This window comes from Microcystis aeruginosa NIES-4325, from assembly GCF_008974145.1.
GTDB classification, from domain to species: Bacteria; Cyanobacteriota; Cyanobacteriia; order Cyanobacteriales; family Microcystaceae; genus Microcystis; species Microcystis aeruginosa_G.
The window spans coordinates 57672-115342 of record NZ_BJKP01000002.1; the positions used below are offsets into that span (position 1 = coordinate 57672).

Annotated in this window: 52 protein-coding genes and 1 tRNA gene (1 of these 53 only partly in view); 26 read left to right on the forward strand and 27 right to left on the reverse strand. The window is 42.4% G+C overall.

Annotation, left to right across the window (positions count from 1 at the left end):
- The 3 genes from MiAbW_RS01410 to MiAbW_RS01420 form a co-directional block, all read right to left on the reverse strand.
- Positions 1–1532 carry the 5' portion of a glycosyltransferase family 39 protein gene (locus MiAbW_RS01410; RefSeq protein WP_172967331.1) on the reverse strand. The gene continues 22 nt to the left of window position 1, outside the view, so only the first 1532 of its 1554 coding nucleotides appear in the window; its start codon is at positions 1530–1532; its stop codon lies off the left edge, out of view.
- 107 nt (positions 1533–1639) lie between these two features.
- Positions 1640–2593, reverse strand: a complete 954-nt coding sequence (locus tag MiAbW_RS01415; RefSeq protein ID WP_151694616.1) for a GDP-mannose 4,6-dehydratase — start codon at positions 2591–2593, stop codon at positions 1640–1642.
- Between the two features lie 14 nt (positions 2594–2607).
- Positions 2608–3528 (reverse strand): glycosyltransferase family 2 protein, encoded by a 921-nt coding sequence (locus MiAbW_RS01420; protein WP_151694617.1) that lies wholly within the window; start codon positions 3526–3528, stop codon positions 2608–2610.
- Between the two features lie 167 nt (positions 3529–3695).
- On the opposite strand from MiAbW_RS01420, the gene folB reads away from it, so the two are divergent.
- Positions 3696–4052: a dihydroneopterin aldolase gene (gene folB / locus MiAbW_RS01425; protein WP_110578203.1), complete on the forward strand. Its 357-nt coding sequence runs from the start codon at positions 3696–3698 to the stop codon at positions 4050–4052.
- Here folB and MiAbW_RS01430 read toward each other — a convergent pair.
- Positions 4039–4581, reverse strand: coding sequence for an NADPH-dependent FMN reductase (locus tag MiAbW_RS01430; protein WP_151694618.1), 543 nt, complete (start codon positions 4579–4581; stop codon positions 4039–4041). The genes folB and MiAbW_RS01430 overlap by 14 nt on opposite strands.
- 160 nt (positions 4582–4741) lie before the next feature.
- On the opposite strand from MiAbW_RS01430, the gene MiAbW_RS01435 reads away from it, so the two are divergent.
- Positions 4742–5068: an antibiotic biosynthesis monooxygenase gene (locus MiAbW_RS01435; RefSeq protein WP_151694619.1), complete on the forward strand. Its 327-nt coding sequence runs from the start codon at positions 4742–4744 to the stop codon at positions 5066–5068.
- Here the strand turns inward: MiAbW_RS01435 and MiAbW_RS01440 are convergent.
- Genes MiAbW_RS01440 through rseP form a run of 3 tightly spaced genes read right to left on the reverse strand, consistent with a single transcriptional unit; the run spans position 5065 to position 7462 of the window.
- Positions 5065–5673: a rhomboid family intramembrane serine protease gene (locus MiAbW_RS01440; RefSeq protein ID WP_151694620.1), complete on the reverse strand. Its 609-nt coding sequence runs from the start codon at positions 5671–5673 to the stop codon at positions 5065–5067. The genes MiAbW_RS01435 and MiAbW_RS01440 overlap by 4 nt on opposite strands.
- A 29-nt stretch (positions 5674–5702) precedes the next feature.
- Entirely contained in the window at positions 5703–6371 is a 669-nt protein-coding gene (gene nth, locus MiAbW_RS01445) for an endonuclease III (protein WP_151694621.1), read from the reverse strand.
- Positions 6371–7462, reverse strand: a complete 1092-nt coding sequence (gene rseP / locus MiAbW_RS01450; RefSeq protein WP_151694622.1) for an RIP metalloprotease RseP — start codon at positions 7460–7462, stop codon at positions 6371–6373. The genes nth and rseP overlap by 1 nt, the downstream gene beginning before the upstream one ends.
- Before the next feature lie 149 nt (positions 7463–7611).
- Between rseP and MiAbW_RS01455 the strand changes: the two genes are divergently transcribed.
- Positions 7612–8190, forward strand: a complete 579-nt coding sequence (locus tag MiAbW_RS01455) for a phycobilisome protein (RefSeq protein ID WP_151694623.1) — start codon at positions 7612–7614, stop codon at positions 8188–8190.
- A 164-nt stretch (positions 8191–8354) separates the two neighbouring features.
- A complete protein-coding gene (locus MiAbW_RS01460) occupies positions 8355–8945 on the forward strand; it encodes a PAP/fibrillin family protein (RefSeq protein WP_151694719.1) in 591 nt (196 codons plus the stop codon).
- A gap of 54 nt (positions 8946–8999) precedes the next feature.
- On the opposite strand, the gene MiAbW_RS01465 is transcribed toward MiAbW_RS01460, so the two are convergent.
- Positions 9000–9950: a hypothetical protein gene (locus tag MiAbW_RS01465; RefSeq protein WP_151694624.1), complete on the reverse strand. Its 951-nt coding sequence runs from the start codon at positions 9948–9950 to the stop codon at positions 9000–9002.
- A 7-nt stretch (positions 9951–9957) separates the two neighbouring features.
- On the reverse strand, positions 9958–11322 hold the full coding sequence (locus tag MiAbW_RS01470) for a UDP-N-acetylmuramoyl-tripeptide--D-alanyl-D-alanine ligase (RefSeq protein WP_151694625.1): 1365 nt from the start codon (positions 11320–11322) through the stop codon (positions 9958–9960).
- 577 nt (positions 11323–11899) lie between these two features.
- Between MiAbW_RS01470 and MiAbW_RS01475 the strand changes: the two genes are divergently transcribed.
- From MiAbW_RS01475 to MiAbW_RS01490, 4 genes are all read left to right on the forward strand, one after another.
- Positions 11900–13168, forward strand: a complete 1269-nt coding sequence (locus tag MiAbW_RS01475; RefSeq protein ID WP_151694626.1) for a hypothetical protein — start codon at positions 11900–11902, stop codon at positions 13166–13168.
- 99 nt (positions 13169–13267) lie between these two features.
- Entirely contained in the window at positions 13268–14533 is a 1266-nt protein-coding gene (gene purD, locus MiAbW_RS01480; RefSeq protein ID WP_151694720.1) for a phosphoribosylamine--glycine ligase, read from the forward strand.
- Between the two features lie 210 nt (positions 14534–14743).
- Complete coding sequence (locus tag MiAbW_RS01485; protein WP_151694627.1) at positions 14744–15970, forward strand: glycosyltransferase family 4 protein; 1227 nt, start codon at positions 14744–14746, stop codon at positions 15968–15970.
- A gap of 105 nt (positions 15971–16075) precedes the next feature.
- The gene (locus tag MiAbW_RS01490) at positions 16076–17632 is read left to right on the forward strand and encodes a CPBP family intramembrane glutamic endopeptidase (protein ID WP_151694628.1); all 1557 of its coding nucleotides are present in this window, start codon (positions 16076–16078) and stop codon (positions 17630–17632) included.
- Between the two features lie 50 nt (positions 17633–17682).
- On the opposite strand, the gene sufR is transcribed toward MiAbW_RS01490, so the two are convergent.
- Positions 17683–18321 (reverse strand): iron-sulfur cluster biosynthesis transcriptional regulator SufR, encoded by a 639-nt coding sequence (gene sufR, locus MiAbW_RS01495; RefSeq protein WP_151694629.1) that lies wholly within the window; start codon positions 18319–18321, stop codon positions 17683–17685.
- A gap of 214 nt (positions 18322–18535) precedes the next feature.
- Here sufR and sufB point away from each other — a divergent pair, with 214 nt between their 5' ends.
- From sufB to MiAbW_RS01525, 6 genes are all read left to right on the forward strand, one after another.
- Positions 18536–19978, forward strand: coding sequence for a Fe-S cluster assembly protein SufB (gene sufB / locus MiAbW_RS01500; RefSeq protein WP_151694630.1), 1443 nt, complete (start codon positions 18536–18538; stop codon positions 19976–19978).
- A gap of 80 nt (positions 19979–20058) precedes the next feature.
- Entirely contained in the window at positions 20059–20829 is a 771-nt protein-coding gene (gene sufC / locus MiAbW_RS01505; RefSeq protein WP_151694631.1) for a Fe-S cluster assembly ATPase SufC, read from the forward strand.
- Between the two features lie 174 nt (positions 20830–21003).
- A complete protein-coding gene (gene sufD, locus MiAbW_RS01510; RefSeq protein WP_151694632.1) occupies positions 21004–22329 on the forward strand; it encodes a Fe-S cluster assembly protein SufD in 1326 nt (441 codons plus the stop codon).
- A 55-nt stretch (positions 22330–22384) separates the two neighbouring features.
- Positions 22385–23647, forward strand: a complete 1263-nt coding sequence (locus MiAbW_RS01515; protein ID WP_151694633.1) for a SufS family cysteine desulfurase — start codon at positions 22385–22387, stop codon at positions 23645–23647.
- 33 nt (positions 23648–23680) lie between these two features.
- Entirely contained in the window at positions 23681–25186 is a 1506-nt protein-coding gene (locus MiAbW_RS01520) for a pseudouridine synthase (RefSeq protein WP_151694634.1), read from the forward strand.
- Between the two features lie 301 nt (positions 25187–25487).
- Positions 25488–25560: transfer RNA gene (locus MiAbW_RS01525), tRNA-Phe, on the forward strand.
- Positions 25561–25612: 52 nt separating this feature from the next.
- Here the strand turns inward: MiAbW_RS01525 and MiAbW_RS01530 are convergent.
- Positions 25613–26008 (reverse strand): helix-turn-helix domain-containing protein, encoded by a 396-nt coding sequence (locus tag MiAbW_RS01530; protein WP_151694635.1) that lies wholly within the window; start codon positions 26006–26008, stop codon positions 25613–25615.
- Between the two features lie 667 nt (positions 26009–26675).
- On the opposite strand from MiAbW_RS01530, the gene MiAbW_RS01535 reads away from it, so the two are divergent.
- The 4 genes from MiAbW_RS01535 to MiAbW_RS01550 all read left to right on the forward strand — a co-directional run bounded on the left by MiAbW_RS01535 (position 26676) and on the right by MiAbW_RS01550 (position 32000).
- Positions 26676–27362 carry a Uma2 family endonuclease gene (locus MiAbW_RS01535; RefSeq protein ID WP_151694636.1) on the forward strand — a complete coding sequence of 229 codons (687 nt, stop codon included), beginning with the start codon at positions 26676–26678 and terminating at the stop codon, positions 27360–27362.
- Between the two features lie 289 nt (positions 27363–27651).
- Positions 27652–28791 (forward strand): citrate synthase, encoded by a 1140-nt coding sequence (locus tag MiAbW_RS01540; RefSeq protein WP_151694637.1) that lies wholly within the window; start codon positions 27652–27654, stop codon positions 28789–28791.
- 198 nt (positions 28792–28989) lie between these two features.
- Positions 28990–30732, forward strand: coding sequence for an ABC transporter substrate-binding protein (locus tag MiAbW_RS01545; RefSeq protein WP_151694638.1), 1743 nt, complete (start codon positions 28990–28992; stop codon positions 30730–30732).
- Complete coding sequence (locus MiAbW_RS01550; RefSeq protein ID WP_151694639.1) at positions 30732–32000, forward strand: glycosyltransferase; 1269 nt, start codon at positions 30732–30734, stop codon at positions 31998–32000. Before MiAbW_RS01545 ends, MiAbW_RS01550 begins: the two co-directional genes overlap by 1 nt.
- Before the next feature lie 290 nt (positions 32001–32290).
- Here the strand turns inward: MiAbW_RS01550 and MiAbW_RS01555 are convergent, their stop codons facing one another.
- The 5 genes from MiAbW_RS01555 to MiAbW_RS01580 all read right to left on the reverse strand — a co-directional run bounded on the left by MiAbW_RS01555 (position 32291) and on the right by MiAbW_RS01580 (position 34789).
- Positions 32291–32698, reverse strand: a complete 408-nt coding sequence (locus MiAbW_RS01555) for a hypothetical protein (RefSeq protein WP_151694640.1) — start codon at positions 32696–32698, stop codon at positions 32291–32293.
- A gap of 2 nt (positions 32699–32700) precedes the next feature.
- Positions 32701–33099, reverse strand: a complete 399-nt coding sequence (locus tag MiAbW_RS01560) for a hypothetical protein (RefSeq protein WP_079209156.1) — start codon at positions 33097–33099, stop codon at positions 32701–32703.
- A 63-nt stretch (positions 33100–33162) separates the two neighbouring features.
- Positions 33163–33471, reverse strand: a complete 309-nt coding sequence (locus MiAbW_RS01565; protein WP_002804492.1) for a DUF2442 domain-containing protein — start codon at positions 33469–33471, stop codon at positions 33163–33165.
- Positions 33452–33688, reverse strand: coding sequence for a DUF4160 domain-containing protein (locus tag MiAbW_RS01570; protein WP_151694641.1), 237 nt, complete (start codon positions 33686–33688; stop codon positions 33452–33454). The genes MiAbW_RS01565 and MiAbW_RS01570 overlap by 20 nt, the downstream gene beginning before the upstream one ends.
- Before the next feature lie 351 nt (positions 33689–34039).
- Entirely contained in the window at positions 34040–34789 is a 750-nt protein-coding gene (locus MiAbW_RS01580; RefSeq protein ID WP_012265277.1) for an NYN domain-containing protein, read from the reverse strand.
- A 263-nt stretch (positions 34790–35052) separates the two neighbouring features.
- On the opposite strand from MiAbW_RS01580, the gene MiAbW_RS01585 reads away from it, so the two are divergent.
- Positions 35053–35952, forward strand: coding sequence for a J domain-containing protein (locus tag MiAbW_RS01585; protein ID WP_151694642.1), 900 nt, complete (start codon positions 35053–35055; stop codon positions 35950–35952).
- Between the two features lie 90 nt (positions 35953–36042).
- Positions 36043–37497 carry a serine/threonine-protein kinase gene (locus tag MiAbW_RS01590; RefSeq protein WP_151694643.1) on the forward strand — a complete coding sequence of 485 codons (1455 nt, stop codon included), beginning with the start codon at positions 36043–36045 and terminating at the stop codon, positions 37495–37497.
- 324 nt (positions 37498–37821) lie between these two features.
- On the opposite strand, the gene MiAbW_RS01595 is transcribed toward MiAbW_RS01590, so the two are convergent.
- From MiAbW_RS01595 to MiAbW_RS01620, 6 genes are all read right to left on the reverse strand, one after another.
- The gene (locus MiAbW_RS01595; protein WP_151694644.1) at positions 37822–38397 is read right to left on the reverse strand and encodes a Uma2 family endonuclease; all 576 of its coding nucleotides are present in this window, start codon (positions 38395–38397) and stop codon (positions 37822–37824) included.
- 112 nt (positions 38398–38509) lie between these two features.
- Positions 38510–39130, reverse strand: coding sequence for a Uma2 family endonuclease (locus MiAbW_RS01600; protein ID WP_151694645.1), 621 nt, complete (start codon positions 39128–39130; stop codon positions 38510–38512).
- Positions 39131–39178: 48 nt separating this feature from the next.
- The gene (locus MiAbW_RS01605) at positions 39179–40705 is read right to left on the reverse strand and encodes a GldG family protein (protein ID WP_151694646.1); all 1527 of its coding nucleotides are present in this window, start codon (positions 40703–40705) and stop codon (positions 39179–39181) included.
- A 2-nt stretch (positions 40706–40707) separates the two neighbouring features.
- Positions 40708–41538 carry an ABC transporter permease gene (locus MiAbW_RS01610; protein WP_151694647.1) on the reverse strand — a complete coding sequence of 277 codons (831 nt, stop codon included), beginning with the start codon at positions 41536–41538 and terminating at the stop codon, positions 40708–40710.
- Positions 41528–42469 carry an ABC transporter ATP-binding protein gene (locus tag MiAbW_RS01615; protein WP_151694648.1) on the reverse strand — a complete coding sequence of 314 codons (942 nt, stop codon included), beginning with the start codon at positions 42467–42469 and terminating at the stop codon, positions 41528–41530. Before MiAbW_RS01615 ends, MiAbW_RS01610 begins: the two co-directional genes overlap by 11 nt.
- A 223-nt stretch (positions 42470–42692) precedes the next feature.
- Entirely contained in the window at positions 42693–43673 is a 981-nt protein-coding gene (locus tag MiAbW_RS01620) for an ABC transporter ATP-binding protein (protein WP_151694649.1), read from the reverse strand.
- A 263-nt stretch (positions 43674–43936) separates the two neighbouring features.
- Here MiAbW_RS01620 and MiAbW_RS01625 point away from each other — a divergent pair, with 263 nt between their 5' ends.
- Positions 43937–44803, forward strand: a complete 867-nt coding sequence (locus tag MiAbW_RS01625; protein WP_151694650.1) for an alpha/beta fold hydrolase — start codon at positions 43937–43939, stop codon at positions 44801–44803.
- A gap of 158 nt (positions 44804–44961) precedes the next feature.
- Here MiAbW_RS01625 and MiAbW_RS01630 read toward each other — a convergent pair whose 3' ends face one another.
- The gene (locus MiAbW_RS01630; protein WP_151694651.1) at positions 44962–45402 is read right to left on the reverse strand and encodes a DUF29 domain-containing protein; all 441 of its coding nucleotides are present in this window, start codon (positions 45400–45402) and stop codon (positions 44962–44964) included.
- A 498-nt stretch (positions 45403–45900) separates the two neighbouring features.
- Between MiAbW_RS01630 and MiAbW_RS01635 the strand changes: the two genes are divergently transcribed.
- The 3 genes from MiAbW_RS01635 to MiAbW_RS01645 all read left to right on the forward strand — a co-directional run bounded on the left by MiAbW_RS01635 (position 45901) and on the right by MiAbW_RS01645 (position 50378).
- On the forward strand, positions 45901–48120 hold the full coding sequence (locus MiAbW_RS01635) for a heavy metal translocating P-type ATPase (protein ID WP_151694721.1): 2220 nt from the start codon (positions 45901–45903) through the stop codon (positions 48118–48120).
- A 90-nt stretch (positions 48121–48210) separates the two neighbouring features.
- Positions 48211–49275: a uroporphyrinogen decarboxylase gene (gene hemE, locus MiAbW_RS01640; RefSeq protein WP_151694652.1), complete on the forward strand. Its 1065-nt coding sequence runs from the start codon at positions 48211–48213 to the stop codon at positions 49273–49275.
- Between the two features lie 161 nt (positions 49276–49436).
- Entirely contained in the window at positions 49437–50378 is a 942-nt protein-coding gene (locus MiAbW_RS01645) for an NAD-dependent epimerase/dehydratase family protein (protein ID WP_151694653.1), read from the forward strand.
- 7 nt (positions 50379–50385) lie between these two features.
- Here the strand turns inward: MiAbW_RS01645 and MiAbW_RS01650 are convergent, their stop codons facing one another.
- Together MiAbW_RS01650 and cysC are read right to left on the reverse strand one after the other, a co-directional pair.
- On the reverse strand, positions 50386–52113 hold the full coding sequence (locus MiAbW_RS01650; protein ID WP_151694654.1) for an ABC transporter ATP-binding protein: 1728 nt from the start codon (positions 52111–52113) through the stop codon (positions 50386–50388).
- Between the two features lie 325 nt (positions 52114–52438).
- Entirely contained in the window at positions 52439–52984 is a 546-nt protein-coding gene (gene cysC, locus MiAbW_RS01655; protein ID WP_151694655.1) for an adenylyl-sulfate kinase, read from the reverse strand.
- A 183-nt stretch (positions 52985–53167) separates the two neighbouring features.
- On the opposite strand from cysC, the gene MiAbW_RS01660 reads away from it, so the two are divergent.
- Together MiAbW_RS01660 and MiAbW_RS01665 are read left to right on the forward strand one after the other, a co-directional pair.
- Complete coding sequence (locus MiAbW_RS01660) at positions 53168–55336, forward strand: transglycosylase SLT domain-containing protein (protein ID WP_151694656.1); 2169 nt, start codon at positions 53168–53170, stop codon at positions 55334–55336.
- A 55-nt stretch (positions 55337–55391) separates the two neighbouring features.
- Positions 55392–56222, forward strand: coding sequence for an energy-coupling factor transporter transmembrane component T family protein (locus MiAbW_RS01665; RefSeq protein WP_151694657.1), 831 nt, complete (start codon positions 55392–55394; stop codon positions 56220–56222).
- Positions 56223–56231: 9 nt separating this feature from the next.
- On the opposite strand, the gene coaE is transcribed toward MiAbW_RS01665, so the two are convergent.
- Together coaE and purC are read right to left on the reverse strand one after the other, a co-directional pair.
- A complete protein-coding gene (gene coaE, locus MiAbW_RS01670) occupies positions 56232–56813 on the reverse strand; it encodes a dephospho-CoA kinase (RefSeq protein ID WP_151694658.1) in 582 nt (193 codons plus the stop codon).
- A 61-nt stretch (positions 56814–56874) separates the two neighbouring features.
- Positions 56875–57600: a phosphoribosylaminoimidazolesuccinocarboxamide synthase gene (gene purC, locus MiAbW_RS01675; protein WP_002743721.1), complete on the reverse strand. Its 726-nt coding sequence runs from the start codon at positions 57598–57600 to the stop codon at positions 56875–56877.
- Positions 57601–57671: the final 71 nt, after the last annotated feature.

The window sequence follows — 57671 nt, forward strand, 5'->3', positions numbered from 1 at the left end:
GCGTTGGGTTTACTAGGATAGTTTTCTTGGGATTTAAAAAGTGGTTCTAAGACAAAATTTTCTGTTGATTGTAACTTTTCCACAAGAGTTGATGATGGACGAAAAATGATAATATCAGTATATCCTCGGTAAATATCATTAGGTTGATTGGGATTATTTTCGAGATGAAATTCTGCTCTTCTAGTCAGATGAGAATAGACATTATGGTTAACTAAATAACTCATGGTTAAGGCATCAGCAAAATCATCATATAGAACTACAGGTTTCTCTAATTTGTTCAATTTTTGAGCTATTGCTGGGTAATCAGGTGCTCCAAATGCCCACCAAGAAGGAGAACTAGCTATGATCCAAGATGATAGCAATCCCAATAGTAAAAGGCTAGAAATGATGATTTTACTCAGTTGTCTTTGCCAGCTTAAACGAGAATAAAAAAGATAAGCTATCAAAGCAGTTGCTGCTAATTGCCAACCGATAGCGTAGGGCAACATATAACGTAATCGAACAGAAAACCCTGTTCCCGAGATAGCGTCTTTTATCATCAAAATCCCTCCCCCACCAATTAGCAAAGCGAGAATCATCCAGTTTTTATTTTTGCCAGCATTAAAAATTAAAAATACTACAGATGTCAAAAGAAAAACTAGAAGAAAAATCCAAGAAGTTCTTTGTAATAAGAGAAAAGAGTCAGTCTCCTTAATCCAGCCATCATTTAGATCGATAAAAATACGAAGCACCCCTCTCATCCAATCTTTAATTAACCCAGTGATTGGGATATTTGCGGCAGCCGGTTGTCCCACAGAATACCCGACTAACCCTGGCTTGGTTAGAAACAGATAGAACCAGGGCATAAAAAGTGAAATTCCTAACAGCGATGATAGAATATAGTTCTTAACATTCTTAGTAATTCTGCCTCTGGAATCAATAATTATATAAAGAGCATGACTAATTATTACAAAAGCGAAAATAATATTAGAATATAACCCGAAAGCAACGGTAAATGTATAGAGCAACCAATTAATTTTTTTGGGAACTCGTAAGCTGTGAAGTAAAGTTGCACTAGATAATAGAGTAAAGGCTGTAATTAGACTATAAGTTCTGACGATCTGGGAATATTGGAGTTGTAATGGAGAAATTGCGAAAATTGCCGTCCCTAACCAAGCGATAGATGCTGATTGAAATAATTCCCAACATAGCCAATACATAAAAGGGAGAGAAAACAAACTAATAAAAGCTGAACAACTTCGAGTGATTATCGCAGGCTCGGTAAGGAATAAGCTCCAGAATCTTGACCAAATTTGCACCATGAAAGCATATAAAGGCGGAAAGACGTAAGGTCGCTCAAGCAGGCGCTTAAAACTATCGAAAATACCTTCATCTGTGTTATATCTTTGATAGTTTTGTAATTCCGAGGCAGAGACAATTTTAACATCGATAATGTTCGCTATATTTTGCCCGTAGATATAGGTTGTACTAAAAGCTTCATCATTAGAATATAATTTGCCATCTAAATTATAAAATCTCAGGAAAATCCCCAAAATTAAACTGATTAATACTAAAGCTTTTAACCAATTGGGAATTTTCAAGAATCCAGCTTTAAGTTCCATTAACATATTTTACCTCCTTTTTTCTATGTTTTATTTATTTACTGATTTTTTTCTACCATCATGCGGACAATATCAGTCATTTTGTATCGTGCTTGCCAACCTAATTTTTCCTTAGCTTTGCCTGGATTACCACGACTAATGGCTAGATCTGTTGGTCTTAATAAACTTCGATCAGAAATTACATGATCTTGCCAATTTAAGCCAACAGTAGCAAAAGCTGTGGCGACAAAATCCTCTAGTTTTGAACTTTCTCCCGTGGCAATGACGTAATCATCGGGTTGCTCCTGTTGCAGCATTAAATACATCGCTTCAACGTACTCTGGCGCCCAGCCCCAATCCCTTTGAATACTCATATTTCCTAAGTGTAAAGTCTCGCTACTGCCCTGGGCAATTCTAGCCACGGCAGCGATAACTTTTTGGGTAACAAAGCGCTCGGGACGCAGGGGAGATTCATGATTAAAAAGTATGCCTGAACAGGCAAAAATTCCGTAGGCTTCTCGATAATTAGCCACTTCCCAAAAAGCCGCCGATTTGGCCACAGCGTAGGGACTGCGAGGACGAAAAGGGGTATTTTCATCGGCAGAATTATCGCCGATATCCCCGAAACATTCACTGGATCCAGCATTATATAATTTAATCTTTGCTCCAGTAAATCGAATTGCTTCTAAGAGATTTAAGGTTCCCGTGGCAATACTTTCTAAGGTTTCCACCGGCTGCTCGAAGGATAAACCCACAGAACTTTGTCCAGCCAAATTATAGACCTCATCGGGCTGAATTTTAATTAAGACCTGTAGGACACTGCGAAAGTCGTTCAGTGCCATCGATTCTAGTTTTACCTGTTCCTTGATTCCCAAACGTTTCAGGTTACTAAAAGAGGACATTTGGGCATCCCGGGAGGTGCCACAAACTGTATAGCCAGCTTTTAACAGTAATTCGGCTAGGTAGGCCCCATCCTGCCCCGATATACCACAAATTAACGCTTTTTTACCCATTTATTTACAATAATTTACTTTTGAGGGGTTAACATCGCCTTGGCGGCTTCGCTTAAATAACCGATTTGTCCGTAGGCATAGAGAAGATTCTCAAACCTTTTAGCAGGATCATTGATAAATTTGACAGATTTAACCAATCCTCTCACCAATCGCTCACCTCCTCGCCTAAATTGAGCCAATCCCGTCCTTCCTGCCACTTCTTCCCGGTAGTGTTCGCTGATGCCTTGCCACCAACTGCGACGCATAAACCATTGACGATTGATTCTTTCTGGGGCAACATTGTGTTCCACCAATGCCTCGGGAAAATAGCCCACTTGCCATCCCTGGGCGAGTGCCAGTTCTGTAGTGTATAATTCCTCGTTAGAGAGAAGTTTTTTGCCAATTCTTCCCAAATTAGGGTCAAAACCGCCAATCTTCTCCCAGAAATCCCGCCGGATTGAGTAATTAACCCCTCGCGGAGTTAAATCCGCTTGGCTAATATATACCACATTGTCGCCCAAATCGAAAGCCCCTAAACCCCCTGCTAACTCATCGGATAACCAATTGGGTTGACTGTAGCCTTGCGGCCAAATTAAGGTAACTTTTCCCCCAGCTACTGCCAGTTTTTGGTTATTTTCGTAGGCATTTAACAGAATTTGCAACCATTGAGGACTAGCGATCGCATCGTCATCCAAATAAGCTAAAATCGGCGCTCTAGTTTCCTTCGCCCCGCGATTTCTGGCGGTAGATAGCCCTAAAATAGGTTCGTAAACATATTTTAGGCGCCCATCTCCCAGACGCGACTCGGCCACTTGACGGGTTTTATCGGTAGATGCGTTATCAACCACTAAAATCTCACAATCTGGGCAAGTTTGCGCCAAAAGACTATCGATCGCTCCTGCTAGGTAGTGATCGCGGTTGTGGGTACAGATAATCCCTGCTATCTTAGGAGCCATGGCTATCAAGGTTACTCATTTAATACCCTAAAACTTAACATTCCTTTGCAAAAATGTAAAAATACTTGAGGAGACTCCGAGACTCCGAGACTCCGAGATTGCTTTTTACTTATAGAGTTTCTCGTAAATTTGTGACCAACGCTACCAGTTTTTTAATTTGACTATCTATGGATACTATTCACGTTACAGGAATTCGTGCCTACGGTTACACCGGATATCTGGCCGAAGAACAGGTTTTAGGTCAATGGTTTGAGGTGGATTTATCCCTAGAAGTTGATATCAGCATTGCTGGCAAAAGTGACGCAATTGAAGATACTCTAGATTATCGACAGGCGATCGAAATTGTCAAACACCAGATTGAAACCAGCAAATTTGCCCTAGTGGAAAAATTGGCCACAGTTATCGCTGAGGATATCCTACAACTCGATCGAGTGCGACAGGTAAGAGTACAATTATCGAAACCCGCCGCCCCAATTCCCCATTTCACCGGTAAAATCACCATTGATATTACTAGATCCCGTTGAGTTTACGGGTATTATCGACTAAACTTTGAGCAAAAGCGTCAAAACGCTGGGAAAGCTTCTCGTCAAGGATTTTTCCTTCTTCGTTGAAGACTTTCCACGCTTGTCCTAACCCAATTTGTTCGGGAATTACCCAAGCATGAACCCAACGGAGAATAATTCTTAAATCATTAAGGGCGTTACTATTGGATTGGCCGCCTAAAACACTGATTAACCCAGCAACCTTTCCCGATAACTCCTCAAAACTCATTAAATCTAGGGCATTCTTCATCACACCACTGACACTGCCATGATATTCCGGTGTCGCCAAAATTAATCCCGCTGCCGATTTAACCGTTTGCTGCATTTTGGCCACATCGGGATAGTCAGAATAGTCATCTCCCCCGTTACAGAAGGGTAAAGAGAGTCTTCTCAGGTCAATTATCTCCGTTTCTACTCCTAACGCCCCTACTCGACTGATAGCAACTTCTAACGCCATCGCACTATAGGAGCCGCTGCGTAAACTGCCATTAATACCAACGATTTTGACCATAGAACTTATACAAACTCATAACGACTACATATAAGCTAACAAAAAAAGAGACAATTGGGGAAGCTTAGTTAAAAAAATATGTCGATGGGGCGGAGGGAGCAATCGATCTAAGTTTAAATGGGAGTAGAAATAAAGATTTATACCATTTCCCCTGATTGCCATGCCAGAATTTCTCGATTTTCTCAAACATAAATACGCCTATGTGGCTATTGGTGAATTCAAACCGGGGTGTTTTTCCGAGGCCCAAAAACTCTACGAAAAGGCCGTTTCCACCTATTCTACGGGATTCCAGGGGGCTTTTCTGCTGCAAAAACCCGGAACCGACGAAGGAATTGCCGTGATCATCTGGGATAAAATCGATGATATGGAGGCAAATAAAAGCGAAGCCCACGAATTATTGCTGAAATCCATGGCTCCTCTGTTTGCAAAACCGCCTGTCACCGATTTTTACGAAGTATGTAGCGAGATAGAAGCTTCCCCCATTTAGGAATAATGTTTCTTTTCGGTGGCGATTAATTTGGCGGCTAAAACCCCGCCTAGGAAACCAAATAAATGTCCTTGCCAAGAAATCCCCGGACGGGAAGGCAAAACGCCCCAAATTGTGCCACCGTAGAGTGAAAAGACTAGAATTGACAAGAGTATAGAAGGAATATTTCTCTGGAAATAGCCCCGCAGTAATAAAAAACCTAAATAGCCAAAAATCAAGATACTTGCCCCGATATGGATGGATCCGGGAGCAGCAAATAACCAGACTCCTAACCCCCCCACTAGCATAGTCAACCCGGTCACAATAAAAAAGTCACTGGTTTCCTGTAACATTACCAACCAACCGAGAATTAGGAAAGGAACCGTATTAGCAATAAGATGGGGAAAGTCACCGTGTAGGAAAGGTGCGAAAATAATACCCCGCAATCCGATGACTTGATGGGGAATAATCCCGAAAAAGTCTAAACTGCCCCGAAAAACAAATTGATCTAAAATCTCTAACAGCCAAAAAATCGCCACAAAGGTAGCGAGGATTATTGCTTGGGTTTTTATTTCTTGCCGTGATCCTTGACTCATAAGATTGATGGATGAGCTATTTTTTCTCATTATAGCCCCCCAGATCAGTTATCAGTGATTCAGTTATCAGGTGTGAGTTTACTGTTTGCTGCGGGACAAAGAGAGGCTAATTGACAGGAAAAACAAGCGGGATTTCTTGCTTTACAAACCGCCCGGCCGTGGTAAATAATACTAATAGAAAAAGTTTCCCAATCCGGTTGAGGTAGTAAAGCCATTAAATCCCGTTCAATTTTCACCGGATCGTTATTAGTAGTTAAACCCAAACGATTACTTAAGCGCTTAACATGGGTATCTACTGTCACCCCCTCAATAATCCCGTAAGCGTGAGCAAGTACCACATTAGCCGTTTTTCTAGCTACTCCGGGTAAAGCTAATAATTCCGCCATTGTCTTGGGTACTTCTCCCTGAAAATCCTTGAGGATTTTTTGACAAGCACCCTGAATATTTTTAGCTTTATTACGATAGAATCCCGTGGAACGAATCAGGGTTTCTAACTCCTCTCGCTCGGCAAAAGCTAAGGATTTAGCATCGGGAAAACGAGCAAATAAAGCAGGAGTCACCTTATTTACCCGCTCATCAGTGCATTGTGCCGAGAGAATCACTGCCACCAATAACTGCACGGGAGTTTGATAATTTAAGCTACAGGTTGCCTCTGGATATAATCGCTTTAAGTTGCTTAAAATCTCTAGGGCGCGCAGTTGAAGCTTAGTTTTTTTTCGCAGGGCCATCACTGGAATAAATCCTGAAAAACTGCTAGGTTAGCCGTGTCGCGCACGATTAAGAAAACTCCCAATCCTAGGAGTAAAACTAGACCTGTTTGCATGATGTTATCTTGCAGTTTAGTCGGGAGAGGTTTACCTACCAAAGCCTCTATTAATAAAAATACCAATTGACCGCCATCAAGGGCAGGTAAAGGCAGAATATTAATCACCGCTAAGTTGATACTAATTAGGGCGGCAAATTGAAAAAGATTCCCCGCGTCATTACGAGCGATCGCCGCTCCGTATTCGACAATTTTAACCGGTCCTGCTACCTGTTGAACATTTTCTTTAAAGTTACTAACTAACTGCCCAAAACCTTTAACAGTTAATAGGGTTAATCGCTGAAATTCACCCGCACCTAAGCTAAAAGCTTGCCCAAAATTATCGGCCTTCAGGCGAGTTTCTTCACCGTTAGGAGCCAATCTCACACCAATTTTACCCTGACCATCACTTCCCAATTCAGGAGTAACAATTAAATCGAGAGTTTCTGTCGGGCGTTTGACGGTTAATTTTAGGGGTTGATTGGGGGAAGATTGAATAATGTCACGGAAGTCAATAATGGCATTTTGAGAAGCGCCAAGGGGACGATCATTGATAGCGAGAACGATATCCCCCGCTTCCATGCCCGCTTGTTTAGCGACGGAATTTTCCGAGGTGAAAACCTCTGGAATAATTACCCCTTCTTGATAGTTAATTTGGGGAAAACCCACGGTAGCGACTTGGGTAACAAGCAAAAAATAGGCAAAAATTAAATTAGCAATTACCCCCGCACTAATGACGATGGCTCGATCGAAAACAGGACGATTGCGTAATAAATCAGGATCGTTATTGGGAATTTGACTATCGGGATCGTCATCGGGAAAACCAACGTAACCCCCTAAAGGAATGGCGCGGAGGGCGTATTCTGTTTCTTTACCTTGATATTTAGCTAAAGCTGGACCAAAACCGATAGAAAAGCGATTAACATGGATGGATTGCCAACGGGCGGCGGCAAAATGACCTAATTCGTGAACGACAATTAATAGGGCGAGTACACTGATCGCTATTAAAACTGACATGATGATCAAAATATAATGACTTAGCTTTTGTTTATTGTAAGCGATCCTCCCAGACAGATTTCAAAAAATCTTTAGTTATCGCTAATTTTTCGAGCATTTATGCTAAAAGTGATCTTAACTGCCTAATCTGACCCAACGGAGAGCGATCGATGCCTTTGAGTGAGCGCGCCCAGCAATTAATCCCAAAAGCGAGAATCCTCAGTTTCGCTGATTGGCCCTATCAGCAAGCAGCGATCGCTATTTGGCAACAAGCCGATGATCAAACTCGCTATCTCAGTGATAGCGATTTAGATACTCTCGTCAATTTAGAGCCTGATTTACTCGTTTCTAGTCAGCAAGCTCGAAAACTGCGGGATAACGCTAATAGTATCGTCGATAACGCCCGTAAGACCGTCTTAAGTCAATTTACTACCATTTTTCAACCTGGTGGCGATCTTTATCCACCCCACCGCGCCAAAGCTTGTTGGCGTGATTTCTGGAACTTTTTACGCTGTATTACCTACGGTGTCGTCGGACAACAGATTCCCTACACCAGTGCCGAGGGATTGGAAAATATGCGTCTTCTTTACCAAGAATTGCAAGTACCATTAGGGGCAATGATTTCGGGTTTAGAAGCCTTAAAACAATACAGTTTAGAGTATTTTAGCCACTCAGAAAAAACCGCAATTACTCCCTATTTCGATCACTTAATTACGGTTATGAAAAAGTTTTCAAACTGCGGCATTTAATCTGTGTTAAAATAGTGAGGCCAACATTTAAAAATGCCGCTCACCAGGGTGAAAACTGCGTTGAAACCCTAAAATCATCGGCGCAGGTGAGCCTCTTGAGGCGACCAAAAACCTCGATCAATCGCCTAGAAGGTCGAGGTAGTTTATCAAATAAGGGAGATTCTATGGATGCCAAAGCGAAATTACTGGAATTGATCGCTGGTAGAAATCGCGGACTCCTGGCCACGGAAAGCGACCGCGTGCGGATTTTAGCGGCGATTGAACAATTGGAGGATCACAATCCCCATCCTCATCCCCTGGAAGTTAAACAACTATTAGGGGGCAATTGGCGTTTACTATTCACCAGCAGCCGCGGCATTCTGGGACTAGATCGCCTACCCTTTTTTCAATTAGGGCAAATTTATCAATATCTCGACCTGAACAAGGCCAAACTCTATAATATCGCTGAAATTATCGGCGTACCTTGGCTAGAAGGGGCAGTAATCGTCTCCGCTACCTTTGAACCCACATCCGAGCGTCGGGTAATGGTTAAATTTGAGCGATCGATCCTCGGTCTGCAACGTTTTCTCAATTATCATTCTCCCCAAGAATTTATTGAAGCGATCGAAAGTGGCAAAAAATTTCCTCCCCTCGATTTTTCTTTCAATAATCGGGAACAAAAAGGTTGGCTCGATATCACCTATCTCGATGAAGATCTCCGCATCGGCCGCGGCAGCGAAGGCAGCGTCTTTATTCTCGCTAAGGAAAAAACCTAACTTAACAGTTATCTCCCAAGCCATAGCGATCTCTTCTCCCCTGACGACTGATAGCTAATTATCTAACAGCAAAGGTCGCATAAAACCGCCATAATTCTCGTCATCTGTACCGATAAAGACTTCTATTTTACCTCTAGGAGATTCTCTGGTGGTCACGGCTTCTACTTTGGCTCCGTCGATTTCTGCAATTTTTTGGGGATTAGGGGCAATAATTAGGCTATTATCGTCTGTCACTTCACCAATACGGTAAACAGCACTTCTAAACACTCCCGCATTATCTGGATCGTAGGCGGAAGCTATGTAGATATTACCTTGCTTATCTACGGCTAAATCGGAGATGGGGCGAATATTTTTACCACTACCAAAAGGACTCCGAAAAGTTACCGACTGAAATTCCCCGAATTTTAAGGGATTGAACGAGATATCCGTCCAGCGAATTTTGGTACTCTCTTGACTATCGGCCCGTTCTGCGTAGATAAATAGATAACGATCGCCTTGCCGACTAACAGCGATCGCCTCTACATTTTCCACCGCGATCGGCCAATTTATTTGCTCAACTATCTTGACTTTTTGCTGGCTATATGCCAGTAAAAATAGTCTTTGAAAAGGTTTTTTCTCGCCACTTTCAGCCAACAAAAATAAGTTAGTTTCAGGAATAGAAGTAATACTTTCGAGATCGTTACTCAATCCCTCTGGATTTGGCCAATCTACCCTTAAAACCTGCCATAATAGGGGCTTTTCCTCTGTAGGCAGCCGTAAAAGACTCAGCCTTGGTTGAGATGGATCACTATTTTTGCCCTTATTTTTGGCATCGTGAACCCCTAGAAAAACATCCGCTTCTACCCAAGCTAAACCACTGATATCTGGGAGATAAGTCTCCAGTCGTCTCGATTCTTGAGCAAAAGAGACTTGCACGGCCGAAAAAAAGAAAACCAGCCCTAAAATCCCCGAAAAAACAGTTTTTAGTAGGCTATTCTTGCTCAAAAATGCTCTCTTCTCTAACAACTTTTCCCTAACCCCCAATATCACTGATTAACTCCTCCACCACCCGATTTAAACCGACGGAATGGGAAGCTTTGCATAAAATGCGATCGCCTGAATCGATCACTTCCTTTAAACGATTAATTAAATCTGCGTGAGTTTGAAAACATTCGCAATTGACCCCCGTAGCGGAATCAGCAATAAACTTAGCCTCTGGGTCATCTACCAAGACAAACAAGCGATCTATGCCTAGTTTTTGCACCCTCTCACCCACTTGGCGATGTAATTGCTCCGAAAAAGACCCTAACTCCTTCATCGTGCCTAAAACAGCAATATGACGCTGACCGGGGATAGCCTTCAGTAAATCCAAGGCCGCTAACATTGATTCTAGACCGGCATTATAGGTTTCATCGAGGAGTAGGATATCAGTCCCTAATTGGTAACGTTTAGCCCGACCACCGGGTAAATTAACCTTAATCCCCCGTTGCAAAGAAGTCCAGTCGATGCCTAAAATTTTCGCTACAGCCAAGGCCGCCATAAAATTTAAAGCATGATGACGACCGGATAAAGGTAAGTTAAAATCTAGTCCATTTACTCGTAAAGTAGTTAAATCCAGTAATTCTCCAGCTACATCGCCGCCAGAGAAGCCATAGGTAAGTGTTTCCCCTTGCCATACCCGTTTAGCTGTTTTGGTAAGTAAAGGATGATCGTAGTTAAGAACAGCTATACTACTAGAAGGAGACTCAGCCAATAACTCGCATTTGGCCTCTGCGATCGCAGCTTCCGACCCTAAACGACCGATGTGAGCGGTTCCCACATTAGTAATCACTGAGATCGTCGGTTGGGCGATTTGAGCGAGCAGGGCAATTTCTCCCCGTCCCCGCATTCCCATCTCGATTACGGCACTATCATGAGTTTCATCCAGTTCGAGGAGAGTTTTCGGCACTCCGATCTCATTGTTATAATTAGCCAAGGTTTTATGTACCTTTCCCCGGGTTGCCAGTACCGAGGCGATTAATTCTTTCGTCGTGGTTTTCCCCACCGATCCCGTAATAGCAATCACGGGTACAGTAAATTGATTCCGCCACCAATGGGCTAATTGCTGATAGGTTTCTAGGGTATTCTTGACTAGGAATACAGGAATATTACTAGAGTAATTTACCGAAACTGGCTGATCGACAATCAATGTCGACGCTCCTCTTTCGATAGCCATATCGATAAAATTATGACCATTAAAATTATCACCTTTTAAGGCCAAAAATGCTTGTCCTGACTCAATACTACGGCTATCAGTATTAATGCCATATACTAAACTATCGGGACTAAAACTTATGTCAACCTTATCTTGTAAGGACAATAATTGAGCTAGTTGATTGAGGGATAAATGACAGGGCATAGACAATAAAAATACTCAGGAGTAAATTCCGAATCATCTAGAAGGTAGATGCGAACTACTCTCAAGGTCGTTGAGAGCTTCCTACTTCACCAGGGATTGCCTCAAGAAAGACTTGCGCCCAGCTTTTGGTCTTACATCCCCTCTATAGGCAGTATCGCCGCTCTTCTGGTTTTTGTGTGGAAGGAAGAAGAATAGGGATAATTTTCGGGAAATATAGTCTTAAAAGCCTTGCCTAGCAAGACTTCTACGAATGATCGGCACTCCTGACCACACAAATTCCCGACAAGCCGTGACTTAGATCACATACAAGCGGTGTTTTTTTCGCTAACCTAATTATCAGGGGAAACTGCCGAAATTTTTAGTAATTTGGGCATGGTCAGCAAGCTTGGCTGGGCAGACCAACGGAAATTTTCCCAAACTGGCAAGGCTAAAATAGATAAACTCGATCAGTGGAATGACCCCAAAGAGGGGCATCCTGAGAAGCGATCATCTACTATCTAATCACAATTAACCCCTTTATGGTGATGGACCTAGAACCCATCCGCTTACTGATTCAGGAGGGCTGATTCAAATAAAGATGGCCACTCTAAACGCTCGACAAATAGAAATAAGAGATGAAGAACAGGTACTGTACGATTATTGGCTCGACCGCGTACGGACTGATTCCCCTGAGGACTTAATCGAGGATTTTCGTCGTCTGTTTATCGAAGGTAGGGGCTATCAAGAAGCTCCTATTTATTTAGCCCTAGAGCGTCTTGTCAAGGCTAAAGATGCCGAAATTCGTTTTTATAATTTCTTTAACCGCTGCTGTCACATTTTAGTTAACCGATGGCAAATACAGCCCACTTGTCAGCTGGCAATTCCCGAATTGGTATCGCTGCTGGAAAATCTGCCCTCCCCACGTCCGAGACATTACAGCACCTCCAATACTTTGCACCATCTGCTCAAAAAATTTACCCTCTCGGATCACTACGTTAAACTGCAGCGTCTGGCGCGAATTATTAGCAGCAAATACGGCGAAGAAACCTCCACTTGCGTGGGAACCCTGATTAATCGTTATCCCTATCTCTATGATCACTGTTTACTCAGTGATGAAAGTTCCCGAGAACAGCAACAAACCGTTAGACGTATTAAAGTGAAAAGCGATCACTGTTTCGAGGTGAATCTCTCTCATTATGTTACCTATCAGGTTCGTTTGGCACAGATTGCTCATACCCCAAAAACCAGCGAACAAGCGGGGAGAATCATTCAACCAGTGAAAAATCCCACCCTGCTCAATGATGAGGAACTAACTCGCGCCCTCAAGCAGTATGTGGGTTCAGTAGAAGGAAATTATACTTATAAAGCTCTCGCGCAAAATTTTCTGGCGAATACAGTTTATATCCCTACCTATAAAGATTTCAAAAATGATCTCTACGATTATCTGATTACCTCCGTAGACTACGGCAAGGGACAATTCAACAGAAAACTCTACGATGTCCTGCAAAATACCCTACCCGAGTGGGATCAACAAAAACCGAGTGAATTTCTCGTCCTGCGTACTTCTAGTCAATTGTTCAATTATTTGGTGGTGGAAAGCAACCAAAAACCCAACCATTACATTTTTATCGATATGATCAACAATATGGGGGTAATTCGCACTGTGGGGTTATTGCTCAAGTTAGTTTTGGTGTGTCGCAAGGTAAAACCCCATTTAGATAAACGTTTTTCGATTCTTTTTAACCATTACGAGAGTTTTTCTCGCGATCAGGTGCCTTGGTTGGTTAAATCCCTAGAAAGTCTGCAAGTAGCTTTTAGTATTCATTTCGGTAAAGCTGATTTGTCCTGTCTCCGTCAAATCCAGTGACGAGCGAGGATTAAAAAGTTAAGTAATCTCAAATTCTAGCCAATGGCACCCCGTAACTGGGGGATAATTAATCCATCGTCATTTAGGCTGCGTTTATCCGTGAAAATTATCGTTATCGGCAGTGGTGGTCGAGAACACGCTCTGGCTTGGAAACTCCTACAATCGCCTCAAGTAGAACAAGTGTTCTGTATTCCTGGTAATGGGGGAACGGCAATTTTACCTCAATGTGAAAATATCCCGATACCAATGGAGAATTTTACCGAAATTAGCCGCTTTGCCCGAGAAAATGGCATCGATCTGGTGGTTGTTGGGCCAGAATATCCTCTCTCCCTCGGCATTACCGATCATCTTCTGGGCCAGGAAATTGCCGTTTTTGGCCCCACACAAACCGGGGCCTTAATTGAATCGAGCAAATCCTGGGCAAAAGAATTAATGAGCGAAGCCGGAGTTATCACCGCCGCCTCGGAAACCTTTACCAATGCAGAACTAGCAAAAACTTATATCCGAGAGCAAGGAGCACCCATCGTAGTGAAAGCCGATGGATTAGCCGCAGGAAAAGGAGTAATTGTCGCCGAAACCCTAGATACAGCCCTAGAAGCGATCGATGATCTTTTTACCAGTGGCTTTACTAAAGTCGTGGTGGAAGAATTCCTAGAAGGAGAAGAAGTGTCTATCCTCACCCTCACCGATGGGATCAGTTTTCGTTCCCTGCTACCCGCCCAAGATCACAAGCGCATCGGTGAAGGCGATACTGGCAAAAATACCGGCGGTATGGGAGTTTATGCCCCCGCACCCATAGCCACCGCCGCCATTATCGAAGCGGTGGACCGAGACATCCTCGCCCCCATCGTCGCCACCCTGCAAAAACGCGGCATTGACTATCGGGGAGTCCTCTACGCGGGTTTAATGATTTCCCCCGCCGGAGAGCCAAAAGTTCTCGAATTTAACTGTCGTTTTGGCGATCCCGAAACCCAAGCGGTTTTACCCCTACTGGAAACTCCCCTGGCACCGCTGCTGCTGGCTTGCGCTCAACAAAAATTAACTGATTTCCCCTCTTTACAATGGCGATCCGGTAGTGCCGTTTGTGTGGTGGCAGCGTCTGCCGGTTATCCTGACCACTACGAAAAAGGCCAGTTAATCACGGGAATTAAGGCAGCTGAAACCCTAGGGGCGATGGTTTTCCACGCCGGCACGGTTTTAAAACACGGCGATATCTTCACCGATGGCGGCCGGGTTTTGGGTGTCACCGCTGTGGGGTCTAATTTTAATCAGGCGATCGAACTTGCCTATCAATCGATGAACAGGATACACTTTGATGGCATCTATTATCGTCGTGATATCGGCCACCGGGTGCGGGAAAAATAAGGGCTAGTATTTAGGCAGGGGTAAAGGGGAATAGTTATGGGTTTTGAGCATTAATTTATCAGCTAATTTCCCTTTTTTTCCGCATCTCTCACCGCTAATCCTCACCTCTTTCTAGGGTAATCCCTGACAAAAGAGCATCTGATTTGTCAAAAAACCAGTAACTATTGATAAAATCATGAAACTGAATCGCCCAACCAAATTGTCATCCCTATGCGAATTTTGCTCTATTCTTATAACTATTATCCCGAACCGATCGGCATCGCTCCCCTGATGACAGAACTGGCGGAAGGATTGGTTAAAAGAGGTCATCAAGTCAGGGTTTTGACGGCTTTTCCTTGGTATCCTAATAGTGAAATCGATCCCGAATACCGAGGAAAAATCTATCTAGAAGAAGAACGCAACGGTGTTAAAATTCAACGTTCCTACGTTTGGGCGCGCCCCCAAAGAAGTTTAAAAAATCGAATTTTCTTTGAGTTGAGCTTTGTTTTTTTGAGTTTCTTTCAGGCTCTCAAAGGCGAAAAACCCGATCTAATTTTCTTAACTGTCCCCGGATTACCCGTTTGCGTTCCCGCCGCTTTATTGAGTAAATTATATGGGGTGCCGATTATTCTAAATTTACAGGATATTCTGCCCGATGCGGCAGTTCATGTGGGATTATTAACTAATCAAAAAATGATTAAGGTTTTTAGTAGTCTCGAAAAATTTGCCTACAAAACTGCCAGCAAAATCTCAGTTATTGCCGATGGTTTTACCAAAAATCTCCTCACTAAAAATGTGCCGAGTCAGAAAATTATTGAGATTCCTAATTGGGTGGATGTAAACTTTATTAAACCTCTGCCGAAAAACCATAATTATTTTCGCCAAGAAAATCATCTTGAGGGCAAGTTTGTTGTTTTATATTCTGGCAATATTGCCCTAACTCAACCCTTAGAAACTCTGATCGATGCCGCAGTTCACTTAGTTAATATTCCTGAGATTAAAGTGGTAATTGTTGGTAAAAAAGAGGCACTTGATCGCCTAGAAAAGTACCGCCAACAACAGGGGGCCAGTAATGTGCTTTTATTACCATTTCAACCCCGGGAAAAATTACCAGAAATGTTAGCCGCCGCCAATGTGGGCATGGTGATGCAAAAACATAACGTTATTTCCTTTAATATGCCTTCCAAAATTCAGGTATTATTAGCTAGTGGTCGTGCTATTATTGCTTCTGTTCCCGCCGATGGAACTGCCGCTAGGGCGATCGAGCGTAGTGGTGGTGGTTTGGTGGTTAATCCTGAAGATCCAGAGGCATTAGCTACGGCTATTTTAAAGCTATACAAAAACCCAGATTTAGCAACTACACTAGGAGAAAAAGGACGACAATATGCAGAAGAAAATTATGCCTTTGAAAAGACTTTGGATCAATACGAAAATCTTTTTTCTCAAGTAGTTAGTTAATAATTAGGGTATAGGGATTAGGGATAGGGAAAATTTTCCCCAACACCTATTACCCAACCCCCATCACCCCATCACCTAACCCCTAACTCCCACTTAACTATTTTCATGTTCGATAATTTCTCAAAAAAACTCCCCTGGCAAAGTCTCAAACAAGCGATCGCTTTTGTCTTAACAATTATTGCTTTAACTCCAGTAGTTACAGCTTTAATTTCTAGTGTTAATCAGCCTCAAATCCAATCGAATATTCAACTGTATCAAACCAATCTCAATCTACAAGCTACGACTCTCAGCAGCGATGCTGATCCTAATAGCGAGGAATTTGCTAATCTTAAATTAATGCAAACTTCCCTGATCGGTGAAGATCCTTATACCACTGCCGAAGAACAGTATTTATCAGCGCAGAAAAGTGCAAAAAAAACAATCACCGAACTAGAAAAATCAGCAGTTAGTCCCGAACAAAACAAATCCCTTGAGCGCGACATCAATTCCTTAAAAGATTTAGAACTAAAATTAAGTCTCATTCAAGCCAATCAAGGTGACTTGGATTCAGCACGGCAAATCTGGCAAAACATCAAGGAAAAATCAGAATTTGAGAACTATAAACCTGCTGTTTTACAAAATGCGCTGCTGTTAGAGGGATTGTACAGTGAACCACCCCAAATTGCTGCCGATGCTGAAGCGAGAATCGAGCGCAATTTTAAAGGATGGTTTCGTTATACCATTCTGGAAAAATTATATAGTCTCGAAAATCGTCAAGAGGATTTACTCGCTTTAGAGGAAGAACAGAGTGAAGTGGCGGCTAATGCGTTAATAAAACTAATTTTATTGGCTTTTTTGCCTCTTAGCGGCGGTTTAATCGGTGTTGTGCTGTTGGTCTTTTTATTAGTCCAGTGGCTTCTCCGTCAACAGCGATCGCTGCTCTTTTTAGAGGATAGTCTCGCTTGGCAAACTAAGTGGGGAGGAGAAACCCTCTGGTGGGGAATAATTATCGGTTTCTTTTTCGTCGGACAAATTGTTTTACCAGTAATTTTCGGGATTTTATCGAGTTCCTTGAGTCTCAATCCCGAAAAATTCAATCTAGAAGCTAAAGCAATATACGTTGTAGTTAGTTATTTAGCCTTAACAGTGAGTAGTTTATCGGTTTTATACCTAGCGATCAAGCCTTTTCGCCCTTTACCTCCCGATTGGTTTCGTTTTAACCTCTTTAGTCCTTGGCTTCTCTGGGGGTTAGCTGGCTATTTCGTCGCTTTACCCCTGGTTATTATCGTTTCTTTGCTCAATCAACTAATTTGGCAAGGACAAGGGGGTAGTAACCCGCTGCTGACTTTAGCCCTAGAATCCCAGAATACCTTCGCTTTGCTCTGTTTTGGCTTTACTGCTTCCCTTGCCGCTCCTTTTTTCGAGGAAATTGTCTTTCGCGGCTTTTTACTAGCTTCTTTGACTCGTTATCTACCCGTCTGGGGTGCGATCGCTCTTAGCAGTTTGATTTTCGCCCTTGCTCACCAAAATTTGTCAGAAGTGCTGCCTTTAACCGTCCTAGGTTGTGTTCTTGGCTTCGTTTACACCCGCTCGAAAAATTTATTATCCTCGATGTTGGTTCATAGTCTCTGGAATGGTGGCACCCTGTTAAGTCTATTTTTATTGGGCAGCAGTGCGGGTTAGGTGAAGTCTCTGGTTTTCGGGGTAGTCTAGGGATAGCTAATCTCCCCCTTTCATCCCTTGCACTTAATTAGATAACCACATCGTTGCTCACCTTGATTGATCCAGTGAGTCCGTTCGATCGTACAATCGGGCAGCAGCAGCGCAAACATTTCTAATTCATGGCCACAGATACTGGGATAGGAACCGGCCACCTCAGCAATAGCGCAATGATGCTCGGCCAGGACATAACTATTTTCTGCTTCCAGTGCCACTAATTCTGCCATATAACCCTCTTCTTGGCGAATTTCTAGCAATTTTCTCATTCTTTCCCCTAAAGACCCCTTGCCGAGGCGCAATTGATATTCCGCCGCTTTGCGTTGCCACTGTTTTTTGAGAATTTCCCCCACCTGTTGCTCTCCCACCGTCTCCACGAGAGTATTGAGGAAAGAAACGGCGAAATTATCGTAATTATGGGGAAAACGGCTACGACCTTGACGACTAAGGCGATAAATGTGCTGGGGCCGTCCTATCTTATTTTGTACCGCAAAATATTCAATCAGTCCTTCCCCCTCCAAATCCTTAAGATGGCGGCGCGTCGCTTGCGGACTAATACTTAACTCCTCAGCCAAGTCTTGGGCGGTAGATTGACCGTTTTTGAGCAAATATTGCAGAATATCGTCTTTCGTCGAGGCGGGTTGAGTCGTGGTCATGATACCAAAAACAGAGGCTTTAGCGTACAATTGCTGAGGGTCAAGGAGCGGCCAATTACCCCTACAGAGTAACTTGAATAACAGAGGTTTATCAGCATCCTCTCAAATTTTCCCTGACTTTGACAACAGTTTTGTTGTTAATCTATTATATAATCAATTTAAACAACTTTCTTGTTGTTTAACTACCTCCCGCGTAGAGAGAACACTAACCCCCATGAGTGCAACCACCGTTAAAAACCTCGTTAACCAACCCTACAAGTACGGTTTCGTCACCGATATCGAATCGGAAACCATCCCTCGCGGTTTGAATGAGGAGATTATTCGGCTAATTTCAGCGAAAAAGAAGGAACCGGAATTCATGCTCGATTTTCGTCTCCGGGCCTACCATCAATGGCAAAAGATGACCGAACCCAGTTGGCCGCACGTTTCCTATCCTGCCATTGATTATCAAAATATTATCTACTACTCTGCACCTAAACAGAAAAAAGCAAAACTCAACAGTCTTGAAGAAGTTGACCCCACTTTAATCGAAACCTTTGAAAAATTAGGCATTCCCCTTTCGGAACAAAAACGCCTTTCTAACGTCGCCGTCGATGCTATCTTTGACAGCGTTTCTATCGCCACAACTTTTAAAGAAAAACTAGCAGAACAGGGGGTTATTTTCTGTTCTATCTCGGAAGCTTTACAGGAACATACCGAATTAGTACAAAAATATCTCGGCAGTGTAGTTCCCGTGGGTGATAATTATTTTGCCGCTCTTAATTCTGCCGTTTTTAGCGATGGTTCCTTTGTTTTTATCCCCAAAGGTGTCGCCTGTCCGATGGAATTGTCCACCTATTTTCGGATTAATAACGGTGAGACGGGACAATTTGAAAGGACTTTAATTGTCGCTGAAGAAGGGGCATCGGTAAGTTATTTAGAAGGTTGCACCGCTCCGATGTACGATAGTAATCAACTTCATGCCGCCGTAGTGGAATTAGTCGCCCTCGATAATGCGGATATTAAATATTCGACTGTACAAAATTGGTACGCTGGCGATGCCAATGGTAAGGGAGGTATTTACAATTTTGTCACTAAACGAGGTCTGTGTAAAGGAGTTAATTCTAAGATTTCTTGGACGCAGGTGGAAACTGGTTCAGCGATTACTTGGAAGTATCCCAGTTGTGTCTTAGTTGGCGATAATTCCGTCGGGGAATTCTACTCAATTGCCCTAACTAATAACAAACAACAGGCCGATACAGGTACGAAAATGATTCACATTGGCCGCAACACCAAGAGTACCATTATTTCTAAGGGAATTTCTGCGGGTAATTCCCAAAATAGTTATCGCGGTTTAGTGAAAATGGGACCGAAAGCCAAGGGAGCAAGAAATTACTCCCAGTGTGATTCTATGCTGATTGGAGATAATGCCGAAGCTAACACTTTTCCCTATATTCAGGTGGATAACAACAGTGCTAAAGTAGAACACGAAGCTTCTACCTCTAAAATCGGTGAAGACCAATTATTCTACTTCGCACAACGGGGCATTTCCGAAGAAGATGCTGTCTCTATGTTAGTCAGTGGTTTCTGTAAGGATGTCCTCAGTAAATTACCGATGGAATTCGCCGCCGAAGCTGATAAACTCCTCAGTCTCAAGCTAGAAGGAACCGTCGGATAACAGTTATCAGTTATCAGTTATCAGTGTTCGCTGAAATATAATTAGTTTCTAGAAATATTTGCAGTTGCCAACAAAAAAACATGAGTGAAGTAATTTTATCGGTAAAAAATCTGACCGCTAGTATTGATGGAAATCAGATTCTTAAAGGAGTTAACCTCGAAATTAAAGCTGGGGAAACCCACGCAATTATGGGGCGCAATGGCTCAGGAAAAAGTACCTTTTCCAAAGTAATCGCTGGACATCCCGATTATGAAGTAACTGGGGGAGAAATAATTTATAAAGGTGAAAATCTTTTAGACAAAGAACCCGATGAACGAGCGCTTATGGGTATCTTTCTCGCTTTCCAATATCCCTTAGAAATCCCCGGCGTTAGTAACATCGATTTTCTTCGCGTTGCCTATAATGCCCGACAAAAATATTTAGGTTCGGAAGAATTAGATAGTTTTGACTTTGAGGAATTAGTCGAGAAAAAACTAGAAGTTGTCCAGATGAATCCTAGCTTTCTTGGCAGAAGTTTAAACGAAGGTTTCTCCGGTGGTGAGAAAAAACGTAATGAAATCCTACAAATGGCTTTATTAGAACCCACTTTAGGAATTCTCGATGAAATTGACTCCGGTTTAGACATCGATGCTTTGCGAATTGTTGCCCAGGGAGTCAATCACTTAGCTACTCCCGATAACGCTTTTTTACTTATCACTCACTATCAGCGTCTGCTCAACTACATTGAACCCGATGTTATTCATGTCATGTACGATGGGCGCATTGTCACCAGTGGCGGTAAAGAATTAGCCCTCGAATTAGAAAGAACTGGCTACGATTTCCTCGATGAACAAGTATTAGCCGTTAAGTAATCTAGCTATCAGTTATCAGTTACCAGTTACCAGTAGTCAGTTTTGAGTATTAAGTGAGCGGTATGTATTAAGTGAGCATCATCAAATGGCAGTAACAGTGCTGTCTTTTCACTGATGACTGATGACTGTTTACTGTTTACTGTTTACTGAAAAATCCCCACCCCCCTCCTACCAATGACAGCCATAATCACGAAACCTGAACAATCAGGAGAATTATTGTTAAAATTGTCTCGAGAAACAGTTCCCACTATCGATAACGGTAAAATTCTCGAATTAAGAGAATCGGGAGCCAGTAAAGCTCAAGAATTAGCCATTCCTAGCAAAAAAGATGAAGAATGGCAATTTACCGATTTAAGTCAACTCTGGGCGATCGATTTTTGCGCCCCCCAAACCGTTACAATCGATAAAAATGCCCTAGCTGTTTTTTTACTGCCCGAAGCCAAAAACAGCCATTTAGTCTTTGTTAACGGCATTTATCAGCCTGAATTGTCCGATATCTCCGCTTTACCCCCCGGTGTCAGCGTCAGCAATCTTGCCAATGCACAAAAAGATGTTCTTGTCAACTATCTAGGGAAAGAAAAAACCCCCGAATTTTTTACCGCACTCAACCAAGCTGGTTTAAGCGATGGGGCAGTAATTCACGTCACCGCTAACACCGTCGTCACAACCCCCATACATCTCCTATTTATCACCGTTGTGGAGGAAATTCCCCGCTTTTATCAGCCCCATAGCCTAATCGTGGCCGAAACGGGAGCCAGTGTCAATATTATCGAGAATTACGGGGCTTTAGCCGAATATTGCTCCGATTTACCTGTAAATTACTCTTATTTTACCAACGCTGTCACGGAAATTTACCTCGAAGCCAGCGCCGAGGTCATCCATACCAGAGTACAACGGGAATCGGGAGATGGTTTTCACATCGGACGCACGATAATTGAACAAGGGCGCGATAGCCGTTACACTCTCAACGAGATAAATCTAGGCGCTAAACTCTGCCGTCATAACCTCGATATCCTGCAAAAAGGAGAACAAACCGAGACAAATCTACACGGATTAGCCATGATTACCGGACAACAAACCGCCGATACCCACAGCGCCATCTATCTCAACCATCCCCACGGCATCAGCAACCAACTGCATAAATGTATCGTTGATGGTAGCGCTCACGCCATCTTTAATGGTAAAGTGTTTGTTCCCAAACCTGCCCAATTAACCAACGCCTCCCAGTTAAATCGGAATTTGTTAATTTCTAACAAGGCAAGAGTCAACACCAAACCGGAATTACAAATTACCGCCGATAACGTCAAATGTTCCCACGGGGCAACCGTTAGCCAACTGGAAGCCGATGATTTATTCTATCTGCAAAGCCGGGGCTTAAGTGCCGACACCGCCCGCAGTTTGTTAATTGATGCTTTCTCGGCCGAGATTTTAGCTAAAATTCCTCTAGAATCCCTCCGCCAAAGATTGGGGCAATGCGTCGCCTGTCGCAGTGTGGAATAACTCTACCGGGGTAGGTGCAAACCTGCCCAAAGTACCCCTCTGACTCCTGACTAAAATGACAATTATCCAAGAAAAAACCCTCGCCCAAAAAGTCCGCGCCGATTTCCCTATCCTCCATCAAACCGTACACGATAAACCCCTTATCTACCTCGATAGTGCCGCCACTTCCCAAAAACCCATTCAAGTATTAGAAACCCTGCGAAACTATTACGAAAAAGATAACGCTAATGTGCATCGGGGTGCGCATACTTTAAGTGTTCGGGCAACGGAAGCCTACGAAGGGGCCAGAGATAAGGTGGCTAGGTTTATTAATGCCGCTTCTCGTCAGGAAATTGTCTATACTCGCAACGCCACGGAAGCGATTAATTTAGTCGCCTACAGTTGGGCATTAAATACCCTGAAAGCAGGGGATGAAATTATTCTCTCGGTGATGGAACACCACAGTAATTTAATCCCCTGGCAAATTGTCTGCCAAAAAACGGGGGCGGTGATTAAATATGTGCAATTAACCAGCGAAGAAAGCTTTGATTTAGAACAATATAAATCCTTGTTATCGGACAAAACTAAATTAGTTGCTGTCGTTCATGTTTCCAATACATTAGGCTGTATTAATCCCGTTGCCGAAATAGTCAGCCTTGCCCATCAAGTCGGGGCGAAAGTATTAATTGATGCCTGTCAAAGTGTCCCCCATTTAGCCATTGATGTGCAGGCCATAGATTGTGATTGGTTGGTGGCTAGTGGTCATAAAATGTGCGCCCCCACCGGTATTGGATTTTTGTACGGCAAAGAGGCTATTTTAGAGGCAATGCCGCCCTTTTTTGGTGGTGGCGAAATGATTGCAGAAGTCTATTTAGACCATTTTACCTGTGCCGAACTGCCCCACAAATTTGAAGCGGGAACACCCGCTATCGGCGAAGCGATTGCCCTCGGTGCTGCGGTAGAATATTTAATGGGTTTAGGGATGGATAATATTCATGCCTACGAAGAAGAGTTAACCGCCTATTTGTTCAAAAAATTAGGAGAAATTGAGGGTTTAAGAATTTACGGGCCATCACCTAGTTTAACAGGCCAAGGTCGGGCTAGTTTAGCCGCCTTTAATGTGGAAGGGATTCATGCTAGTGATTTAGCTACTTTATTAGACCACGAAGGCATTGCTATTCGTTCCGGTCATCACTGTACCCAACCTCTACACCGCCTTTTTGATGCTTCCGGCAGCGCGCGGGCAAGTCTATATTTTTATAATACCCGCGAAGAAATTGATAGCTTTATTGTCGCCTTACAGGAAACTATCGATTTCTTTGCCAATTGTTTTTCTTAGGGGTATCTCTAGCCCTTTTCCTGTTCTTAAAGAGTGAAGGAAGTTACCTATTATTATCAAGGAATTTGTCCCGAAACGGGCGAGTTATTGCGCTTGCCCCGCACTCTTTTGGCTGAAAAAATCGCCCAAGATTTGATGACAACTATCACCAATCCTCAAGGTAAAATGTATGGCATTTTGTTAGGAGAAAATGCCACTGGCGAAATAGAAATTTTAAAAGCTTTTTCTGGACAGGGAGAAGCCGCTGGCTGGGTTCCGTCTCTAGTGGGCAGAGAAAAAATTATTCGGGAAGAAAAGCGAGTTTTGCAACTTTTAGAAACAATTAAACAGGAAATTATCACACTACAATCAATCCCACAACATAGTTTATATCGAATCAATCAAGCAAATTTTGAGCGCAAAATACAAGCTTTACAGCAACAACATCAAAGCAATAAACAGGAACGAGATAGATTAAGAAATTTAGGAGATTTAAACTCAGAAGAATTAGAAAATTTAAATAATATCAGTCGTCAAGAAAAAAGAGCAAGAAAGCAATTAAAACAGCAACAAAAACAAGTTTTAACCCCCTTAATTGAGAAAATAAACTTAGCCAATCAGAGAATTATTGAACTTAAGCAACAGCGTAGAAACCTCTCCAAACAGTTACAGGAATTGCTGTATCAATCCTACTGTTTAAATAACTTTTCTGGACAATCTCTCTCCTTAGCTAAATTGATGGGCAGTAATTTGTTACCGACGGGAACAGGGGAATGTTGCGCCCCGAAATTATTAAATTATGCCGCCATGAAAGGATTAAAACCCATCGCCATGGCCGAATTTTGGTGGGGAGAATCGAATCGAGATAGAAAACAGGGAGAATTTTATGGCGCTTGTCAAGAAAGATGTCAACCTCTCATGGGTTTTTTACTCTCTGGTTTACGTTCATCCCTAGAAATTATCTACGAAGACGAGGGGATAATTGCTATTAATAAACCAGCAGGATTATTATCGGTAGCAGGACGTTATCAAGATAGTCAAGATGCCGTGGTCAATCGGTTTCGTCGTCAGGGAAAAAATCTCATTCCTGTTCATCGTTTAGATCAAGAAACTTCAGGTATATTATTACTAGCTAAAAGTTTAGATATTTATCGTTGTTTATCCCAACAATTTCAACGGCGAGAAGTGGAGAAAATCTACGAAGCTATACTATCAGAAATTATTGAGCGAGAATCGGGTATAATTGACTTACCTCTCTGGGGAAATCCGCAAAATCGACCCTATCAAACTGTGGACTGGCAAAGGGGAAAAGCTAGTCAAACCTATTTTAAAGTTATCGGTAAAGAAGGCAATTATTCTCGGCTAGAATTTATTCCCTACACGGGAAGAACCCATCAAATTCGTGTTCATAGTCAAGCGGGATTAGGGATAGGAATTTTAGGCGACCGCTTGTATAATGGTGAGCAGTCCAACCGTTTACACCTACACGCTAAACAATTATCTTTTCGTCATCCTCAGACCGAAACTAAACTTGATCTCATCATTCCCACCCCCTTTTGAGTGCTATAATTGCTAACGGCCAAAAATTAGCCATAATAACCCGATTTACTGACAAGGGTACAAGGTCAGCCAGAAAATAGATATGAGATCACCCTTCAACCTATTTTGACTTCTCCTCCTCAATCCTGACGACCCAGGACTGACCGACTCCTCACCCCACCAACAAACTTTTTGCCGCAAACCCTAGGCTTTGCGTCATTTGGCTTAATTGATGACAGGTTCTAGTCGAGCAGAAAAGTTTTTAGAAAAAAACCTTGCAATTATTTTGAGAGCGTGCTATATTAATAAAGGACTGAAAAACGCCGAGATAGCTCAGTTGGTAGAGCAGAGGACTGAAAATCCTCGTGTCCGCGGTTCAAATCCGCGTCTTGGCATCGAAAAAACACTATGACAGTTGACGCAAACCGGTTCTTTCTAGTCGGGGCTCTAAGTTTTTGTCCTCTTTCCGTATATTTTTCGGGAGGGTGTAGAGTTTTTTTTACGACTTATTTTCAAGCGTTCAGTCATTCTTGCCACTGTCGCTACACTTAACACTATACCAGTTCTTTCCAAGAATAGTTCCGATAGTTCGGCTAGAGTCGCATCATTATTTGCTTCAATTAACTCGCCGAGGGCGACCATTTGTTCTGGCGTGAGTTTTAAATGACGTCCACATCGATAAGTTTTCGGTCGAATATCTCCCGTTTCCCGAGATTGTTTCAAAAGCTTTTGGACGAAACTTAAGGTTACGCAGAATCTTTTCGCTAATTGACGCTGGGAGATCGGCTCGTTATAATAACAATCTAGAATTTTTTGACGGAACTCTACAGGATAGGATTTCATTTTTTGGGCAATTTAGCTATCGATAACATTATACTTCATATTTGGGAGAAAAGCTCTATATTTCACTGAGCATTGACATTCAGTCTTACTGCTTGAGCTACACTAGAGCTTCTGCAAAAATCAAAAATCTTCCCTTAGGTGAGGAGACTCCGAGATAGAAGACGGTCGCCAGAAGGATAGTACAGAGTCGATAGGGAATATCCGCCCGAAACCCAGTTCAAGTTAGATGGAGTTGATAAATAGGTTAATACTGGAGAAAAATACACCTAGAGACACCAAAACCATTAATCAGGCTTGGATGTCAGAAAATTTAGCACCGGTTAGGGCTGATGCTTAGATTGTAGAGGCGAATAGTTATAATACTAAATCAGGTTATTAAAAACTGATTATTTATTCCCCCTTTTGCCTCTTGCCTCTTGCATGAGTGCCCGCCCTGATATGTAGCCTATACTCAACGTATTTAGTATAAGTCCCGTTTATTATTTTTTTTTATTCATCAGTAAAACTAATTAAAAAATCTAATTGATCGAACTGAACTATGATATAATAATGGAGCTTAGGCAAGCTCTAGCGATAAGTGATCGGGTAGTCAAGACGGAAGCGGGATGGCTAATGATCGGAGAATAGTTTTTGCTGTTAGTCTTAAAGAAACAACTGGGGTGAACCTATGGTTACATCACCGAATCCAACTCAGATAGTCTATCCCGATAGCGATGGTAAACCGATGGCCGATAATACAAGACAATTTCGCTGGATTACGACGATTAAAGCGAATTTAGACTGGTTATTTGCCAATAATGACGATGTTTTCGTCGCCGGTGATTTACTCTGGTATCCCGTGGAGGGAGACAATAAGACTCGACAAGCGCCCGATGTGATGGTAGCTTTCGGCAGACCGAAAGGGGAAAGGGGTTCCTATCAACAGTGGAAAGAAGACAATATCCCCCCGCAAGTGGTTTTTGAAATTCTCTCTCCGGGTAATACCCAAACGGAAATGACCAGAAAACTACTGTTTTATGACCGTTATGGTGTGGAAGAATACTACATTTATAATCCCGATAAAAATGATTTGGGTGGCTGTATTCGTCGGGAAAATCGGCTTGAAAGTCTGGAAAATCTCGATAATTGGGTCAGTCCTCGCTTGGGCATTCGTTTTCAATTAGCCCAACCGGAGTTAATCTTGTATTATCCCGATGGTCAACCTTTCACCAGTTACAACCAAGAACGACAACGGGCCGAAACGGAACGACAACGGGCCGAAACGGAACGACAACGGGCCGAAACGGAACGACAACGGGCCGAACGATTGGCGGCAAAACTGCGGGAGTTAAATATTAATCCCGAAGAAACTTAAAAAAAATTATTGATCTACTCAATCGATCGAGATAGTCTCGCTACAATGAAAGTAGATAAATATCAAGTCCTCTAGCTAGAGTCGCAACAGTAAGCCCAGAAAAAATGCGCTAAGGCAGGGTTGACTAAATCGACGAAGCAATCGCTAAATAGGAGTAATTTCCCTCCACTTCTCGCCAATCCTGAACAGGAGAGACAGAACCGAAAATTTTCTCTAAAATTTCGGTAAGGTTGGAAAGATCAAGTAAGTTAGCGTTAGGGCTTAATCTTCGCCACGGAAAGGTAGAACTATGACAGTTTGTGAATATCGGCCAGGTTTAGAAGGAATTCCCGCCGCCCAATCGAGTATCAGCTTTGTGGATGGGCAAAAGGGAATCCTAGAGTATCGGGGCATTCGGATTGAGGAACTCGCCGAAAAAAGTACCTTCCTCGAAACCGCCTATCTCCTTATCTGGGGTGTTCTGCCCACGGAGGCGGAACTGGAAGAATTTGCCGATGAAATCCGTTATCATCGACGCATCAAGTACCGTATCGAAGACATGATGAAATGCTTCCCCGAAAAAGGCCATCCCATGGATGCGCTACAAACTTCGGCGGCGGCTTTAGGGTTATACTATGCCCGTCGGGCTTTGGATAATCCCGACTATATCCGTCAGGCAGTAGTCCGGTTATTAGCGAAAATCCCGACAATGGTGGCGGCGTTTCAATTGATTCGCAAAGGTAATCACCCCATTCAGCCCAATGATAGTCTTGATTATGCGGCCAATTTCCTCTATATGTTGACGGAAAAACGACCGACGGATTTAGCGGCGAAGGTTTTCGATGTCTGTTTGACTCTCCACGCTGAACATACCATGAATGCCTCGACTTTTTCGGCCATGGTGACGGCTTCCACTTTAACCGACCCCTACGGTGTCATCGCTTCAGCAGTGGGAACTCTCGCCGGCCCCCTTCACGGTGGGGCAAACGAGGAAGTATTGTCAATGTTAGAGGAAATCGGTTCGGTGGCTAATGTTCGTCCCTATGTGGAAAAATGTATCGCCAATAAACAAAAAGTTATGGGTTTTGGACACCGGGTATATAAAGTTAAGGATCCCCGGGCGACGATTTTACAAAATCTTGCCGAACAATTATTCGCAGAATTAGGTTCCGATGAATACTACGATATCGCCCTAGAATTAGAACAAGCAGTGGTGGATATCTACGGCGAAAAAGGTATCTATCCTAATGTGGATTTCTATTCGGGATTGGTTTATCGGAAATTAGGCATCCCCAATGATTTATTTACCCCGATTTTTGCCATCTCCCGGGTGGCCGGTTGGTTGGCCCACTGGAAAGAACAATTAAATGCTAACCGCATTTTCCGTCCTACCCAAATCTACACCGGACTACACGAAGTCCCCTATACACCGATCGAACAACGTTCTTAGATTTTATCTCCCATTCTTAATGGGAACACGGTTTCTCGCCTTTGTCAATCTCACCTGGGCGAGATTTTTTGTCTCATTTCCTGTTATATTGATGGGACAAGGAAACAGTCCAGAGGCTTTCACCTTGGTCAGTTTCGGTGTATATAGCCAGACAAGGTCTTTACTTCTAGGTAATCGGACAGAAAAATATTAAAGATTATGGTGAAAATTTGGCGGAGATTAACGGTATTTTTAATTTCTTGTTTATTGCTGATTTCCCTAACTGCCTGTGGTAATCAAGTTAGACGCAATCAAGTGGTCATATCGGTATTAAGTGACCCCAAAACCTTTAATGCTGTTTTATCGGCCGAATCCCCGAATATTTTTGGTTTAACCTACGAAGGACTATTAACAGAAAATCCCATTACTGGCAAAAAAGAACCGGTCTTAGCAGAATCTTGGACAATTTCCGATGATAATTTGCGCATTATTTTTACTATCAGAGAGGGTTTAAAATGGTCGGATGGTCAACCCTTAACCGTTGATGACGTGGTTTTTACCTATAAAGACTTATATCTAAATCCTGATATTCCCAACAACTACCGCGATAGTTTAAGAATAGGATTAAAAAAAGAATTCCCCGTTATCACTAAACTAGATAATCGCAGCATCGAATTTAAACTACCCGAACCTTTTGCCCCTTTTTTAGATGCTGTCAGTTCACCGATTTTACCTAAACACGCTTTAGAAAAAACCATTCAGAAAAAAAGCCAGGATGGTAGGTTAGAATTTCTCTCCACTTGGGGGTTAGATACTCCTCCCGATAAAATTGTTTTTAATGGTGCTTATAAACTAAAAGAATATATAACGGGACAAAGGATTATTTTTGAGAATAATCCTTACTATTGGAAAAAAGATGTCCAGGGACAACAATTACCCCATATCACTTCAGTAATTTGGGCAATTGTTGAATCTCAGGATACAACTCTACTGCAATTTCGTTCGGGAAGTTTAGATTCTATTGGGGTAACTCCCGAATTTTTCTCCCTCTTAAAAACCGAAGAAGAAAGAGGAAATTTCACTATTTTTAATGGGGGACCTGCCTACGGAACCCAATTTATCAGTTTTAATCTCAACCAAGGAAAACGCGACGGAAAACCCCTAGTAGATCCGATTAAATCCCGTTGGTTTAATAACTTAAATTTCCGCCAAGCTATTGCCTACGGCATTAATCGTCAAAGAATGATTGATGATATCTATCGAGGATTGGGACAAGAACAAAATTCTTTTCTTTCTATCCAATCTCCTTTTTACGATAAAACCCTGAAAGGTTACAATTACAATCCCGAAAAAGCCAAAGAATTATTATTAGAGGCGGGATTTAAGTATAATAGTGATAATCTGCTAGTCGATGCCGATAATAATCCCGTTAGATTTAACCTGATTACTAATGCAGGAAATAAAATCCGGGAAGCAATTGGCGCACAAATTAAAAATGATTTAGCCGCCATAGGAATTCAAGTGGATTTTCAAGCGATCGCTTTTAGCAATTTAGTTGATAAACTAAGTAATAGTCTAGATTGGGAGTCCCATATTTTAGGTTTTACCGGCGATAACGAACCCCACGCCCCCAATATTTGGTATGTAGATGGAAATCTCCACGCTTTTAACCAACAACCTCAACCCGGCAGCCCGCCAATTCAAGGCTGGCAAGCGGCGGATTGGGAGAAAAAAATCGCTGATTTATACGTCAAGGGTTCCCAAGAATTAGACTTTGAAAAGCGCAAAGTTATCTATAATGAAATTCAACAACTTCAACAGGAATACGTCCCGTTTATTTATCTGGTCAATCCCCTCGCTTTGGGGGCGGTGCGTAACTGTTTTGAAGGAATACAATTCTCCGCATTAGGCGGTGCATTCTGGAATCTAGAAGAATTAAAGAAAACCTGTGGAGGTGTTTAATGACTCATTTTGGTTTACTCTGTCCTACAACCTCTGGACATATTTATTCTCTCCTACCTTTAGGAAAAGAGTTACAAAAACGCGGTCATAAAGTTACCTGTTTTTTAACTCTTGATGGTGAAGAAATGGTGCAAGCAGCTGGCTTAGATTTTCAGGCAATTGCACCCAACAAATATCCGAAAGGCACATCAGCCAAAAGTTTAGCCGAAATTGGTCAATTACGGGGAACAGCCGCCGTCCGACGCACGGTAGAATTAGTAACTGATTCTACAGCGACCCTCTTTGAAACTATCCCGCAAGAGATGCGTCGCTTGGGAATTGATGCCCTAATTGTCGATCAAGTCTCCGCCTCAGGGGGTACAATCGCAGAAAAATTGGCTATTCCCTTTATCAGTTTTTGTTCGGCATTGGTTTTAAATCGTGATCCGCTTATTCCGCCCTTTATGACCATTTGGGACTATAATCCTTCATTTATCGGGGTGATTCGCAATAAAATTGGCTATAAACTCCTTGACTCTCTGACGCGTCCCCTGAATGAGTTAATCAACCGGCAGCGTCAAGAATGGGGGTTAATTCCCTATCAAAACATCAATCAACGCTATTCCCCCCTTGCCCAAATTAGCCAGCAACCCGCCGAATTCGAGTTTCCTCGGTCAAATTTACCCGCTCACTTTCACTTTACTGGCCCCTTTCACGATTCCTCCACCAGAAAACCGATTCCTTTTCCCTACGAAAAATTAACCGGACAACCCTTGATTTATGCTTCCCTCGGTACAATTCAAACTCGCCTACAATCGACCTTTAATGCGATCGCTGAAGCCTGTGCCGATTTGCCGGTACAATTAGTTTTATCCTTGGGCAATAGCGACTCTAACATTCAAATAACGACCAAAAACGCCCTAGTTGTTCCCTACGCTCCCCAATTAGAGCTTTTAACCAGAGCCTCTCTTACTATCACCCCCGCAGGCTTAAATACTACCCTAGAATCCCTTGCTCAAGCTGTACCGATGGTGGCCATTCCCATCGCTAACGACCAACCGGGGGTATCTGCTCGGATAAAATGGTCGGGTACAGGGGAAGTGATTCCGATTTCCCGTCTAGAAGTTCCCCGTTTACGAAAGGCCATTGAAAAGGTGTTATCCGTCCCCAGTTACCGAGAAAATGCCCTGAGAATGCAGAAAGCGCTGCAGAAGACAGGAGGAGTGAAAATGGCAGCCGATATCGTCGAAAAAGCCATTTCTACTGGCCAACCTGTCCTATCGGTATAATAGCTAGGGCTGGCTGAAAAGGTTTTTCCTGGAGGCAGGGTGTCGGGTTTTAAGGACGTTAGGGATATACTGACCAACCATCTGTTACATAAAAATAACGGCGTTTACAAATATCTGGATGGATATGGATACAACTTTCCCTTAAGGTTTTGTTACCTCTTTGATGACCTTAAGTAAACTTATTATACTCTTTCATAGTCACAGGTAAGGATGTTGAGTTTCCCCAAAATCGATCGCTGCAGCGGCAGGACTTGCATGAGGGAACGAATCTTACTAAATCGGCGATCATACTATTCCCAAGTTAGAGTTATGCCTTCTAGGTTACATACTCTCTGAATAGTTTCCAGTTTACTCTCAGTCAATTTCCCAAATAGGTGAACTCTCATTTTATGCTTGGGATAATACTGTCCATAACTCTTTATTTGCCTGATCGCTGATTTCCAACCTTTTGTATTTTTAACTTCAATTATTTCAGTATTAGTTAAGACATCTATTCTACCTACCTTATCAATGTAAACCTCGGTTTTTCCTCCTAATTCCCCAGCCAGTTTGTCCCGATACCAAGCCTCTGTCCCCTTTACAGGAGTGTTTATCTCCGGCTCAATAACTATGCCATTAAGCTGATTAATAAAGTCCCGAATTGCTCCTCTTACTAATTTTTGAGCAGCATTGGGGGACTGTCTTTTCCGTTTAGCCATTCTTACTCAGTGAATAATTTAGAGATACCATACCCAGCCAAACCAATTACTGCTCCTACTGCCGCTACGGGAGCCATCGTCACTGCAACTGCCGTCCCCCCTACTGCTAATCCCATACCTCCAACTAATGCTGATATACCGGCTCCAGCACCCGCACCAATTGCCGCTGCTCCAATTGCCGTTGCGTCTTGTTCTTCTATTGCTTTTTTGGTTCCGTAAACTGCTGTGCCGACCACTGCTCCTGCCGCTGCTACTGGAGCCATACCGACTCCTAGAGCAGTTCCTCCTACAGCCAGTCCCATACCGCCAACCACTGCCGATGCACTAGCTCCAATCGCTGTACCCACTCCCACTGAAATCATTGCCTCTTGAACTTCTTCTGGCTTATTTTTGTCCATTATTTTTTGCCTCATTAGCTTCGGGTAATTATCAGAGTCTAGCATAAGGTCGAGTGCAGTGATTTGTTAGATGATCGCTTCTCGATTATTTAACCAACGCTGAAATGATTTTTGACTTTCCCCTGATGGTTGGCCAAGAATTAAGTTTTTAACACTAATGTCTTCATCTAGTTGATTCCAGTGGATTCCATTGCCACCGGCGATAAAACGATAGTCATTACGCTCCTCAGTTGAGCCATGCTGAAGACGGGGATACCATGCCAGGGGAACAGATAGGGTGCGTCCGTCAGATAAATCTACAGTAAGCGCATCATCTGTGATGGCTAATTGCTGAATAGCGAGGGTTTCAAATAGCTCAGTCGTTAAAGAAATCATGCCAGCCTGCTAACAATTGCTCTTGGTTTTCTTGCACAAGTTTTTGAATGCGGTTAATTTCAGTGCGGTTAAATCCTCGGTTACTTTGAAGGCGCACCGGCTGAAGCCAGAATTTAGCAATCTCTCGATCTCGTTCAACCTGGATGTGCGGTGGCTCATTGCGATCGCCTGCATAGCAAAAGAATCGGTATGAACCAACGGTTAACAGCGTCGGCATTCAAAGGTTTTGCTCTAAATATCTCAAACATAGCTGAATGCCGGGCTGACTGTCAATCTGTGAACATTTCCCTCTAGGTCAAAGGCTGTTTAGGGTCGAGAACAATCAAATGTTAGCGCTCGCACCAACGGCTCTGCATCAGAAGCCGCCACATCAACAATTTGATTCTGACGGTTTCAGATCACAGAGTCCCTGTATATTTCAAAAACGACTTCGCTCCCCTCACCTAATCTACCAATGTCGCAGTAGTGCCAGGGTAAACCAAAAAATCAATGACCATGGTGTGTTCCCCAAAATCGATCGCTGCAGCGGTAGGACTCGCATCAGGGAACGCACCCTAATGGATCTGCACTACGTTTTTGGAGTAGTGCCATTCTTTTGCTTGCTCCTCACGAAGACTGCCTTATTTTTTCGCTGAATCTCGAATAAGTCAATAGCCTCGAACAGGCCACTCAACTTTGCATATCCGTAGTTGCGTGGGTCAAAAGATGTCTGATTTGCTATGTGTCCGCCAATCTCTGCCAAATTCGACCAACCATCATCGTCTAGAGTGCTAGAAACAGCGCCCCTCAATAAACTGATTAATTTGGTGTCTTGCTTTAACTCTTTACCAGTTTTCTTCACACTTGCAGAAACTTTGGAAGTCTCCTCAGAATTTACTGCTTGATCAATAGTTTCTAGGTATAAAAATGTTGAACACGCATAAACAAAAGGCAATGGTGTTTTCTTCTCGCCAAATCCATAGACTTTTAAGCCATTTGTCAAAATTCGCATCACTAAAGGAGTAAAGTCACAATCGCTCGACACAATTGCAAAAGCATCCAACTGTTGTGTATACAGCAAATCCATTGCATCAATAATCATTGCAGCATCAGTAGCATTTTTGCCCTTCGTATAGTCGAACTGTTGGACGGGGCGAATAGCGTATTCATGCAAACACTCCTCCCAGGCTTTCAGCGCAGGACTTTTCCAGTTTCCGTAAGCCTTACGAATATTGGCAACTCCATACTTTGCAATTTCAGAGACGATCGCCTCAATTTTTGATGCAGGGGCGTTGTCTGCATCAATCAGCAGCGCAATTTTTGATTCTGATTGCCGCATATTGCTCCAGGTGTGCTGATCACTTTAATTTTTGAACTCGAAAAGACACTCTTCAAGTATGCCCCAACTGATAACCTAAGCCATCTAACTATTGATTATAAAGAAACTTTCCGAATAACCAGAGTAAGGATATGTGGAAACTTTCGACATATCACCCCATTTTGTAGATTTCTGACAATCAGCCGAGATACAAAGAACTTTTCAGCGACCATAGCACCAATTATAATTCTTCAGGTAACTGAGCAGACTAACTAAAAGTTGCCATGGCGGAGCAAATTCTTTCTCTACTCTTGTACTTAATTGTCATTTTAACGGCTTTTTGGTTTATTAGCCCCCAAAAAAAGCCCCGTAGTCATCCCGCCTATCATCTTGCTTGTTTACTAGAAGATGCTCCTGAAAGCTCTTTAAAGGGTCAATTTTGTCCCCTGGCTACTCCCTTGGCTACCCCGATCGCCTGTACTGTTCCGCAGGTGTGGCGCAGTGTATATAGGCAGTCTCTGGCAAAACCGGATGTTAACTATTGGCAATGGCGCGGTATGCCCGAAAATGAGCAGTTTTGTCGGGAATTACGGGAATTATTGCGATTAAATCCGGCTAGAGGTTACGCTAAGGAAATTCTGGAAAGTCTCGCCTTGGCTCAAGATCCTTTTTATCATCTTTACTGGGATCTAAAAGCGATCGCTAATGGTAACTTTAACACTATCGGGGCTAATAAACTAGCTGAGGGCAGATTCGCCAGGCGAGATTTGCGAACTCATCAGCAGATGCGGAGGGATTTTCGTCAATGGCATTTACAAGCTTGTCAACAGTTGGGAAAAGAGCGAGTTAAAGCGGTTTATCGGGTGTGTTATGGGTCAGATTGGTCATTAATCGCCCAAATTCTCTATCCTTCGCCCCGTTCCTTGGCCGTGATGATTATAGAGTCCGCTAATCCCGTTTGGTGGCGAGTTTTGGGGATTACTCCTTTTAGCACGACTAGCCGGATTGAGAATAATTATAAAACTCTCTTGTGTTATTGGCATCCCGATCGCAATTCCCATCCCAATGCGACAGAAATCACCGCCCATCTTAATCGCGCCTACGATTGTTATCAAAGTTTTCAGGAGATGAGTAGTCAAGATAATGCACCTTTGTGGACGAAAATCCGTCGCTGGATTCCTTAGACTTGACTCTAGTTTTTCCCTTGACTTTTTCCTTAACGAAAGAATGTTAGTCTAGGAACAATTTATGACCACGCTTGCACTCTCAGGGTAATGAATCTAGTGCTTTTAAACAATCGCTACCAAATTGTTAGTACCCTTGCTAGGGGGGGATTTGGGGAAACTTATATCGCCATCGATACGAATATGCCTTCTCAACGGCGCTGTGTGATTAAAAAATTGCAGCCGGCTATTCAAAGTGAGGAGATGCCAGAATGGTTAAAAGAACGTTTTCAGAAAGAAGCAAGCGTTTTAGAGGAATTGGGGGAACAAAATCGCCAAATACCCCGTTTATACGGTTATTTTGCCCAAGATAATCATTTCTATCTGGTGCAGGAATGGATTGAAGGGGAGACACTAACCCAAAAACAGCAACGACAGGGAAAATTATCCTCCTCAGCAGTGCGGACGATTTTAGAGAATTTACTGCCTGTTCTCGATTTTATTCACAGTCGCCGCATTATTCACCGGGATGTGAAACCCGATAATATTATCTTAAGAAATAGTGATAATTTGCCCGTTTTAATCGATTTTGGGGTAATGAAAGAGGCCGTCGCCACCTTAGTCGATCCTACGGGAAAAAGTGCCTATTCGATCGCCCTTGGCACCCCCGGTTATATGGCTTCGGAACAGGCTGCCGGGAGACCGGTCTTTTCTAGTGACCTTTACAGCCTAGGCTTAACGGCGATTTTTTTATTAACGGGAAAAACTCCCCAATATCTAGAAACTGACTCGCGCACGGGGGAAATTCTCTGGCGACAGGAGGTAGAAAATGTTAATCCTAATTTAGCTATGGTAATCGATCGAGCGATCCGTTTTCATCCCCGGGATCGGTTTGCTACTGCTAGGGAAATGTTGGCAGCTTTGGGAGAAATGTCCCCCGATTTGTCCACCCAACCGACTATCGCGGTTTCTCCCCATAGTCCCCGATTAAAGTCCTCTACACCCCAAAAACCAACCGTCTCCCCCACTGTGGTTATTAAACCCAATTCTGGGAAAAAAAAGAATCCTTGGCTGTGGATTTTGCTGATTTTTGCGGTGACAATTGGGGCTTTTGCCCTGGGATATCGGGGATTTATGGCTCTTTTACCCAAAAATGAGGAAATTAAACCGTCACCAACCCCCGAACCTTCTCCTATTCCTGAAATCATTCCTCCTCCCTCCCAAGATTTTCCCCCGATCCGACGACCTTCTCGTCAACGGACTCCCATTTATTCCCCGACTCCCACTCCATCCCCAACTCCTACCCCAGAGGTGATTCCTACTCCAGAAGCGACTCCAGAATTAACTCCTAGTCCCACCCCAGAAGAAGTAATTCCTATTCCTGTTCCCCTTCCTGAAACAGAGCCAAGTCCTCAAGTTTCTCCCCTTCCTTCCCCTTCTCCTTCTCCTTCTCCTTCCCCTTCTCCTGTTCCAGAGGTGATTAATCCCCCGGTTAATGAGGATAAAATTGAACCGATCGCTCCTCCTGTTTTATCACCTTCTCCTCCTGAAGAAAATAGTAATTAATAGAGGTTCTTCGTTACTTAGTCTGGTTCGATAGGGTGGCATAAATCGATTAAATCCTTATCTGGTAAGAGTTCCATTGATTAGTTACTTCTAGAGCGAAAACAATTGATAAAAATCGCTAAATGTCTTTCTCTATAAGGGTTTCATCCCTTATAACCCCCGTTCATTGCATAGCACAAACCGAAGAACCTTAATATTTGCATAACAATTCCCGAAGAGCCATAAATAAGAGGAGTTATTGATAATGAGTCCACATCCGTATAACTTTGACAACTTTACTCTTCTGGAATAACCTGATAAACCAAACGATGCTGACAGAACAAATTAAACCTTTAGCCAAGCAAAAATATCCACTGCTGATATTGACCAACGTTCTAATCCTTTAATCACCGCTAAAGGCTCATTATTTCCTTCGGTTGCAATATGTACTTTCGGTAATCCTGTTTGAAAAACGGTGACTGACTTGGCTGAAGGATCAATCAACCAACCTAATTCTGTTCCTTGTTGTAAACAGAAAATAATCTTTTCCATCACTAAGGTAACAGATTGTTCGGGAGACATAATTTCAATAATCCAATCGGGATAACGTAAAAATTGATCAGCTATTTCTCCATCTAGATCTCTTGGCAAATTCTCCCAACGAATCACCGCAATATCTGGTACAATTGAACGTTCTGCAAAAGTACAACGCAATTCAGGTAGAGCATAAGCTAATTTTTGAGGTTTAGTCTGTTGATTAATGGCAGAGGCTAACTCAAATTGTAAGATGCTGTGTTTTCCTTTGGGCATAGGTTTTTGAGTGACAATTCCATGATAATATTCCCTAGCAGGCTTAGTTTCTGGAAGGGCAAGAAATACTTCGAGGGAAAGGGCTTGTTTATCTTCTATTGTGGCAAACATTGATTGATTTCTCCGCTCTTGAGTTGTTTTCTATTATAAGCTCCTGACTCCTCACTCTCAGGTAAGTTTTTGATTTTTGCAATAGGTCTAATCTAAAAATATAGGTTTTTCTTTAAGCTCTAGTACAAAAAATTTGATTAGCAGTGAGGTTTAACTCTGGAAAAACCCCTGAAATAAGACGTTGATCCTGTTTAAATAAATTACCTTGATATTCTCCATCGATTAATTGATAGATAGAAATGGTGGGTTCTTTGGGGCTGCCGATATATCGGGACGAACCTTTGGCTAAATAATCGATAATCCAATATTCGGCAATTCCTAATTGTTCGTAGTCGTCAAATTTTTTCAGATAATCATCTCGCCAATTGGAACTGACAATTTCAATAATTAATTTAGCTGATGTTGCCAGAGAAATTGAGGAAGCGGTTTCCCAGTAGGGATCATTAACTAGATTTTCTCTGTCTAAGACAATAATATCGGGTAGATAACCCGTATGAAGGCGAAGGGGTTTTACTGCAGCAGTATTGGGGATAAAATAGGGCAATTGCCGTCTTCTAATCTCCAATCCTAACTCCATGCTTATAAAACCGCCAATTTCTTCGTGTTTTCCGATCGGTCGCATCATGGCCAAGAATTTTCCTGCGATTAATTCGTATTGTTGTCCATCATCGGGATATTGATTAATATAGTTATCAAAAGTCAACAATTGGGGGATAGTTTGGGTTGTGGTCATGGTAGTTAGGGTAAATAAGAGAGATGATTTTTCTAGATTCTAACTCGATTAACGACGTTGCCACCAAGTCAATCCAGCTAGGGTAAATCCTACTAAAGGCATCACTACCATCGCTATCCAAAAAATAGCGTTAGCTTGCAGGGGATTTAAATTGATTCTTCTATTTTCTGGTTCCTTAGCCCGGATAGATAAGGTGGCTGTTTCACCACTGGCTAACCACTGCACAGAATTTAAAAATATATCTCCGTTTAACTGTTGTTCAAATAGTCCATCGCTGGCAAAGCTGGCATTACCAATCACAATTAATTTACCTTTTTTTCCCGTCAGAGCAACTCCTAGATCAAAGGGGCCAGCTAAATCTTTTTCAGGGTTAAACTGGAGATTCTGATTATTTAAATCACTCTCAGCCCACATTTTATCATTAGTAATCATTAAAGATACGGCTTCAATTCCTTCGACGGGAACGGTGGCGATGGGACGAGCAAAGGGAAAGATAGAAATACCGTTGGCAAAATCGCGAGTAATCGGATGATTACCGTAATTGGTAATAATGGGACTAGCCGGTCCTAAACCGATTATTTCCCCGGCACCAGAAGCATCAATAATAATTCGATTATCTAGTTTCACACCCCAAGGGGTTAATAAGGGTTCTAATCCGGTTTCGGTTTGGGGGTCAATCATTAATAAAATTTTGCCCCCTTGCTCAAGATAGTTTTTTAAAGCGGTGACTTCCTGGGGAAATATTTTTCTTTTGGGACTGGCAATAATAATGACATCGGCATTATTGGGAATGGTGGAACGTTCCACTAGATTAAGTGGTTCTACTTGATAACCTTTTGCTTCTAAACTATTGACTGCTTGCACTAATCCACCTTGAGGTTCTTTGATGGCATTTTCTCCATGACCTTGCAGAAAATAAGCGGTTAGAGTGCGATCGGTTTTAGCGGTTTCGATGGCGTTACTCAATTTCGCTTCGGTGAGACTTTCCTCTTCACTAATAGTTTTCAGAGGCTGTTTTTTTTCACCATACTGTAGATAGACTCTAGACAGATTATCATTAGCTAGTTTTTTAAATTCCTGAGCGATATTGGGTTTTTTCTCTGGGTTAACTATCTCGTACTGAAATTGGGGGTTTTTGCGTTGATAATTGGCTAAAAGTTCCTGTTCGTTGGCACTGATTCCCCGGGTTGAAAAAATCCAGACTTTGACGGGTTTTGACAGATTGGTTAATAGTCTTTCGGTTTGGGGGGATAAACTAAAGATTTGGTTTTCGGTTAAATCAACTCGATAGGGATAACGGAGGGCGAGAAAGTTAATTAAACCGATAACGCTGAGGACAATAATAGTAGTAATAAGGGTTTGAGTGCTGGTGCGGGTACTTCTTTTTTGCCAAAAGTCTTTGGAAGTGATTACCAATAACAACAGCCCTCCTAGAAACAAAATAGCCCCGGCAATTAATAACCCCAGAGAGAGGGATGACCATTGACCGGAGATTAACCCCACGGTTAAGCCGGCACTACCCAGAAAGAGGGCGGGTATATAGAGAAATTTACTGTATTTTTGCCAGGATCTCATAGTTAGTTTCTTTGATAACGGTCCGCTTCGATCGCTTGAGTAGTTAGGAAGATTCCCAGCAGAATATAACTGAGGAGGATGACTAAACTACTACTGTCAAAAATTCCCCGCACGAAATTGTTAAAGGGTTGATACCAAGATAGATGGGAGAGAAATTCTTTCAGGAAAAATCCGATCTGTTCTCCCACTTCTCCTCCAATGCGATCTCGAAAGAAGGTTTCGGCATTGTTAGCAATGACATCCAATATCCAGATAAATAAGATGGTGATAAAGGTGATGATGTAAGCAAGGATAGAACTATTGGTGAGGGAAGAAATAAACATCCCGATGGCTAGGATGGCGGCTGCCAGTAAAATTAATCCTAGATGAGCTAGTAAAATACTGGCTATATTTACTGGGGGAACTGCGGTACTAAAAACCACTATTTCGTAAATCCAGAGGGGGGTAATCATCACGGTAAAAAAAGCCAACACTCCCAATAATTTACCGATCGCTATACTCCAATTAGTCAGGGGAGAAGTGGCTAAAAGTTCTAGGGTTCCCTGTTTTTTTTCCTCTGCGTATAATCCCATAGACAGGGCTGGCAAAATTACCAACAATAAGGAGGATAAAATAATGCCGATGAAAGTGGTCATAAATTCAGATACCGTATCTCTGGCTACCAGAAATCCCGATTGTTCCTGAATACCAATATCGAGAATAATGCCGTAGAGAAGGGAGTTAAAGAAAAATCCCGCTACTAACCAAAATATGCCCATAATGATATAGGCATTGGCGGCGGTAAAATAGCTTTGAAATTCCTTGCGAAAAATCGCCCAGATATTATTGATCATGCCTCTCCTCTTGCTGGTTACTTTCCCCGCTACCAATTACTTCCAGAAAGATATCTTCTAGGGTTTTACGGGTGCGACGCATTTCTAATAAGTTATAACCATTGTTGACAACTATTCTAGCAAGTTCTGCCCCTATATTTATTCCCCCTTGACCAACAATTTTGAGCAGGTTATCGCCGACTTTTGCTGCTTGCTCTACTTCTGGCATTTGTTGCAGGATTTCTAGCAGGGAATCCCTATCACCTTCGATCTCAATTTCATAACTGGAACCAGCAGGGGTAGCGGTAGTAATATTATTGGCTACGATGCGACCCCGATTAATAATTGTCGCTCGATCGCAGGTAATACTCACTTCTGGTAAAATATGAGTGGAGAGAATAATTGTGTGTTCTCCCGCTAAACTTTTAATCAGATTTCTCACCTCGATAATCTGTTTTGGATCTAATCCTACTGTCGGTTCATCTAAAATAATTACCGGTGGATCGTGTACGATCGCTTGGGCAATTCCCACACGCTGTTTATAACCTTTGGACAACTTGCGGATAATAACTTTTCTTTTTTCTAGTAACTGACATTTGCTTAAAACTAAATCTACCCGCGCTTTTCTATCCCCCGATGAGATGCCTTTAATCCTGGCCACAAAATCGAGAAAACTTTCCACGGTCATCTCCGGATACAAGGGGGGATTTTCGGGAAGATAACCAATGCGACGACGCACTTCTAAGGATTGTTGATGCACATCGTATCCTGCTATCCTTGCTGTTCCTGTTGTGGCAGGAATATAACCAGATAAAATCCTCATAGTCGTGGTTTTTCCGGCTCCATTCGGCCCCAAGAAACCGAGTATTTCTCCTTTTTCTACGGTAAAATCCACGTCACTAATTGCCGTGGTCGAACCATAAATTTTACTCAGATGTTCCACTTCAATCATAAGCTTTATCAGTTATCAGTTACCAGTTACCAGTTATCAGTTATCAGTTATCAGTCAATAGTGTTAAGTGACAAGTTCGGAGCTTTCTTTTAACTCGACGGAATCTAAAACCTAATTTGTTAAGCTAGAAGATTTTATGGACTTAGTTTCTAACCTTCTTTTTGGGTAGGAGAATTGCCAGATTCTTTCTTTTGCCTCTTGCCTCTTGCCTCTTGCCTACTGCTCACTGATAACTGATTTTTCCCAGACTATGATCCCGATTAATTTCTACCACTAGCTCTGCTTGTTTGAGCAGGGGTGGCAGAAATAATTGCGGATGTAAACTTTTCCAAAAATACTTGACAAATTCCTCTATTTCTGATGGGGTCATACATCCTTTTGTTTCGGCCGCCTGTCGCCATTGTAAACTGTAACGGTAGTCAAGGGGATAAAGAATCAGTAAGCGATCGATTTTTGACCAGAGGGGTAGATATTCTCGCAATCTTTGATTATTATCCCTGGCGAATTGTCGGTCTTCTTGGCTATTAATCGGATCGGGGGCATGATCAAAGACTGTTTCTTCTATTGGATTCATACCCACAAACCAACCCTCGAAAAAAAGAATATCAACTCGTTCCACTTGTTCCGCTGCAATTCTATCTCCTTGTCCTCGATGCAGGGACTTGTCAAAACGCGGGATTAAAATCGGACTTTCTTGCTGACAAACCTGCTCTAAAACTTTAATTCCTAATGCTATATCATGAGTACCCGGTGGACCACGCCAGCGCAATCTTTCATCCTTTTGACGTAATTTTATTCGCTCATTATAGGTCTTATAAATATCATCTAAAGAGAGATTATTTACTTTTAAATCAAAATAGGCTAAAATAATCGACATTATAGATGTTAGGGTGGTCTTTCCCGTGCCTTGGGGAGCCAAAATGCCTTGAATCAACGGTTTTGCGTGGCTGCGTAGCTGTAGCGCCCAGGGAATCCAGAAGCGCCAACAGCTGATCAAAATCTGATTTGGCTGATTTATCCCTAACTCCTGACATTTTTGCCAGACTTGCGGCCAGAGATTCGTTAATAGTTCCGCCCTTTCCTGTAGGATCAGAGGGTTAGTCTCCCTAAAATTTAAGGATTCGATCGCTAGTAATTCTTCTAGATCCGCCTCAGTTAAGGGATTTTTGTCGATTAATCCCTGTAAAATCGTCAAAATCTTCATAGCTGTTATTCGTGAGTAATTCTCTGGGGTCAGTCACCCATACCGGCAGATTAATCCCGCTCAAGATTTTTTTGAGAGTGTTTTTTAGGGTTATTTGCCCAAAAATGAAGGGTTTGCAGGGCAGCACGGATTTCCACTCTATATATAAGTATATGTCAAGTTCCCTTTTCAGTCAAGGGGCTTGGCCAAAAATCTCTAGCTTTGTCTCCAGTTTCCCAATCGGTTAGACTAAGAATTATTAACATTACTTAACAAAACACCAGATGAATACAGCTGCTCTGACGATAAAGCAAAATTGGCAATGGCAAGGACATTCGATACACTATGTGCAAGCGGGTACTAGAGTCACGGGAAAACCCCCGTTACTATTAGTCCACGGTTTTGGTGCTTCCACCGACCATTGGCGAAAAAATGTGTCAGGTTTAGCCTCAGAATGGGAAGTATGGGCGATCGATCTGTTAGGATTTGGTAGATCAGCTAAACCAGATCTTGTCTATAGTGGCAATCTTTGGCAGCAACAATTAAATGATTTTATCAACGAAGTTGTGGGCCAACCGACGGTTTTAGCGGGTAATTCTCTGGGGGGTTACGCTTCTCTCTGTGTGGCGGCTAATCACTCCCAGAATGTTCGGGGATTAATTCTCCTCAATAGCGCCGGTCCCTTTAGCGATACAGAAAGCAATCGTCAGCCTAATTTAGCACAAAAATTACTGCGATCGATCTTGCTGCAACCTTGGGCCAGTTATCTCTTATTTCTCTATACCCGTCAACCCAAAACTATCCGCAAAACCCTAGAGAAAGTATATCTCGATCGCAGTGCCATTACCGAGCAGTTAATAGAAGATATCCGTCGTCCTTCCCTGGATGCGGGAGCAGCCAAAGTTTTTGCTTCTGTGTTTAAATCTCCCCGGGGGGAGAATGTGGATATTCTCCTGCAAAAGTTAAGTTGTCCCCTGTTGATGTTATGGGGTGAGGGGGATCCTTGGATGAATACTAGGGAACGCGGGGCCAAATTCCGTCAATACTATCCTTCTCTCACAGAATATTATCTAACTGCCGGTCATTGTCCCCACGATGAAATTCCCACAGAGGTTAACCAGTTGATTAGTGATTGGATGAAAAGCTTATAGGTAGTTAGGGATCGGTTATCAGGTTTTTATTTTTTTGACGCTTATTTGACCTGAAAAAAGAGGGTTTGCAGGCAGGCACGGATTCCCATTCTATATATAAGTATCTGTCAAGTGCGGGGATTTGTCAAGGGTTTTTTTTGAAGAAATCTGCCGGAATTTCAGGGGAGAAAATCGGAATCGAGGATTTGTTCGGGACTATAGGGGCAGCTTTCGGCAAAGATAGCGGCCGGTAATTGGCTTTTTTGTCGGACTCGCTTCACTGCTTTGGGGTAAATAACGGCGATTCTGGTTAAAAAATAGTTATAAAGGGTTTTCGACTCCAATAAAAGTTCTAATTCCACCCGAAAGTTACCGATTTCGTCCTGCCATCCCCGCGCACATCTTTCTCGTTCCTCCAGCCAGTATTGGTAGAGAAGCAGATGAATGAGTAATTGTAGGAGATAACTATCTACTTTATGTCTCTGTTCGTTCCCCAATGCTTCGATTTCTTCTCGGAGATGTTCCCAATCTAATACATCTGTTTGTCTTTGTCGCAGTTGTTTGGCCGTTTCTTCTAACCAAGCAAGATAGTCTTGTTCGTATAAGTCTTTAGTTGTCATACCCTATCCTCTTTAGCGCTGGTCAGGTATTAGGTTTTTATTCTCTTGACGCTTATCTAACCTGAAAAAGGATGGTTCGCAGGCAGGTACGGATTTCCACTCTATGTATAAGTTTATGTCAAGTTCGAGGATTTGTCAAGGTTTTTTTTGGGAAAAAATCTGCCAGAATTTGGCCGGTAGGAAAGACAAGCGATCGCAAGTATTGAATAGGTATAGAAATGCGGCAAAATTAAGACTTTCAGAGGGATAAGAATTTGATAATGCGGTTACTACGGGTTCAAGGTTCTGACTTTCGAGTGTTAAAGAATATTGATCAGCTGTATTGCATTCGGTTTCCCGTTCCCCTGCATACTGGGAAATATTTCTAGACATTTCTTCATATCTATTCAGAAAAATTAACAGAGGATTCTTGACTGTGCAGCTAGGGTAATATTTTATCCTAAAGATATAACTCTGCTGCGGGGGATTTTGTTGCTGACTTCCGCTGCTATTAACATTATGACCCATCAAACTCTCAAACTCGCTGGGATGAGTTGCGTTGGTTGTGCTAATTCGATCGAACGGATAATTAAATCTATCCCCGGAGTAATTCGATGTCAAGTTAATTTTGGCATGGAACAGGTGGATGTGGACTATGACCCCAAGCGTACCGATCTTAACACTATTCAAGCAAAAGTTAGGGATGCCGGTTTCCAAGCCACACCGATAACAGAAATTAATCTCGAATCCAGGACAGAAAAAGAACTACTCCCTAAACTATCGATCGCTATTGTTATTAGTACTATACTATTTATCGGTTCTTTGCCGATGATGACGGGTTTATCTCTATCTTTTATTCCCCACTGGTTACACGATCCTTTATTCCAATTAATTCTCGCTACTCCCGTCCAATTTTGGTGTGGTCAAAGTTTTTATAAAAATGCTTGGAAATCCTTTAAAAATCGCACTGCTACCATGGACACCTTAGTAGTTTTAGGAACCAGTGCCGCCTATTTTTATTCCCTATTTTTAACCTTCGGGAGCGATTTAATCGAAAAACAGGGGTTTTATTCCCATGTCTATTACGAAGCATCAGCTATCGTCATTACTCTGATTTTAATCGGTCGTTTTCTCGAAAAACGGGCTAGAAAAGAAACGGCTGCCGCTATTAAACAATTAATCGGATTACAGGCAAAAACTGCTAGGGTAATTAGAAAAGAACAGACGCTAGATTTACCGATAGAAGAGGTGAAAGTAGGAGATATGATTTTAGTCCGTCCTGGGGAAAAAATTCCCGTCGATGGCATAATTATTCAGGGCAGTTCTAACATTGATGAATCGATGGTGACGGGGGAAAGTTTACCCGTGCGAAAAACCCTCAATCAACAGGTAATCGGGGCGACAATTAATAAAACCGGTAGCCTACAAATGCAAGCATTACGGGTGGGAAAAGATACGGTTTTAGCCCAGATTGTCCGATTAGTGCAAACCGCGCAAGCATCAAAAGCACCCATACAAAGATTAGTCGATCGAGTGACTGCTTATTTTGTGCCAGTGGTGATGATTATTGCGGTAATAACTTTCTTATTTTGGATTCTCCGCACGGGTAATCTCACCCTCGCTTTGATTACAATGGTGGAAGTCCTAATTATCGCTTGTCCCTGTGCGCTAGGATTAGCTACACCCACCTCGATTATGGTGGGAACAGGACAGGGCGCAAAACAGGGAATTTTAATTAAAAATGCCGAAAGTTTAGAATTAGCCCATGGTATTACTACTATTGTTCTCGATAAAACCGGAACTCTCACCCAGGGTAAACCAACGGTGACGGACTTCTTGACTCGCGAGGGGGTGAGGGATGGACGGGAATTATCGCTGCTGCAGTTAGTTGTATCGGTGGAGAATCATTCTGAACACCCGTTAGGAGAAGCAATAGTTAAATATGGGCAGTTAAACCAGATTAAAACTCTAGAAGTGACGGAATTTGACTCAATAACTGGGGCAGGAGTGCAGGGAAAAGTCGGGTCGGATTTAGTGCAAATCGGTACAAAACAATGGTTAGAAGGTCAAGGTGTTGAAACAAAAGTTCTTAGAAAAGTCGCCCACGATTGGGAATGGCAAAAAAAAACCGTGGCTTGGATAGCAGTTAACGGGGGTTTAGAGGGGGTGATCGCCATTTCCGACGTTTTAAAACCTTTTTCTTCCTCAGTGGTCGCCAAGCTCAAAAAAATGGGCTTAGAGGTGATGATGATGACGGGGGACAACCTCGAAACCGCAGAGGCGATCGCCAATGAGTTGGGTATCCGCCGCTTTTTTGCCGCACTCCGTCCCCAAGAAAAAGCCGAAAAAATTGAATATTTGCAGAAAAAAGGGAAAATAGTCGCCATGGTTGGCGATGGCATCAATGATGCGATCGCATTAGCCCAAGCGGACTTAGGTATTGCCCTTGGCACGGGAACCGATGTAGCGATCGCTGCTAGTGATATAACCTTAATTTCGGGAGATTTAGAGGGAATTGTGACCGCTATTAAGTTAAGTCGGGCAACAATGCGAAATATCAAAGAAAATCTCTTTTTTGCTTTTATTTATAACCTAATTGCCATTCCTATCGCTGCCGGAGTCCTCTATCCCTTTCTGCTCAATCCGATTATTGCCGGTGCTGCCATGGCTTTAAGTTCCCTTTCCGTGGTGACAAATGCCTTGCGATTGCGTCGGGTTCATGCCAGGGTGGGGGGATAATTTTCGTTAACAATTCTTAAGGAAAAACTAGAAAAATTAGCTGTACGGGGGATGATACCGTAGAAAAGGCAATAGAATAATCATCGTGATATGACTGACTCCCCTGAAATACCTTATTTATTACGCGCTGCCAAAGGAGAAATCTTACCCCGTCCTCCCGTGTGGATGATGAGACAAGCAGGACGTTATATGCAGATTTATCGAGAATTGCGGGATAAATACCCCAGTTTTCGGGAAAGATCGGAAAATGCCGATTTAGCGATCGAAATCTCCCTGCAACCCTGGCGCGCTTTTCAACCGGATGGGGTGATCATGTTCTCCGATATCCTCACTCCCCTGGCAGGAATTGGTATTCCCTTTGATATTATCGAAAGTAAGGGGCCGATTATCGATTCTCCCATTCGTACTCAAGCGCAGGTGGACCAACTTAATCCCCTCGATCCCGATCAGTCTTTACCTTTTATCAAAACGATTTTAAAAACCCTGCGTCAAGAGGTGGGAAACAAATCCACTGTCCTCGGTTTTGTCGGCGCGCCCTGGACTTTAGCAGCATACGCAGTGGAAGGGAAAGGTTCTAAAAGTTATTCTGTGATTAAGGGGATGGCTTTTTCGGAACCCTCGGTACTGCACCAATTTTTAGATAAATTAGCGGATATGATCGCCACCTATGTCCGTTATCAAATCGATTGTGGGGCGCAAGTGGTACAAATGTTCGACTCTTGGGCGGGTCAATTAACTCCCCAAGATTACGATGTTTTTGCCTTACCCTATCAACAAAAAGTAGTTCGTTTGGTGAAAGAAACCCATCCCGATACACCGTTAATTCTCTATATTAGTGGCAGCGCCGGCGTTTTGGAAAGAATGGCTAAATCGGGGGTTGATATTGTCAGCGTCGATTGGACAGTGGATATGGCGGAAGCGAGACAACGTTTAGGTAAATCGATGATGGTTCAAGGTAATATCGATCCGGGGGTTTTATTCGGTTCCCAGTCCTTTATTCGCGAGCGGATTCTTGATACTATTCGTAAAGCGGGTAATCAAGGCCATATTCTTAATTTAGGTCATGGTGTTTTGGTGGGAACTCCTGAAGATAACGTGCGTTTCTTCTTTGAAACGGCTAAACAAGCGGATCAATTATTAGCAGTTCACGCCTAGGATGTCGTGATCAAGGTTTAGGGAATAGGGGTTAGGAAATGATCGATAGGGAATCTTGGCAGAAAACTAAAAAATCCCTAACCCCTAACTCAATATCCCCGACTCAATACCCCACACCTAACCCCTATCAACAAATCTAATATCTCTGTCCTAGTGATCAAATGAAAAAAATATTTCTAACGGGTGTGAGTGGCTGTATTGGGCATTATATCGCCGAAATTTTACTGGAAAATCCCGACTATGAATTATATTTTTTAGTGCGTAATCCAGAAAACTTAAAATTTACTTACCAAGGGCGATCAAATGTTCATATACTTTTAGGCGATATGGAAAATATCGAGGTATATGCCGAACTTTTAAAAACAATGAATATAGCGGTTTTAATCGCTACCAGTTGGGGAGGAGAGGAGGAAAGTTATCAGATTAATGTGGTAAAAACCCTAGAATTAATTAGTTATTTAGATGCCCAAATCTGCGAGAAAGTCCTCTATTTTTCTACTGCCAGCATTCTCAATCAAAATAATCAACCTTTACCTGAAGCTGGGGAAATAGGAACTAATTATATCCGCACTAAATATATTTGTTATAGTAAATTTACTGATCTAAAAATTGCCGATAAAATTATCACTTTATACCCCACTTTTGTCTTAGGTGGTGATGAAAATAAACCCTATTCTCATATCTATGGTGGTTTACCGGATGTCTTGAAATATATCGGTTTAGTGCGTTGGTTTCAAGCTGATGGCAGTTTTCATTTTATCCATGCTAAAGATATAGCTCAAGTGGTGAATTATTTAATCGAAAATCCCGCACCAGAAAGCAAAATTGTTCTAGGCAATCAACGCACAACAGCTAACCAAGCAGTGGAGGAAATCTGCACTTATTTAAACAAAAAAATCTATTTTCGGATTCCTTTATCTTTAACCATTGCTGACTTTTTTATCAAAGTTTTTAACTTGCAGATGGAAGCATGGGACCGTTTTGCGATGAATTATCGGCACTTCACCCACATTAAAACCTATACTCCCGCTGATTTTGGTTTAAAAAACTATTGTTCCACCCTCGATGATGTTTTAACCTTGCGAGGAATTCCCCGGGGTTGATTATAGATTACTCTTGAAATTGTCTAGCATGAAATTGAGCGTAACGACCATTAAGATTTAATAACTCCTCGTGATTACCCACCTCGATAATTTCACCCTTTTCTAAAACTAAAATACGGTTAGCTTTTCTGACAGTTGCTAATCGGTGAGCAATAACAAATACCGTGCGCTCCGTCATAATTCTTTCTAAAGCTTCCTGCACTAAAGCTTCCGATTCCGAATCGAGCGCTGAAGTTGCTTCATCTAAAATTAAAATTCTCGGATTAGATAAAACCGCTCGCGCGATGGCGATTCTTTGTCTTTGTCCACCCGATAAATTAACACCTCTTTCTCCCACATAGGTATAGTAACCCTGGGAAAGTTCACCGATAAATTGATGAGCGTTGGCAATTTTTGCCGCTTTTTCCACCTCTTGCAGATTAAAATCTCCCTGGCCAAAAGCGATATTTTGGGCTATAGTGCCAGAAAAAAGAATATTTTCCTGTAAAACTACGCCAATTTGTCGCCGGAGACTTTTTAAAGTCACATCGCGAATATCCACCCCATCGATTAAAATCTTGCCGGCAGTGGGGTCATAAAAACGCAATAAAAGATTAACTAAAGTGGTTTTTCCCGCTCCCGATGCTCCCACTAAAGCAATCATTTCCCCAGCGTGTGCAGTAAAATTAATATTTTTTAAAACCTGTCTGTCCTCATTGTAAGAAAAATTTACTTGACAATATTCAACTTCTTTGCTATGGGGTGGCAGAACGATCGCGTTGGGTTTTTCCGTAATTGTTGGCAAAATAGCTAACAATTCAAAAATCCGATCCATCGAGGCTTGACCCTGTTTAAATTGATTATAATTACTGGTAATATGGGCGATAGGATCGATTAACATAGCCACCGCCGCCACATAACTAACAAAGTCAACACCAGTTAAATTCTTTTGGGAAATTTGCCAACCCGCAAGGAAGAATAAAAAGATAACTCCCATCGCTTGCAAAAATCCCACCACGACGTATTGTAAAGCTTTGGTGGATTCCGATAGGTATTGAGCGCGGCGATTTTCCTCCGCTTCTTGGGCAAAAAGCTCGGTTTGATAATCTTCAGCAGCGAAAGCTTGCACCACGCGAATACCGCCAAAAACTTCAGTTAATAACGAAGAAAGATTAGATATTTTCGCTTGGGCGCGACGAGCATATTGTAATAATTTTTCACCAAAAAATCCCACCAAAACTCCCAACAAAGGAGCGATAATAATTACAGCGATCGTCAATTGCCAGTTAACAATAAACATATAGGCAAAGACGACAATTAACTGTAAGGCTGAGGGAATAAAATCATGGAAAAATTTGTTAATTACTTCCCCAATACGATCGATATCTTCCGTTAAACGATAGGATAAATCACCAGTTTTTGCCGTTTCAAAGTAATTTAAGCCGAGGGTTTGCAGGTGTGCATAAACTTTTTTTCTTAATTCTAGGGCAATTTTTAAAGAAGCTTTTGCCATCAGGGAATCTTGCCCATACTGAGACATTCCCCTCAGTAAAAAAACCACTGCCCCCACCCCCGAAAGTGTCGCCAATGCCTGCACATTTCCCTCACCGATATATCTGGCCATTTGTCCGGCTAACCAAGCTAAAATCGGCCAAAATACCGTAAATCCGATCGTACAGATGAACGCCAAAATAATTGTTTGGGTTTGGGGACGGAGATAAGGAATGAGGTTCCAATAACTAGAGCGAGATTTCAAAATAATTTATCGCCTTTAAATATAAGTATTCCTGCAAAATTAATTTGCTAGTCGAGATAGGAGACAGCTATCGGATTTAAGTTTTAAGTCAGCAGTATTAAATAGAAGTTTCCTACTGTCTTTTCACTGTTTACTGATTACTGATGACTGTTTAGGCACTCTTGCACTTTAGCCAGAGGGTTAGTGAGAGGTATAATTAACCTTGCTTAGGTACTGAAGAAAAGGAGATTAACTAACAAATTTGCCTAAGGGGTTAATCGGGAGGTAGAGACGTTTTTAGTCCACGTCCCTACGATATTTTCCAATAATACAAAGTATTTAGCAATTAAACCGCCACAGCTTGATTAATGTAGCCCAATTCCGTCAATTTGCCCCAGACTTTGGCGACACTTTCCTCTAAAGTCTCTAAATCGGTGCGGCATTCCACTTCCGGGTTAAAAGGTGGTTCATAGGGATCATCAATTCCCGTAAAAGACTTGATTTCACCAGCACGCGCTCTTTTATATAATCCTTTCACATCGCGCGCCTCACAGACATTTAAGGGAGCATTCACGAAAACTTCGACAAAATTGCCGATTTTTCCCCGTACTTCCTCGCGAATATCACGATAGGGAGAAATAGCCGAAACTAGGACAATTACACCGTGACGGGTGAGCAAATTAGACACAAAACCAATGCGACGGATATTTTCATCGCGATCCTCTTTACTAAATCCTAAACCTTTGGTTAGGTTTGTCCGTACTATATCGCCATCGAGAACCTCAATTGAATAACCTTCAGCGATTAATTTTGCCTGTAATGCCTCGGTAATCGTGCTTTTCCCCGCACCGCTCAATCCCGTTAACCAAACCGTCACGCCGCGCTGTTTCATAGCAATCATTAATAATACTTAAATCCTGTTTAGCGTACCATATCTCAGTGATCAGTTACCAGTTATCAGATGGGGGTTGTTCAGTTATCAGTGAACTGAACAACCCCCAACCTGATTGAAACAAACAACCTGTCACCACGATCACTGATAATGTAGGTTGAGTTACTGTCTTGAATTAAGGTAATGTTTAAGAAATTCCCCCCTCACACCCCGCTCATTCTTGGACTAGGTTCTGGGGTTGCGCTTTTTACTCTCACCAGTCTCCTTCTCTTTCACCCGAAACTTCTCGCTTGGCTCGATCGCAATAGTGCTTCGCTTCCTAGCCAAGATCCTAACCAACCCTCTGCCGTGGTTGATAGCGCTTCCTTACCACAAACCGAGCGAGATGTCAAGTTAAAAGATGTTGCCGATGCCAACGCACCCTCTTTAGATCGTAGTCGCGCCCGCTATCTCCTGGCTATGGATTTATTGAGAAAATATGAAGGGGGTCCGGCTTTAAAACAATTAGAAGGCCTAGAAAAACAATATCCTGTCCTCGCTCCCCAGATTCTCCTCAAACAGGGACGCGCCCACGAATTAAGCAATGATAGTGAAAGAGCGCAAGAAATTTGGCAAAAATTACTGGAAACCTATCCCCAATCGCCCGTAGTGGCGGAAGCTTACTACTCTTTGGGCAAATACGACTCCAGTTACCATGAGAAATTGCTCAAGGAATACCCCCGACACCCGCGGACTTTGGCTTTAATTCGCCAACGTCTTCAAGAAAATCCCGATCAATTTCCCCTATGGTTACAGTTAGCCAAGGCTAATCCTTTTGATCCTACCCTCAATCAAGCCCGCGATCGTTTGGTGAAAGACTACGCCAATCAGTTAACTCCGGCGGATTGGGCAATGATTGGGGCGGGTTATTGGCAGTCGGGATTGTACGAAAAGGCCTATAAAGCCTACGCTAAAGCCACTCCTAGCCCCGAACAAGCCTATCGTTACGCCCGCGGGCTACAAATTGCCAAAAAACTGCCAGAAGCTCGCAGCGCTTACCAAAAATTAATTAAAACCTATCCCCAAGCCTCAGAAACCGGGTTAGGATTACTGCGACTCGCCCAAATTTCTCCTAACCGCGATGCCATAGCATATCTTGAGCGCATTGTCAAGCAATTTCCCGATCGCGCCCCAGAAGCTTTGGAAGCAAAAGCCAAATTACTCGACTCAACTAATGCCCAGGCCGCTAGTCAAACATGGCAGACTTTATTAAATAAGTACCCAAAATCCGACGAAGCCGCCGATTATCGCTGGTTAATGGCCCAAAGAGCCGCTAAATCCGGTGATTACGCCAAGGCGTGGCAGTGGGCGCAGCCAATTGCGGTTAATAATCCCGATAGTCAAATTGCCCCGAAAGCGGCGTTTTGGGTGGGAAAATGGGCGCAAAAACTCGGCAAAAACCAAGAAGCAAAACAAGCTTTTACCTACACTATTTCTCGTCATCCCCATTCCTATTATGCTTGGCGCTCGGCGGTTTTATTAGGTTGGGACGTGGGGGATTTTACCACTGTCCGCTCCTATAATCCTACCACCGTCAAACCCGCCACCCGTAACGATCCCCCCGTCGGTTCGGAAGCTTTCAAGGAACTATATCGCATTGGTGAAGATACGGACGCTTGGAATCTCTTCCAAGCAGAAATTGTCGATCCTTGGAATTTAACCGTTGACGAACAATTTAACCTCGGTGTCTATAAACTCTCTCGCAATCAAAATTTAGAAGGAATTAACCTGATTTGGCGCTTGCGAGAAAGAGATACCCCAGAGGAAAGGGAAGCCTGGAAAGTTCTGCGACAAAATGATAAATACTGGCACGCTTTATTCCCTTTCCCCTACTACGATAGCATCCTGGAATGGTCAAAAGATAGACAATTAAATCCCCTGCTAGTGACGGCTTTAATCCGGCAAGAATCACGCTTTGAAAAAGAAATTCGTTCTCCTGTGGGGGCAGTGGGATTAATGCAAATTATGCCCGATACGGGTAAATATATCGCAGGTAATACTGGCAATAAAAGTTATTCTTTAACTAATCCCGAAGATAACATTATGATGGGGACATGGTATCTCGATTATACCCATGGCAAATTCGCCGGAAATTCACTTTTTGCCGTGGCTAGTTATAACGCCGGACCTGGGGCAGTTTCCAAATGGAGACAGCGTTTTGATTTTAGCGATCCCGATCAATTTGTCGAGAATATTCCCTTTAGAGAAACTAAGGGTTATATAGAATCGGTGTTTGGTAATTATTGGAATTATCTCCAGATTTATAACCCCGAAATTCAAGAGCAAATGAAGAGAGTTGCTAACCCTTCCTAGTTGATTGATGGGGATGGGTAATTAACTCATTCCCTTACTAACTTTTTTCTTAATTATGCAATCATTTAACTGGCAAACCGTTGATCAAGATTCTCCTTTTACTCGCCTAGATTTTCGGACAAAATTAACCATGATGATCGTGGTTACTCTCATCGCTTTTACTTGGGAAAGTCCCCTCGCTGGCGGTTTTCTAACTCTTATTGTCGCTTTAGCTTGTCTCTGGGCGGGGGTAAAATGGTCTTATCTCCTCACTATTTTAAAATTCATGGCTCCCTTTTATCTATTCTTATTAATTACCATGGGATTTTTTAATGTGGAACAGGTAAAAGCTTTAACGGGAAAAACTGAATTAACTCCCTTATTAACTGTCGGTTCTACTAAAATGACTGTGGAGGGAACCCTCTACGGTTTAAATGTGATTTTTAAAACTCTCACTATGGTTTTAATTATTCCCCTCGCTATTTTTACCACCGATATAAATCAGATGATGGTGAGTTTAACTAAAGCCAGAATTCCCTACAAAATAGTCTTTATTTTTTCCTCTACCCTGCGTTTATTTCCTCTCCTAGTAGAAGAATCTCGCTCGATTATTTCTGCTCAAAGATTACGAGGATTAGCAATAGAAAAAATGGGTTGGCTGCAAAAAGGAAAAATTTATGCTTCCATCGCTGTACCTTTAATTTTAAACGCTATGGCTAAATCGCAAAAATTAGAGGTAGTTCTACAAGCTAAAGCTTTCTCTGGTGATCCCGATCGCACATTTTTACAGGAATCGATCTTAACCAATAAAGACTATTTATTAATTATTGGCTTTCTATTTTTATTGGTTTTGGCAATCATTCTTTATGTAAAATTCGGGGTGGGAAAATTTGCCTGGTTGTTTTAAGCTCAATCCCTATTGTATAGCTCGATCGATCTGAGTATATAAAGCTTCTAAATCCCCGGAATTGTCTAAAACAATATCAGCTAAGGCAATTTTTTCGGCTAAAGGCATTTGATTATTAATCCGAGCGATCGCTTGTTCTCTAGTTAGGTTATTTCTAGTCGTTAAGCGTTGAATTTGTTGCTCGAAACTGCATGAAACCACCCAAATCTCCGTGACTAAATGGGTTAATTTAGCTTCCAATAATAAAGGAATAGAACAAACAACTATCGGGGCTTCTAACTGCTCTAAATGCCGCTTAAAACATTCTCTAACGTAGGGATGAATCTGACTTTCTAACCAGATTTTTTCCTCGGGATTATTAAAAATAATCTCTCCTAACTGTTGGCGATTAAGGGAATTATCCTCAGTTTTAACTTTTCTGCCATAATGCGCCAAAATTCTCTCTAAAATTGCCGAACCTTTTTCCACTGCTTCCCGGGCATACATATCCGCATCAAGGACGGGAATTTTGTAGATATTTTCTAAATAATGAGAAACGGTGGATTTACCACAAGCTATTCCCCCTGTTAACCCGATAATTCTTCTCGACATAAATTATTAAATTGCTAATCTCAATTAAGGTGCGTTACGCGCTCGCTAACACACCCTAAAGTTATAAACTCTCTATCTGTTGTAAAACTCTTGCTTGTACTTGTTGATAGGCAGTTTCCACATCTCCTAAATCGCGACGAAAACGATCCTTATCGAGAATACGCGCTTGGGCATCCTCTTGGGTTTTATCCCAGAGACGACAGGTATCGGGGCTAATTTCATCACCTAGATAAATTTTGCCCGTTTTATCAACTCCAAATTCTAACTTAAAATCGACTAGAATAATCTGGCACTTATCGAAAAATTCTTGCAGATATTGATTGATTTGCAGGGCTAAATCTCGTAACTGGTTGACTTGCTCCTCGCTGGCAATATCAATCACTTTTATGCGATCGGGCGTTAACAAAGGATCGCCTAAAGCATCATCCTTGAGGTAAAATTCTACAAGAGGAAAAGGTAAAATTTTCCCCTCCTTTAATCCCGTTTGCTTGCACAAACTCCCGGCGGCGATATTTCTGACTACTACTTCCAAGGGAATGATTTTAATCGCCTTGACGCGCATTTCCCTAGAACTAGGGCGATCGATATAATGGGTAGGTATTCCTAGGGATTCTAACCATTGAAATAGGGCAGTGGAGACAGTACAGTTAATTTCCCCTTTACCGACAATTTGCCCGCGTTTTTGGGCATTAAAAGCCGTGGCATCGTCTTTGTAATAAGTGAGGAGAATATCGGGATCATCGGTTTGATAGAGAATTTTGGCCTTGCCTTCATAGAGTTTTTCCATAGTTATCATCCTTGGCAATTGATAGAAGAAAATCGATAGTTAATTAGATAGTGGCAGCAGTAAATTTTGCC

Bases quoted from the DNA above. Each gene is read 5' to 3' on its own strand.
- MiAbW_RS01415 (WP_151694616.1), bottom strand. From the start codon at position 2,593: ATGGGTAAAAAAGCGTTAATTTGTGGTATATCGGGGCAGGATGGGGCC.
- MiAbW_RS01420 (WP_151694617.1), bottom strand. From the start codon at position 3,528: ATGGCTCCTAAGATAGCAGGGATTATCTGTACCCACAACCGCGATCAC.
- folB (WP_110578203.1), top strand. From the start codon at position 3,696: ATGGATACTATTCACGTTACAGGAATTCGTGCCTACGGTTACACCGGA.
- MiAbW_RS01430 (WP_151694618.1), bottom strand. From the start codon at position 4,581: ATGGTCAAAATCGTTGGTATTAATGGCAGTTTACGCAGCGGCTCCTAT.
- MiAbW_RS01435 (WP_151694619.1), top strand. From the start codon at position 4,742: ATGCCAGAATTTCTCGATTTTCTCAAACATAAATACGCCTATGTGGCT.
- MiAbW_RS01440 (WP_151694620.1), bottom strand. From the start codon at position 5,673: ATGAGAAAAAATAGCTCATCCATCAATCTTATGAGTCAAGGATCACGG.
- nth (WP_151694621.1), bottom strand. From the start codon at position 6,371: ATGGCCCTGCGAAAAAAAACTAAGCTTCAACTGCGCGCCCTAGAGATT.
- rseP (WP_151694622.1), bottom strand. From the start codon at position 7,462: ATGTCAGTTTTAATAGCGATCAGTGTACTCGCCCTATTAATTGTCGTT.
- MiAbW_RS01455 (WP_151694623.1), top strand. From the start codon at position 7,612: ATGCCTTTGAGTGAGCGCGCCCAGCAATTAATCCCAAAAGCGAGAATC.
- MiAbW_RS01460 (WP_151694719.1), top strand. From the start codon at position 8,355: ATGGATGCCAAAGCGAAATTACTGGAATTGATCGCTGGTAGAAATCGC.
- MiAbW_RS01470 (WP_151694625.1), bottom strand. From the start codon at position 11,322: ATGCCCTGTCATTTATCCCTCAATCAACTAGCTCAATTATTGTCCTTA.
- MiAbW_RS01475 (WP_151694626.1), top strand. From the start codon at position 11,900: ATGGCCACTCTAAACGCTCGACAAATAGAAATAAGAGATGAAGAACAG.
- MiAbW_RS01485 (WP_151694627.1), top strand. From the start codon at position 14,744: ATGCGAATTTTGCTCTATTCTTATAACTATTATCCCGAACCGATCGGC.
- MiAbW_RS01490 (WP_151694628.1), top strand. From the start codon at position 16,076: ATGTTCGATAATTTCTCAAAAAAACTCCCCTGGCAAAGTCTCAAACAA.
- sufR (WP_151694629.1), bottom strand. From the start codon at position 18,321: ATGACCACGACTCAACCCGCCTCGACGAAAGACGATATTCTGCAATAT.
- sufB (WP_151694630.1), top strand. From the start codon at position 18,536: ATGAGTGCAACCACCGTTAAAAACCTCGTTAACCAACCCTACAAGTAC.
- sufC (WP_151694631.1), top strand. From the start codon at position 20,059: ATGAGTGAAGTAATTTTATCGGTAAAAAATCTGACCGCTAGTATTGAT.
- sufD (WP_151694632.1), top strand. From the start codon at position 21,004: ATGACAGCCATAATCACGAAACCTGAACAATCAGGAGAATTATTGTTA.
- MiAbW_RS01515 (WP_151694633.1), top strand. From the start codon at position 22,385: ATGACAATTATCCAAGAAAAAACCCTCGCCCAAAAAGTCCGCGCCGAT.
- MiAbW_RS01530 (WP_151694635.1), bottom strand. From the start codon at position 26,008: ATGAAATCCTATCCTGTAGAGTTCCGTCAAAAAATTCTAGATTGTTAT.
- MiAbW_RS01535 (WP_151694636.1), top strand. From the start codon at position 26,676: ATGGTTACATCACCGAATCCAACTCAGATAGTCTATCCCGATAGCGAT.
- MiAbW_RS01540 (WP_151694637.1), top strand. From the start codon at position 27,652: ATGACAGTTTGTGAATATCGGCCAGGTTTAGAAGGAATTCCCGCCGCC.
- MiAbW_RS01545 (WP_151694638.1), top strand. From the start codon at position 28,990: ATGGTGAAAATTTGGCGGAGATTAACGGTATTTTTAATTTCTTGTTTA.
- MiAbW_RS01550 (WP_151694639.1), top strand. From the start codon at position 30,732: ATGACTCATTTTGGTTTACTCTGTCCTACAACCTCTGGACATATTTAT.
- MiAbW_RS01555 (WP_151694640.1), bottom strand. From the start codon at position 32,698: ATGGCTAAACGGAAAAGACAGTCCCCCAATGCTGCTCAAAAATTAGTA.
- MiAbW_RS01565 (WP_002804492.1), bottom strand. From the start codon at position 33,471: ATGATTTCTTTAACGACTGAGCTATTTGAAACCCTCGCTATTCAGCAA.
- MiAbW_RS01570 (WP_151694641.1), bottom strand. From the start codon at position 33,688: ATGCCGACGCTGTTAACCGTTGGTTCATACCGATTCTTTTGCTATGCA.
- MiAbW_RS01580 (WP_012265277.1), bottom strand. From the start codon at position 34,789: ATGCGGCAATCAGAATCAAAAATTGCGCTGCTGATTGATGCAGACAAC.
- MiAbW_RS01585 (WP_151694642.1), top strand. From the start codon at position 35,053: ATGGCGGAGCAAATTCTTTCTCTACTCTTGTACTTAATTGTCATTTTA.
- MiAbW_RS01590 (WP_151694643.1), top strand. From the start codon at position 36,043: ATGAATCTAGTGCTTTTAAACAATCGCTACCAAATTGTTAGTACCCTT.
- MiAbW_RS01595 (WP_151694644.1), bottom strand. From the start codon at position 38,397: ATGTTTGCCACAATAGAAGATAAACAAGCCCTTTCCCTCGAAGTATTT.
- MiAbW_RS01600 (WP_151694645.1), bottom strand. From the start codon at position 39,130: ATGACCACAACCCAAACTATCCCCCAATTGTTGACTTTTGATAACTAT.
- MiAbW_RS01605 (WP_151694646.1), bottom strand. From the start codon at position 40,705: ATGAGATCCTGGCAAAAATACAGTAAATTTCTCTATATACCCGCCCTC.
- MiAbW_RS01610 (WP_151694647.1), bottom strand. From the start codon at position 41,538: ATGATCAATAATATCTGGGCGATTTTTCGCAAGGAATTTCAAAGCTAT.
- MiAbW_RS01615 (WP_151694648.1), bottom strand. From the start codon at position 42,469: ATGATTGAAGTGGAACATCTGAGTAAAATTTATGGTTCGACCACGGCA.
- MiAbW_RS01620 (WP_151694649.1), bottom strand. From the start codon at position 43,673: ATGAAGATTTTGACGATTTTACAGGGATTAATCGACAAAAATCCCTTA.
- MiAbW_RS01625 (WP_151694650.1), top strand. From the start codon at position 43,937: ATGAATACAGCTGCTCTGACGATAAAGCAAAATTGGCAATGGCAAGGA.
- MiAbW_RS01630 (WP_151694651.1), bottom strand. From the start codon at position 45,402: ATGACAACTAAAGACTTATACGAACAAGACTATCTTGCTTGGTTAGAA.
- MiAbW_RS01635 (WP_151694721.1), top strand. From the start codon at position 45,901: ATGACCCATCAAACTCTCAAACTCGCTGGGATGAGTTGCGTTGGTTGT.
- hemE (WP_151694652.1), top strand. From the start codon at position 48,211: ATGACTGACTCCCCTGAAATACCTTATTTATTACGCGCTGCCAAAGGA.
- MiAbW_RS01645 (WP_151694653.1), top strand. From the start codon at position 49,437: ATGAAAAAAATATTTCTAACGGGTGTGAGTGGCTGTATTGGGCATTAT.
- cysC (WP_151694655.1), bottom strand. From the start codon at position 52,984: ATGAAACAGCGCGGCGTGACGGTTTGGTTAACGGGATTGAGCGGTGCG.
- MiAbW_RS01660 (WP_151694656.1), top strand. From the start codon at position 53,168: ATGTTTAAGAAATTCCCCCCTCACACCCCGCTCATTCTTGGACTAGGT.
- MiAbW_RS01665 (WP_151694657.1), top strand. From the start codon at position 55,392: ATGCAATCATTTAACTGGCAAACCGTTGATCAAGATTCTCCTTTTACT.
- coaE (WP_151694658.1), bottom strand. From the start codon at position 56,813: ATGTCGAGAAGAATTATCGGGTTAACAGGGGGAATAGCTTGTGGTAAA.
- purC (WP_002743721.1), bottom strand. From the start codon at position 57,600: ATGGAAAAACTCTATGAAGGCAAGGCCAAAATTCTCTATCAAACCGAT.